Annotated in this window: 47 protein-coding genes and 1 tRNA gene (2 of these 48 running past the window's edge); 24 read left to right on the forward strand and 24 right to left on the reverse strand. The window is 63.8% G+C overall.

The window, feature by feature from the left end; translation table 11 throughout:
* The 3 genes in view from BUC08_RS05765 to BUC08_RS05775 are tightly spaced (at most 26 nt apart) and all read right to left on the reverse strand, a layout consistent with a single transcriptional unit that may run on beyond the window.
* On the reverse strand, nt 1-335 hold the 5' end (the start) of the coding sequence (locus BUC08_RS05765; RefSeq protein ID WP_037924759.1) for a glycosyltransferase family 4 protein. Its footprint begins 910 nt before the window's first position; the window shows 335 of its 1,245 coding nt (coding positions 1-335); it begins with the start codon at nt 333-335; the stop codon falls past the left edge of the window.
* On the reverse strand, nt 332-1,564 hold the full coding sequence (locus BUC08_RS05770; protein ID WP_037925569.1) for a glycosyltransferase family protein: 1,233 nt from the start codon (nt 1,562-1,564) through the stop codon (nt 332-334). The genes BUC08_RS05765 and BUC08_RS05770 overlap by 4 nt, the downstream gene beginning before the upstream one ends.
* A gap of 26 nt (nt 1,565-1,590) precedes the next feature.
* Nucleotides 1,591-2,886: a nucleotide sugar dehydrogenase gene (locus BUC08_RS05775; RefSeq protein ID WP_037924761.1), complete on the reverse strand. Its 1,296-nt coding sequence runs from the start codon at nt 2,884-2,886 to the stop codon at nt 1,591-1,593.
* Nucleotides 2,887-3,054: 168 nt separating this feature from the next.
* Here BUC08_RS05775 and BUC08_RS05780 point away from each other — a divergent pair, with 168 nt between their 5' ends.
* The 3 genes from BUC08_RS05780 to BUC08_RS05790 all read left to right on the forward strand — a co-directional run bounded on the left by BUC08_RS05780 (nt 3,055) and on the right by BUC08_RS05790 (nt 10,058).
* Entirely contained in the window at nt 3,055-5,445 is a 2,391-nt protein-coding gene (locus tag BUC08_RS05780) for a mechanosensitive ion channel family protein (RefSeq protein ID WP_037924764.1), read from the forward strand.
* Nucleotides 5,435-7,750, forward strand: a complete 2,316-nt coding sequence (locus BUC08_RS05785) for a DUF998 domain-containing protein (protein ID WP_143186685.1) — start codon at nt 5,435-5,437, stop codon at nt 7,748-7,750. Before BUC08_RS05780 ends, BUC08_RS05785 begins: the two co-directional genes overlap by 11 nt.
* 67 nt (nt 7,751-7,817) lie before the next feature.
* Nucleotides 7,818-10,058, forward strand: coding sequence for a DEAD/DEAH box helicase (locus BUC08_RS05790; RefSeq protein ID WP_037924769.1), 2,241 nt, complete (start codon nt 7,818-7,820; stop codon nt 10,056-10,058).
* Nucleotides 10,059-10,064: 6 nt separating this feature from the next.
* Here the strand turns inward: BUC08_RS05790 and BUC08_RS05795 are convergent, their stop codons facing one another.
* From BUC08_RS05795 to BUC08_RS05810, 4 genes are read right to left on the reverse strand one after another with little or no spacing between them, the layout of a single operon-like run.
* On the reverse strand, nt 10,065-11,219 hold the full coding sequence (locus BUC08_RS05795) for an ABC transporter permease (protein WP_037924771.1): 1,155 nt from the start codon (nt 11,217-11,219) through the stop codon (nt 10,065-10,067).
* Nucleotides 11,216-12,244: an ABC transporter permease gene (locus BUC08_RS05800; protein ID WP_037924774.1), complete on the reverse strand. Its 1,029-nt coding sequence runs from the start codon at nt 12,242-12,244 to the stop codon at nt 11,216-11,218. Before BUC08_RS05800 ends, BUC08_RS05795 begins: the two co-directional genes overlap by 4 nt.
* Complete coding sequence (locus BUC08_RS05805) at nt 12,241-14,175, reverse strand: ABC transporter substrate-binding protein (protein ID WP_174861719.1); 1,935 nt, start codon at nt 14,173-14,175, stop codon at nt 12,241-12,243. The genes BUC08_RS05800 and BUC08_RS05805 overlap by 4 nt, the downstream gene beginning before the upstream one ends.
* Nucleotides 14,168-15,937 (reverse strand): ABC transporter ATP-binding protein, encoded by a 1,770-nt coding sequence (locus BUC08_RS05810; RefSeq protein ID WP_037924776.1) that lies wholly within the window; start codon nt 15,935-15,937, stop codon nt 14,168-14,170. Before BUC08_RS05810 ends, BUC08_RS05805 begins: the two co-directional genes overlap by 8 nt.
* A gap of 164 nt (nt 15,938-16,101) precedes the next feature.
* On the opposite strand from BUC08_RS05810, the gene BUC08_RS05815 reads away from it, so the two are divergent.
* From BUC08_RS05815 to BUC08_RS05845, 7 genes are all read left to right on the forward strand, one after another.
* Nucleotides 16,102-16,593: a class I SAM-dependent methyltransferase gene (locus BUC08_RS05815; RefSeq protein WP_037924778.1), complete on the forward strand. Its 492-nt coding sequence runs from the start codon at nt 16,102-16,104 to the stop codon at nt 16,591-16,593.
* A gap of 185 nt (nt 16,594-16,778) precedes the next feature.
* On the forward strand, nt 16,779-18,878 hold the full coding sequence (locus BUC08_RS05820; protein WP_037924779.1) for an FAD-dependent oxidoreductase: 2,100 nt from the start codon (nt 16,779-16,781) through the stop codon (nt 18,876-18,878).
* 20 nt (nt 18,879-18,898) lie between these two features.
* On the forward strand, nt 18,899-20,098 hold the full coding sequence (locus BUC08_RS05825) for an acyl-CoA dehydrogenase family protein (RefSeq protein WP_037924782.1): 1,200 nt from the start codon (nt 18,899-18,901) through the stop codon (nt 20,096-20,098).
* On the forward strand, nt 20,095-21,192 hold the full coding sequence (locus tag BUC08_RS05830; RefSeq protein ID WP_037924784.1) for an acyl-CoA dehydrogenase family protein: 1,098 nt from the start codon (nt 20,095-20,097) through the stop codon (nt 21,190-21,192). The genes BUC08_RS05825 and BUC08_RS05830 overlap by 4 nt, the downstream gene beginning before the upstream one ends.
* A gap of 1 nt (nt 21,193) precedes the next feature.
* Nucleotides 21,194-21,610, forward strand: coding sequence for a PaaI family thioesterase (locus BUC08_RS05835; protein WP_037925572.1), 417 nt, complete (start codon nt 21,194-21,196; stop codon nt 21,608-21,610).
* Complete coding sequence (locus tag BUC08_RS05840) at nt 21,607-22,383, forward strand: oxepin-CoA hydrolase, alternative type (protein ID WP_037924786.1); 777 nt, start codon at nt 21,607-21,609, stop codon at nt 22,381-22,383. Before BUC08_RS05835 ends, BUC08_RS05840 begins: the two co-directional genes overlap by 4 nt.
* Nucleotides 22,380-23,873 (forward strand): class I adenylate-forming enzyme family protein, encoded by a 1,494-nt coding sequence (locus BUC08_RS05845; protein WP_037924789.1) that lies wholly within the window; start codon nt 22,380-22,382, stop codon nt 23,871-23,873. Before BUC08_RS05840 ends, BUC08_RS05845 begins: the two co-directional genes overlap by 4 nt.
* Before the next feature lie 15 nt (nt 23,874-23,888).
* Here the strand turns inward: BUC08_RS05845 and rpe are convergent, their stop codons facing one another.
* Nucleotides 23,889-24,578 carry a ribulose-phosphate 3-epimerase gene (gene rpe / locus BUC08_RS05850; protein WP_037924791.1) on the reverse strand — a complete coding sequence of 230 codons (690 nt, stop codon included), beginning with the start codon at nt 24,576-24,578 and terminating at the stop codon, nt 23,889-23,891.
* Between the two features lie 104 nt (nt 24,579-24,682).
* Nucleotides 24,683-25,687 (reverse strand): SDR family NAD(P)-dependent oxidoreductase, encoded by a 1,005-nt coding sequence (locus BUC08_RS05855; protein WP_037924793.1) that lies wholly within the window; start codon nt 25,685-25,687, stop codon nt 24,683-24,685.
* Between the two features lie 99 nt (nt 25,688-25,786).
* Here BUC08_RS05855 and xylB point away from each other — a divergent pair, with 99 nt between their 5' ends.
* Together xylB and BUC08_RS05865 are read left to right on the forward strand one after the other, a co-directional pair.
* Nucleotides 25,787-27,238: a xylulokinase gene (gene xylB, locus BUC08_RS05860; protein WP_037924795.1), complete on the forward strand. Its 1,452-nt coding sequence runs from the start codon at nt 25,787-25,789 to the stop codon at nt 27,236-27,238.
* A 14-nt stretch (nt 27,239-27,252) separates the two neighbouring features.
* Nucleotides 27,253-28,572, forward strand: coding sequence for a cytochrome-c peroxidase (locus BUC08_RS05865; protein ID WP_037924797.1), 1,320 nt, complete (start codon nt 27,253-27,255; stop codon nt 28,570-28,572).
* On the opposite strand, the gene BUC08_RS05870 is transcribed toward BUC08_RS05865, so the two are convergent.
* The gene (locus BUC08_RS05870) at nt 28,566-30,065 is read right to left on the reverse strand and encodes a CRTAC1 family protein (protein WP_037924800.1); all 1,500 of its coding nucleotides are present in this window, start codon (nt 30,063-30,065) and stop codon (nt 28,566-28,568) included. The two genes, BUC08_RS05865 and BUC08_RS05870, sit on opposite strands and share 7 nt — an antisense overlap.
* Entirely contained in the window at nt 30,055-31,254 is a 1,200-nt protein-coding gene (locus tag BUC08_RS05875; protein WP_037924802.1) for an ROK family transcriptional regulator, read from the reverse strand. The genes BUC08_RS05870 and BUC08_RS05875 overlap by 11 nt, the downstream gene beginning before the upstream one ends.
* A gap of 177 nt (nt 31,255-31,431) precedes the next feature.
* Here BUC08_RS05875 and xylF point away from each other — a divergent pair, with 177 nt between their 5' ends.
* From xylF to BUC08_RS05895, 4 genes are all read left to right on the forward strand, one after another.
* Nucleotides 31,432-32,460 (forward strand): D-xylose ABC transporter substrate-binding protein, encoded by a 1,029-nt coding sequence (gene xylF / locus BUC08_RS05880; RefSeq protein WP_037924804.1) that lies wholly within the window; start codon nt 31,432-31,434, stop codon nt 32,458-32,460.
* Nucleotides 32,461-32,581: 121 nt separating this feature from the next.
* Nucleotides 32,582-33,898, forward strand: coding sequence for a sugar ABC transporter permease (locus tag BUC08_RS05885; RefSeq protein WP_037924806.1), 1,317 nt, complete (start codon nt 32,582-32,584; stop codon nt 33,896-33,898).
* Nucleotides 33,895-34,662 (forward strand): ATP-binding cassette domain-containing protein, encoded by a 768-nt coding sequence (locus tag BUC08_RS05890; protein WP_037924808.1) that lies wholly within the window; start codon nt 33,895-33,897, stop codon nt 34,660-34,662. The genes BUC08_RS05885 and BUC08_RS05890 overlap by 4 nt, the downstream gene beginning before the upstream one ends.
* A 3-nt stretch (nt 34,663-34,665) precedes the next feature.
* On the forward strand, nt 34,666-35,547 hold the full coding sequence (locus BUC08_RS05895) for a glucokinase (protein WP_037924810.1): 882 nt from the start codon (nt 34,666-34,668) through the stop codon (nt 35,545-35,547).
* 60 nt (nt 35,548-35,607) lie between these two features.
* Here the strand turns inward: BUC08_RS05895 and hpaH are convergent, their stop codons facing one another.
* The 6 genes from hpaH to BUC08_RS05925 form a co-directional block, all read right to left on the reverse strand.
* Nucleotides 35,608-36,405, reverse strand: coding sequence for a 2-oxo-hept-4-ene-1,7-dioate hydratase (gene hpaH, locus BUC08_RS05900; protein ID WP_037924812.1), 798 nt, complete (start codon nt 36,403-36,405; stop codon nt 35,608-35,610).
* Nucleotides 36,402-37,250 (reverse strand): fumarylacetoacetate hydrolase family protein, encoded by an 849-nt coding sequence (locus tag BUC08_RS05905; protein ID WP_037924814.1) that lies wholly within the window; start codon nt 37,248-37,250, stop codon nt 36,402-36,404. Before BUC08_RS05905 ends, hpaH begins: the two co-directional genes overlap by 4 nt.
* A complete protein-coding gene (locus BUC08_RS05910) occupies nt 37,250-38,644 on the reverse strand; it encodes a pyridoxal phosphate-dependent decarboxylase family protein (RefSeq protein WP_037924817.1) in 1,395 nt (464 codons plus the stop codon). The genes BUC08_RS05905 and BUC08_RS05910 overlap by 1 nt, the downstream gene beginning before the upstream one ends.
* Nucleotides 38,645-38,664: 20 nt before the next feature.
* A complete protein-coding gene (hpaD, locus tag BUC08_RS05915; protein WP_037924819.1) occupies nt 38,665-39,645 on the reverse strand; it encodes a 3,4-dihydroxyphenylacetate 2,3-dioxygenase in 981 nt (326 codons plus the stop codon).
* 98 nt (nt 39,646-39,743) lie between these two features.
* A complete protein-coding gene (gene hpaE / locus BUC08_RS05920; protein WP_037924821.1) occupies nt 39,744-41,255 on the reverse strand; it encodes a 5-carboxymethyl-2-hydroxymuconate semialdehyde dehydrogenase in 1,512 nt (503 codons plus the stop codon).
* A gap of 11 nt (nt 41,256-41,266) precedes the next feature.
* Nucleotides 41,267-41,644 carry a 5-carboxymethyl-2-hydroxymuconate Delta-isomerase gene (locus BUC08_RS05925; RefSeq protein WP_037924824.1) on the reverse strand — a complete coding sequence of 126 codons (378 nt, stop codon included), beginning with the start codon at nt 41,642-41,644 and terminating at the stop codon, nt 41,267-41,269.
* Nucleotides 41,645-41,728: 84 nt separating this feature from the next.
* On the opposite strand from BUC08_RS05925, the gene hpaR reads away from it, so the two are divergent.
* From hpaR to BUC08_RS05950, 5 genes are all read left to right on the forward strand, one after another.
* Complete coding sequence (gene hpaR / locus BUC08_RS05930; protein ID WP_037924826.1) at nt 41,729-42,169, forward strand: homoprotocatechuate degradation operon regulator HpaR; 441 nt, start codon at nt 41,729-41,731, stop codon at nt 42,167-42,169.
* Nucleotides 42,170-42,310: 141 nt separating this feature from the next.
* On the forward strand, nt 42,311-43,024 hold the full coding sequence (locus BUC08_RS05935; protein ID WP_051694178.1) for a type 1 glutamine amidotransferase: 714 nt from the start codon (nt 42,311-42,313) through the stop codon (nt 43,022-43,024).
* Nucleotides 43,025-43,118: 94 nt separating this feature from the next.
* Nucleotides 43,119-44,111: an NADPH:quinone reductase gene (locus tag BUC08_RS05940; protein WP_037924828.1), complete on the forward strand. Its 993-nt coding sequence runs from the start codon at nt 43,119-43,121 to the stop codon at nt 44,109-44,111.
* Nucleotides 44,108-45,424 carry a mechanosensitive ion channel family protein gene (locus BUC08_RS05945; RefSeq protein ID WP_037924830.1) on the forward strand — a complete coding sequence of 439 codons (1,317 nt, stop codon included), beginning with the start codon at nt 44,108-44,110 and terminating at the stop codon, nt 45,422-45,424. The genes BUC08_RS05940 and BUC08_RS05945 overlap by 4 nt, the downstream gene beginning before the upstream one ends.
* A gap of 71 nt (nt 45,425-45,495) precedes the next feature.
* Nucleotides 45,496-45,570, forward strand: a tRNA-Gln gene (locus tag BUC08_RS05950).
* A gap of 60 nt (nt 45,571-45,630) precedes the next feature.
* Here the strand turns inward: BUC08_RS05950 and BUC08_RS05955 are convergent.
* From BUC08_RS05955 to BUC08_RS05965, 3 genes are all read right to left on the reverse strand, one after another.
* Nucleotides 45,631-47,652 (reverse strand): response regulator, encoded by a 2,022-nt coding sequence (locus BUC08_RS05955; RefSeq protein WP_051694180.1) that lies wholly within the window; start codon nt 47,650-47,652, stop codon nt 45,631-45,633.
* Between the two features lie 135 nt (nt 47,653-47,787).
* A complete protein-coding gene (locus BUC08_RS05960) occupies nt 47,788-49,053 on the reverse strand; it encodes a multidrug effflux MFS transporter (RefSeq protein WP_037924832.1) in 1,266 nt (421 codons plus the stop codon).
* On the reverse strand, nt 49,050-49,550 hold the full coding sequence (locus BUC08_RS05965; RefSeq protein WP_037924835.1) for a MarR family winged helix-turn-helix transcriptional regulator: 501 nt from the start codon (nt 49,548-49,550) through the stop codon (nt 49,050-49,052). Before BUC08_RS05965 ends, BUC08_RS05960 begins: the two co-directional genes overlap by 4 nt.
* Before the next feature lie 280 nt (nt 49,551-49,830).
* Here BUC08_RS05965 and BUC08_RS05970 point away from each other — a divergent pair, with 280 nt between their 5' ends.
* Nucleotides 49,831-51,150 (forward strand): aspartate aminotransferase family protein, encoded by a 1,320-nt coding sequence (locus BUC08_RS05970; protein ID WP_037924837.1) that lies wholly within the window; start codon nt 49,831-49,833, stop codon nt 51,148-51,150.
* On the opposite strand, the gene BUC08_RS05975 is transcribed toward BUC08_RS05970, so the two are convergent.
* Nucleotides 51,147-52,295 carry an ROK family transcriptional regulator gene (locus tag BUC08_RS05975; RefSeq protein WP_051694183.1) on the reverse strand — a complete coding sequence of 383 codons (1,149 nt, stop codon included), beginning with the start codon at nt 52,293-52,295 and terminating at the stop codon, nt 51,147-51,149. The two genes, BUC08_RS05970 and BUC08_RS05975, sit on opposite strands and share 4 nt — an antisense overlap.
* Nucleotides 52,296-52,433: 138 nt before the next feature.
* Here BUC08_RS05975 and BUC08_RS05980 point away from each other — a divergent pair, with 138 nt between their 5' ends.
* Entirely contained in the window at nt 52,434-53,396 is a 963-nt protein-coding gene (locus tag BUC08_RS05980; protein WP_051694185.1) for a carbohydrate kinase family protein, read from the forward strand.
* 12 nt (nt 53,397-53,408) lie between these two features.
* Nucleotides 53,409-54,062, forward strand: coding sequence for a transaldolase family protein (locus tag BUC08_RS05985; protein ID WP_037924840.1), 654 nt, complete (start codon nt 53,409-53,411; stop codon nt 54,060-54,062).
* Here BUC08_RS05985 and BUC08_RS05990 read toward each other — a convergent pair.
* The 3 genes from BUC08_RS05990 to BUC08_RS06000 all read right to left on the reverse strand — a co-directional run.
* Nucleotides 54,059-55,339 (reverse strand): flavin-dependent oxidoreductase, encoded by a 1,281-nt coding sequence (locus BUC08_RS05990; RefSeq protein WP_037924841.1) that lies wholly within the window; start codon nt 55,337-55,339, stop codon nt 54,059-54,061. The genes BUC08_RS05985 and BUC08_RS05990 overlap by 4 nt on opposite strands.
* Nucleotides 55,336-56,514 (reverse strand): cytochrome P450, encoded by a 1,179-nt coding sequence (locus BUC08_RS05995; protein WP_037924843.1) that lies wholly within the window; start codon nt 56,512-56,514, stop codon nt 55,336-55,338. Before BUC08_RS05995 ends, BUC08_RS05990 begins: the two co-directional genes overlap by 4 nt.
* Before the next feature lie 64 nt (nt 56,515-56,578).
* Nucleotides 56,579-57,671: the 3' portion of a tannase/feruloyl esterase family alpha/beta hydrolase gene (locus BUC08_RS06000; RefSeq protein WP_037924846.1), read on the reverse strand. The gene runs 554 nt beyond the window's last position; 1,093 of the gene's 1,647 nt are visible here — the last part of the coding sequence; the start codon falls outside the window, past its right edge; the stop codon is at nt 56,579-56,581.

The raw sequence follows: 57,671 nt of genomic DNA on the forward strand, positions 1-57,671 counted from the left end.
CCAAAGCGGCGGATGCGGTTGCGCGTGCGGTCGCGTTTGTAATCGGCGCGGAAGGCAGCCCATGCGGCACCCCATCCCGGCAGGCGGCGGGCGTGCAGGACGGCGCGCGCCACGCGGGCGGGTTCATCGCGCAGGTATTCCGGCAGATAGCGCACCGGCCCGCTGAAACGGTCGTGCAGGGGGTGGGTCTTGGCATCGGTGGGATGGCGCAGCGACCAGATATCAAGGCGCAGGCCAGCGGCCTCAAGCGCCACCAGCTCCTGCGCGATGAACGTCTCGGACAGGCGCGGCCAGCCTTTGACCACCACCGCGAGGCGGGCAGGCGTCTGGGTCATTCGGCGGCGGTCCGGTTGTAGGCACGCGACATCAGGATGTGGGCGCGTGCGTTGACACAGTCCAGCCCGTCCAGCAGCCCGTCGGCCCCCGCATCCGACGGTTTGCCTTGGGTCGGCAGCGCGCGGATGGCGTCGATCATCGCTTGCGTGGTCATGCCGTCGCGGTTCTCGTCCAGCATACGGACCAGGCCCAGCTCCTCGGCGCGGCTGGCGCGTATCCATTGTTCCAGTCGCGGCACCGTGCGCGGCACGATCACCGCGCGTTTGTCAAAGGACAGCACTTCGCAAAACGTGTTGTAGCCGCCCATGCAGACCACGCCCTCGGCCTTGGCAAACAGCGCCTCGATCCGGCTGTCAAAGCCAAGGGCGGTGACGCGCCCGTCCAGCTTGTCCACCCGCGCCTCGAAATCCTCGCGCACTTCGCCCGACAGGAACGGGCCATAAACCAGCATCGCGCGGGGTTCCAGCGTGGGGTCCTGCTCATAGGCGGCCAGCACAAGGTTGACCATCGCGGCCCCGTCGCCACCGCCGCCGGGGGTGATCAGCACATAAGGGTCTTCGGGCACCTCGTCCGACTCGACCCCTTCGCGGCGCAGATAGCCGGTCCAGTACATCCGTGACCGCAGGTCGTCGGAAAGGGCCAGCCCCTCGGTCGGGTCATAGACGGATTTGACGCCATAGACCCACACCTCGTCATAGAACCGCTCGGCCGCGTCCAGCGCGCCCTTGCGGTCCCATTCGGCGGCCAGAACCTCGGGTTCGTCCAGCACATCGCGCAGGCCCAGAACAGTGCGGGTGTGGCCGGTTTCACGGATCAGCTCCAGCGTCGGCAGCAGCTCGCCGCGAAAGCCGGTGGGTTCCTTGTCAACGATCAGCAGGTCGGGGTCATATTGTTCGATGGCCGACCGGATCAGCGCGGCGCGCAGGTTTGTCGTCTCGTCGATGTCCAGCCCCAGCGTCTGGCTGACATAGGAGCCATCGGCCAGCTTGGTCACACCGGGCAGGCGGATGTGGTCGACCCGTTCGGGAAAGGTGAACCGCCCTGCAACCGGCGACCCGGTCAGGATGATCGCAGAGGCATCGGGATTGGCCTGCGTCAGGGCCGCGGCCAGCGCGCGCGAGCGGCGCAGGTGCCCCAGCCCGAATGTGTCGTGGCTGTACAGAACGATACGCCGCGGGCGGTCGGGCGATCTGTTTCTTGCCGGAGCCAGTGTCGTGTCGTGCGCCATCATGAGACACCTTTGATCTTTTGTTGCTACAGGCGCAAGTCGCTTCCGGTCCGGCCAAACACCCCTTTTATGTCATAGACCAATGCGCCCGCTTTGCCAAAGGCGCGGATGCCATCTGCACCCAATTCGACAAACTCGCGGTGTCCGACGGCCACAATGACCGCATCATAGGCACCTTTTCCGGGGGAGGCGACGGTTTCGATCCCGTGGCGGGCGCGCATCACCTCGGCCTCCACCCAGGGCTCGTGCACGTCCACTTGCACCGAGTAGTCCTGCAACTCGGCCACGATGTCGGCCACGCGGGTGTTGCGGGTGTCGGCGCAGTTTTCCTTGAACGTATAGCCCATGATCAGAACCCGCGCGCCCTGAACGCGGTGGCCACGGCCCAGCATCGTCTTGATCAGTGACTGGGCCACATGCGCGCCCATGTGGTCGTTGATACGCCGGCCGGCCAGGATCACCTCGGGGTGATAGCCGACCTGCTGCGCCTTGTAGGTCAGGTAATAGGGATCGACCCCGATACAGTGCCCGCCCACCAGTCCGGGGCGGAAGGGCAGGAAATTCCACTTGGTGCCGGCCGCTTCCAGCACTTCCAGCGTGTCCAGCCCCAGCCGGTTGAAGATCAGCGCGAATTCGTTGACCAGCGCGATGTTCAGGTCGCGCTGGGTGTTCTCGATCACCTTGGCGGCCTCGGCGGTGGCGATGGAGGACGCGCGGTGCAGCCCGGCCTTGACCACGGGGCCATAGATCGCGTCCAGGCGGTCCAGCGTTTCGGCGTCCTGGGCGGCGATGATCTTGACCACGTTTTCCATGGAATGTTCCGCATCGCCGGGGTTCACCCGCTCGGGGGAATAACCCAGCTTGATCTGCGTGCCGACCTCCAGCCCACTGCCCGCCGCCAGTGCAGGGCCACAGACCTCTTCGGTGACGCCGGGGTAGACGGTGCTTTCCAGCACCACCAGCGCGCCATCGGTCAGGTGCGGCGCGATGGTGGCACACGCGCCCAGAACGGGGCCAAGGTCGGGGGTTTTCGCATCGGTGATCGGTGTCGGCACCGCGATGATGAAGTTGCGCGCGCCTTTCAGGTCGGCGGCGTCGGCGCTGAACCGTGCGGTGGTGTGCGCCAGCGACGCATCGGCGACCTCGCCGTTGGGATCGTGGCCCGCGCTGAGGGCGGCGACCATGTTGGGGTCGGTGTCCAGCCCCAGCACGTCAAACCCTGCGCGCGCCAGCGCCAGCGCCAGTGGCAGTCCGACATAGCCAAGCCCGAGAATGGCGATAGGCCCCGTCTGTGCGGGGCCGGATTGGGGGGCGTCTGTCATGGCGGGTCCTTCGGTCTTGGATGCGGTCTGTCCCTGAGGTTCGGCCGCCTTGAATGTTTGTGGCGTAAATATCGCCAAGGACCACAATTGGGGCCTGTCCGCGCGAATTGCAATAAAATGCCGTCTCGGCTAGCGTGATCGTTAACATAATGAAGAAAAGGCGACGTGATGCGGTTTGTTTTCTGCGTTTGGCTGTGCGTTCTGATGATCGTCGGAGCCGCGCCAGCGCCTGCCGTTGCCCAAAGCCTGTTTTCCCCGGCCCCCTCCGAGGCCGAACCGCAGGAACAGGAAGATGCGCTGGCCGAAACCCTGCGCAAGGCCCGCGAAGCCGGACTGAGCGTGATCGTCGTCGACGCCCAGGGCAACCTGATCACCCAGCCCCAGAGCCAGACGGATGCGTCGTCGGCTGAAACGCCGCCGCTCAGCCCCGAAGGGTCGGCGCTGATGCAGGCGCAAAAGCGGGGCGCCAAGTTTCGCGAAACCCTTGGCGAGCGGCTGGACGCGTTGCCGGATTCGCTGAACGAAGTCCGCTTTATCCTGCGCGCCACCAGCCCCGACGGGCGCATCATGACCTATGTCGAGACCCTGTTGATCAGCGCGCTGTTGCTGTTCATCGGCAGCCAGACCATGCGGCGTTTGATTGGGCCTTATGTTTTCAAGGGCTACGTCACCGGACGGATCAAGGAGAACCCGCAGGGCTACCGCGAAAAGATGCCCTTTCTGGTCTTCCGGTTTTTCGTTGGTGTTGGCAGTTCGTTGATTGCGATGTCCATTGCCTACCTTCTGGGCATTTTGTTCTTTGAGCCTGTGACGGATACATCGCTGCAAGTCACAATTCTGGCGATCAACGCCGCCTTTCTGGCGTGCCGGACGGTGGGCGATGTGTGGCGCATGGTGCTGTCACCGTTCCTGACGCAATACCGCATCCCGCGTTTTTCCGACCGTGACGCCAAACGGCTGTACCGCTGGGCGTTCTACGTGGGGTCGCTGGACATCTGCGTGGTGACCTTTGCCACATGGCTGGAAGATTTCGGACTGAACTACAACGTCTATGCCATCGTCTTTGGCCTGCTCAGCCTGACGATGGCGCTGATCAACATCCTGGTGCTGGTGGTGAACCGCCACGCCATCTCGAACGCCATCCGCAACGGGCGCAGCAAGCTGGACGTCGCATGGATCTTGCGCGCGGTGTCGGTGTGGTGGCTGCCGGTGGCGGTCGTCTATGTCATCTTTGGCTGGTTCGAACTGGCCTTTGACCTGGTGCTGGAGATGCCCACCTCGATCCCGCTGATCGCGGGGGCGTATGGCGTGCTGCTGACCATCCTGGTGGTTTACGGTGTCATCAATTACCTGATCGAAAGCTATTTCGAACGGGCCCGCCAGATCGAGCTGATGAACGCCCAGGCCGAAGCCGCCCCCGAAGCGGGCGTGGCAGTGTCCGAACCGGACGGCACCCCCGAGGCAGACGAACCCGCCCCGGCCTTTGCGCCGCGCCACATCATGTACACCTATGAGCAGCTTGCCCGGCGGGTGGCGGGTATTCTGGCCTTTGTCGCGGGCAGCTATGCGCTGTTGCTGATCTGGGGCAGTGCCACGGACATGGTCGAGGGCAACATCTTTGGCCAGTCGCTGCTGGACATCATGGTGATCATCTTTATCGGCTATATCGTCTACCACGCCTTTCGCATCTGGATCGACCGCAAGATCGCCGATGAACAGGGGGACATGGTCGAGGCCGAACTGGGCGACGAGGGCGGCGGCGCCAGCAGTGCCAGCCGTCTGGCCACCTTGTTGCCGCTGTTTCGCAACGTGATGCTGATCGTGGTGGTGGTCACGATCATCCTGATCGTGCTGCTTGAGGTCGGCGTGAATGTCGGGCCGCTGTTTGCCGGTGCGGGTTTCGTCGGCGTCGCCATCGGCTTTGGCAGCCAATCGCTGGTGCGCGACGTGTTTTCGGGCGCGTTCTTTCTGTTCGACGATGCCTTTCGCAAGGGCGAATATATCGACGTGGGCGGCGTCAAGGGCACGGTCGAGAAGATCAGCGTGCGGTCGTTCCAGCTGCGCCATCACCTGGGTGCGCTGCACACCATGCCCTTTGGCGAGATACAGGTGATGACCAACTATTCGCGCGACTGGGTGATCATGAAGCTGCCCCTGCGCGTGACCTATGACACCGACGTGGAAAAGGTGCGCAAGCTGATCAAGAAGCTGGGCGTCGAGCTGTTGGACGATCCGGTCATCGGCGAAAACTTTATCCAGCCGCTGAAGTCACAGGGCGTGATCCAGATGGAAGACAGCGCCATGATCATCCGGGTCAAGTTCATGACCAAACCCGGCGACCAATGGCTGGTGCGCAAGAAGGTTTACGAGGAAATCCGCGCGCTGTTCGAACGCGAGGGCATCCGCTTTGCCCACCGCGAGGTGACCGTGCGGCTGGCCGATGGCAAGGTGTCGGACCTGAACGAGGAACAGCGCGAGGCGGTCACCGCCGCCGCACAGGCCGCGATCGACGAGGACATGCACGACGCGGCGCAGCAGGAGACGGGGGATGACCGCTAGGCCGACATCACCACGGGGTGCAAGGCATCGTCTGGGGCAGGTGCTGGATTACCTGCCCAACCGGGTGATTCCGGTTCTGATGGCGCTGATTGTCTGGCTGGTTGCGGGCAGTGCCAATTTGCAGGTGGTGGCCCTGTTCACCGACGCAACCGGCCCGCTTGCGCTCTATGGGCCGACGGTGCTGTTGGCGGTGGCGGCGGTTTGCCTGTTTGCCATCCGCTCGGGTACGGACAATCGCGCCAGCCTGGCCGCAGACGTGGTGCTGTTCGCGCTGCCCGTGGCCATCATGGCCCTGCGCCCGCCATGGTCCGACGCGGTGGGGCCGGTCTGGGGCGTCGCGTTGATCTGGGCGGTGCAGCTGTTCGCGATGTTCCTGCTGCTGCCGCGCCGGGATTGGGACAACGAATACGCCATGCAGCGGCTGTTTGGCATGACCATCGGCGTGTTCATCGTGCTCTATGTCCTGCTGTCCTGGGACGGCGTCGGCTTTGCCCGTTTCATGGGGTCGCTGTCGCTGTTCGCTGTCTTCCTCGGTCTGCTCATGGTGGCCCTGTCGATCCTGCGGCGCTGGCGGCGGACGGCCTGGGTTGTGGCTGCGGCGGTGGTTGTCAGCATGGTGTTTTTTGAATTCCAGCACGAGGCGGTTTACCGCAACCGCGTGCCGGTCAACGCGGACAACTATGCATCGGCTGATCCCTTTGCGCTGTGGCTGTTTGATCGTGCCGATGCGGACTACTATCGGCGCAACAGAATGCCCTATCCTGTGATCCTGGCCGCGTCCGAAGGCGGCGGCGGCTATGCGATGGCGCATTCCTATGCCTTTCTGTCCAAGATGACGGAGCGCTGCCCGAACTTTGCGCAACACCTGTTCGCGCTGGTGGGGGTGTCGGGGGGACAGGTCGGCAACACGCTGTATCAGGCCAACCTTGCACCCACCAACCCTGCGCAGGTGTCGCAATGCGGGGACGATGCGGTGTCGGATCATGCCGAATATCTGGCAACCGACCACCTGTCACCGCTGCTGGGGCATCTGATGTTCGTGGAAATCCCGCGCAAGCTGCTGTTCCTGGGGGCCGCCGCCAAGGGGCGGACGCGTGCCCTGTTGGAGAGCCTGAACAGGACCACGGCCGACTATGCGGGGGTGCCGGATGTGGCCTATTCCGACCATTTCTGGGAACGCAGCCCCGAAGGCGGGGCCTTTGCCTATCAGTTGAACGGCAAGCCCGCGCTGGTCTCGGTCACGGCGAATGTGCAGACGGGCAATCGCTTTGTCTTTTCGCCCTTCGCGTTCGAGACCCTTGCCGAGACCAGCTGGGAGTTCTTTCAGGGTTCGGGGGACATGCAGACCGGCACGCACACGCTGGTCGAGCCGGACCTTGGCAGTGTCACGCTGGCCTCGGCCAGTTTTCCCTGGGTGACGCCGTCGCTGCGGTTCACCATGCGGCGGGGGTTCAACCAGTTTTTCGACGCGGACCCCGATGATCTGCCCGTGGACGGGACCGACCTGACGGGGGCGGCGGTGGAACATGCCGTCAACCTGGTCGATGGCGGATATTTCGAGAATTCGGGCGCTGAAACCCTCTCTGAGATCATGGCGTCGATCAGCCACGAGACGGGCACCTATCTTCAGCGCGACCGCATCAATCAGGGCGTGGGCCTGCATTGGTACGGGGCCAATGACGATTACGCCCACCGCGCCTTTGCCTCGGTGGACGGCTGCGACAGCCTGGAGGCGCGGGCGGTGCCCTTTATGCAGGACGGTGTCGAATGGGGGCCATGCGAGATGCCGTTTTTCGTGGTCACGGTCCTGATCCGCAACACCCCGCAACGCCCGCAAAGCGGTGCACCGCAGTCGTTCCTGCGCGATCCGGTGACAACGCTGTTGCAGGCACGCAGCGCACGCGGCGAACTGGCCATTGCCACGCTTGAGGAACGCCGCTGTGGTTTCGGGGAAAGCTGTGCGCTGACGCTGGACACCGTCGGCAGCGGCGATCCGAACCCGCAGATCTACGCGGGCATGTTCCAGTCGCTGGTGGACAGCGCCGCGCAAGAGCTGCCATTGGGGTGGAACATGCCACACCCCAAGGTCGCCGCCATCGGCGATTGGGTGGTGCCGCGTGCCGAAGTTTGCGCGCAATTCGAGGGGTTCGAAGGGGCGACAGATTTCGAAACCCCGTATAGCGAAAACGCGCTGCATCCCAAGGCTTTGGATTTGCTGGTGAAACGCAACTGCAGTCATCTGCGCCAGATGGCCAAGTTCTTTGACGCAACGCAGATGGCCAAGGCACTGGAATGGCGGCCCTGAAAGGGGCTATACAAGAGCTGTCAAAAGGCATAGGTCGCGTGCCTTACGCAAACGAAAGCCAAAACCTTTGAAACAGAGCCTTGCCGATGCGCTGACCCAGCGCGGATATGAAACCCTCACGCCCGTACAGGAGGCTGTGACCGACCCGGCCCTTGAAGGGCAGGATTTGCTGGTGTCCGCCCAGACCGGATCGGGCAAGACCGTGGGCTTTGGCCTGGCGCTGGGCTCGACCCTGCTGGGCGACGGCGAAAGCTTTGACCCCGCAAACGCGCCGCTGGCGTTGGTGATCGCACCGACCCGCGAGCTGGCGATGCAGGTAAAGCGCGAACTGGCTTGGCTCTATGAAAAGGCGGGCGTCGTGATGGCGTCCTGTGTGGGCGGCATGGACATGCGCGACGAACGTCGCGCGCTGGACCGCGGGGCGCATATCGTTGTGGCCACGCCGGGGCGTCTGCGCGACCACATCATGCGCGGGTCGATCAACCTTGACTCCATTCGTGGCGTGGTTCTGGACGAAGCCGACGAAATGCTGGATCTGGGGTTCCGCGACGACCTTGAGTACATTCTGGGCGAATGCCCCGAAGACCGCCGCACGCTGATGTTCTCGGCCACGGTGCCGAAGTCCATCGCCGGACTGGCGCAGAAATACCAGCGCAACGCGCAGCGGGTCACGACCCTGTCGGGCACGTCGCAGCATGCCGATATCGAATACCGCGCCATGTCCGTGGCCAACCACGACGGCGAAAGCGCCATCATCAACACCCTGCGGTTCTTCGAGGCACCAAATGCCATCGTGTTCTGCAACACCCGTGCGATGGTTAACCGGATCACCACGCGCCTGTCGAACCGGGGTTTCTCGGTCGTGGCGCTGTCGGGCGAGCTGACACAGGCCGAACGCTCGCACGCGCTGCAAGCGATGCGCGACGGGCGCGCCCGTGTCTGCGTGGCGACCGATGTGGCCGCGCGCGGCATCGACCTGCCCAACCTTGATCTGGTGGTGCACGCCGAACTGCCGTCGAACCACGAAACGCTGTTGCACCGCTCAGGCCGGACGGGTCGGGCAGGGCGCAAGGGCGTCAGCGCGCTGATCGTCACCGCCAAGGTGCGGTCGAAAGCGACACGCATCCTGAAGATGGCCCAGCTTGAGGCGACATGGGGCGAAGCGCCCAGTGCCGACGCTGTGCGCGCCCAGGACGAGGCCCGCCTGCTGGCCGATCCGATGTGGTACGAACCCATCGAGGAAAGCGAAGCCGGTCTGGTCGCCAAGCTGGCCGAGATGTACACGCCCGAACAACTGGCCGCCGCCACCGTGCGCGTGCTGGCGCAACGCTATACCGCGCCCGAAGACCTGTCGGCTGCCTCCAACGAAGCACCCAAACCGCGCCAGGCCTTTGGCCCCAGCGTGTGGTTCTCGGTCTCGGGTGGCCGCAATCAGGGCGTCGAAGTGCGCCGCCTGCTGCCGATCCTGTGCAAGGCCGGCGACGTGACCAAGGATGATCTGGGCGCGATCCGCATTTCGGACGATGCCTCCTATGTGGAAATCCTGCAATCCAGCGCCGACAGTTTTGCGGCCGCGCTGGGCAATGACATGACCGTCGAGGGCGGGCTGAAGCTGGAGCGTCTGGCGACACCACCCGCCGAGGCCAACCGTCCCAAACCCGCGTATAAGCCGCGCGACGACCGTGGTCCGGCCAAGGGTGGCAAGCCACCCTACAAGGCCCGCGAAGGCGGCGAACGCGCACCGCGTCCGCCCCGCGACGACAAGCCGAAAAAGCAGTGGGATGATAAGCCCAAGAAACAGTGGGACGACAAGCCCCGCGCCGAACCGGCCCTAAGCCGCGCACCGGAAACACATGCCGCGCCGAAATCGGACAAGCCTGCGTACAAGACCGCGCCCAAGCCGGACCAGAAGGCAAAACCCGACTGCAAGGCCAAGTCGGATTACAAACCCAAATCGGACTATAACCCCGACGACAAGCCCGCGCGCAAAGGCCCGCCCAAATCCGCAGGCCCGATCGACTGGAACGACACGTCGACCCCGCGCCGCAAGAAGCCGAAGGGCGGCAAACCCGCGACCCCGCACAGCGCGCACAAGAAAAAGCCGCGCTCGACCATGGATAACGCCCGCGCTGATGGCGCCGTGACCACACCGCGTGGTGCGGGGGCCGGTGGCAAACCCAAGGGCAAAGGCGCACCAGCGGGTGGCTTCAAAGGCAAACCAGCGGGCAAACCCGCCGGGAAACCCGCAGGCAAACGCGGCTTTGCCGGACCGGGCGGCAGCCAGCCGCCGCGCAAACCGCGCGGCTAAGGGCACTTACGACTTGTAAGGGTCCAGGCTGTCCCGCAGCCCGTCGCCCAGAAAGTTGAACGCCAGAACCACGATAATGATCGGCAGCATCGGGATCGCCGTCCACGGATAGATCTCGATGCTGGCCAGGTTCTGCGCATCGTTCAGCATAACACCCCAACTGACAGCAGGCGCACGCAGGCCCAGCCCCAGAAACGACAGGGCGGTTTCGCCCAATATCATCGCAGGGATCGACAGCGTGGCACTGGCGATCAGGTGCGACATGAAGTTGGGCAACAGGTGCCTGCGGATCACGCGCCCCGGCTTGGCCCCCATCATTTCAGCGGCACGCACGTATTCTTCCTCGCGCAGGCTCAGGAACTTGGACCGCACCGCCCGCGCCAGCCCCGGCCAGTCGAGGATGCCGAGGATGATCGAGATGATGAAGAACACCGCCACCGGCCCCCAGTTCGACGGCACCGCCGCCGACAGCGCCAGCCACAGGGGCAGTTCGGGCAGGCTGCGCAGGATTTCGATGGCGCGGTTGATGATCCAGTCGGTCTTGCCGCCGAAATAGCCCGCGATCGAGCCGAAGAAGATGCCCAGCACAAAGGAAACCGTGATCCCGATCAGGCCCACGGTCAGCGACAGCTGCGCGCCATAGAGGATACGGCTGAACACGTCGCGGCCCAGCCGGTCGGACCCCCACAGGAACACCGTCGCCCCTTCGGGGGCGCAGAACAGGTGCGTATCTGACGGGATGAATCCCAACAGCTTGTATGCGCCACCCTCGCAGAACATCTGCAATCGCATGGGCCGGGCGGTGTCGGTTTCATATTGCCAACGGAAATTGACCAGGTCCGCCTGACCCGTTGTCGGATAGACAAAGGGTCCGATCAACGTACCCTCGTGGAACAGGTGTATCGCCTGCGGTGGATGATAAAGGTATTCGGCGCTGCGTTCATTCGCCGTGTAGGGCGCGATAAAACCCGCGACGGGCAGCAGCAGGTAGCTGACCAGCAGAAACAGCCCCGCGATCAGCCCCAGCCTGTGCCGCCGGAACCGCCGCCAGACCAGCTGCCAGGCGGGCGCGTCCATGTCCTTGCGGTCCAATGCGCTGAGGTTCTCATCAGGATCGTAGGGCGCGTCGTCGATATAGTGGCCGTCGGGCAAAGTGCTCATCCCTCGCGTGCTCCGTAACGGATGCGCGGGTCAAGCAGCACCAGAAGCAGGTCGGAAATCATCGTCCCGATCAATGTCAGCAGCGCCACGAACATCAGCACGAAACCGGCCAGGAACTGGTCCTGCGATTTCAGCGCCGTCAGCAGGGCGGGGCCAATGGTTTGCAGTCCCAGCACCACCGACACCAGAACCGACCCCGACACCATCGCGGGCAGCAGGTTGCCGATGTCGGCGACAAACGGGTTGAACGCCATGCGCAGCGGGTATTTGGCCAGCAGGCGGGTGGGGGACATGCCCTTGGCCCGGGCGGTCTCGACGTAGGGTTTGCTCAGTTCGTCCAGCATGTTCGCCCGCAGCCGCTGCATCATCGCTGCGGCACCGGATGTGCCGATGACGAATGTGGGGACGATCAGGTGCACAAGGATCGACTGCACTTTGGCCGGGCTCATCGGCTCGCCTTCGAATTCGGGGGCCATCAGCCCGCCGATGGGCAGGCCGAGGTATTTGTGCCCGTAGTAGAACAGGATCAGGGCCAGCAAAAAGTTCGGCGTGGCCAGCCCCAGGTAACCGACAAAGGCCGCCGAATAGTCCACCCATGTTTCGGATTTCGCCGCCGCCAGCACCCCCAGCGGCAGCGCCACCACATAGACAAAGATCACGGCGGCCAGGTTCACCAGCACGGTCAGCCACAGCGCATCGCCCACAATCTCGGCCACGGGCTGATCGAACTCGAACGACCAGCCGAAATCGCCCTGTATCAGCCCGCTGAACCCTTGCGGACCGGGGGCGGCACCGACCCAGATCAGGTATTGCATCCACAGCGGCCGATCCAGCGCGTATTCGGTGCGCAGGAACTCGGCCTTGGCGACGCCTTCGGCCTGTCCGGTGGCGCGCAGTTCCGCGATCTGGTTGGACAGGTAATCACCCGGTGGCAGGTTGATGATGGCAAAGATCAGGATCGACACCACGCCCAGCGTCAGCAGCATCGTCACCAGACGATAAGCCGCGTATTTGAGAAACATCATTCGCTCACCCGTGCTGTCTGCGCAGGCAGATCGAACCAGAATTCATCAATCCGGTGCACGCCGAAATGCGCCCCCGGCTCCCACGCCCATGTGGCCACTTCGGGCACGTTGCGCAGGGCGTTGTTCACCACGATGGGCTGTGGTGCTTCGGACAGGATGCCTATGCCATATTGTTCGCTGGCGTGGATCTCCAGCATTTCGCGCCAGATGGCGCTGCGGGTTTCCGTGTCGGTCGCGGCGCTCCATTCCTCGGAGAGCACCAGCAGCCGTTTGGCCTGTGGCATGTCCACCGGTTCGCCTGCCGCGCCGCGGGTTTGATAATACTGGCCCCACATGGGCCAGGCCATAAAGTCCTGTTCGGTCGGGGCCAGATAACCGGGTGGTGTGTAGGGCTGTGGCAGCCCGTTGTCCCAGCCGTACCAGACACCTGCCATGCTGACACCGGCGTACAGACGGTTGCGCAGGATGTCGCGGTCCAGCGGGCGCATCACCAGCTTGATCCCAAGCTCGCGCCATGTGTCGGTGATGATGGCCAGCGCGTTTTCAACCTCTTGCCGTTCGCCGGCGGTTTCGATCACGAATTCCATGGGCCGGCCGTCCGGCAGCTTGCGCAAACCGGCGGGCGTACGTTCGGTCAGGCCCATGTCATCCAGAAGCGCGTTTGCGGCATCGGGGTCGTAGCTGGCCCATGCGTGCAGGTTCGCCTCTGAGAAAAAGGCGCTTTCGGGCAAGGCGGTCATGCCGCCTTCCATCCCCAGTCCGAAATACAGTGCACGGTTGATCATGTGCCGGTCGATGCCCATCGACAGCGCGCGGCGAAAGCGCACGTCGCGCATGACCTCGCGCCAGACGGGATCGGCAAAGTTCAGGTTGGGATAGATGGCGATCTGGCTGGCGGCCCCGTTGCCCCACAGCAGCGTGTGATAATCCGCGCCGTCGCTTTCGCCCTTTTTCAGCACCGACACGTCATTGAAATCCAGGCCCCGCGCCTGCAGGTCCACCTCGCCCGCGTTGGATTTCGCGGCGACCAGCCCCGCCCCCACCACGGTCATTTCCACCACGTCGATATAGGGCAATTGCACGCCGCGTGCGTCGACACGGTGAAAATAGGGATTGCGCACGTAAAGCTGGCGCGAGGAGCGGTTGGGGGTGGCGTTCATCCACGGTTGCAAGGTCGGCAGGTCGGGGTTGTCGAACTTGTACATATTGTCGATGCGGTTGTGCAGGGCGGCCCAGCCACGCACCCGCTGCCGGTCGATCTCTTTTTCCAGCAGGTCGGGGTCGGCGTAGTTTGCGTGGAAGTTTTTCAGATAGGTCGAAGGCCGGTAAATGAATGGCGGCCGCGCGGCGGCGAGTTCCTGCAGGAACTCGGGGTTGGCGACAGGCCATTCCACCACCACCGTCCAGGGGTCGGGAAAGGTCATCGTGGCCAGTTGCCCGCGCACCCGCATGACGTCGGGGGGGCCGTTGGGGGTCAGTTCGGGATTGTTGGCGACATCGTTCCACCAATAGGCAAAATCCGCCGAGGTGAAATCCGACCCGTCCGACCATTTGTGCCCCTTGCGCAGATGCAACGTAAAGCGGCGGTCGTCCTCGACGGTCACATCGCGCAGGATGTCGGGTTTCAGGTTGTAATTCTGGTCATAGCCAACCAGCCGGGCATAGCCATAGACGACCATTTGGCGGACGTCCTTGGACCGTGAAATCATGGTGCGCAGGGTGCCGCCCTGTTTGCCGAAACTGCGGCCTTTGGCTTCGAGATCGACGACCAGCGGTTCCTGCGGAATGCGCTGGGCGGCAGGGGGCATCACGCCGCGCGCCACCTGGTCGGCCCAAAAGCTGCTTTCCTGAACGGGCAGCGTTTGCGCCGCCAGCGGGGCGGCCAGCGCCACGGCAGCGGCCAGCAGCAGGGGGCGCAGGTGCCTAAACATGGCAGCGCACCTGGTGGCCCGGGTTCACTTCGACCAGCGCGGGGGCGGTTGTGCCCTCAAACCGGAACATCTCGGGCCAGGACGCGGGCGAACCGGCCCCCTTGGCGACCAGCGCCAGATCGATCGGACGCGACAGGTCCGGTTCGGGCTGGGCCGCGATCAGCGCCTTGGTATAGGGGTGCTGCGGGCTGTAGAACAACGTGTCGGGCGGCGCTTGCTCGACGATCACGCCCTGGCGCATCACCGCGACTTCATCGGCGATGCGCGACACCACGGCCAGGTCGTGGCTGATGAACAGATAGCTCAGCCCCATGCGTTCCTGAATGTCCTCCAGCAGCGTCAGGATCTGTTCCTGCACGCTGACGTCCAGCGCCGAGGTCGGCTCGTCACAGACCAGCAGCTGCGGGTCCAGCGTCAGGGCGCGCGCGATCGACAGGCGCTGGCGCTGGCCGCCGGAAAAGGCGTGCGGAAAGCGGCCCAGCATGTCGGGCGACAGACCGACCCAGCGCAGCATTTCGGCGGCTTTGTCGCGGCGGTCGGCGCGGGTGCCAAGACCGTGGATCTCCATCGGCTCGGTCAGCGCCTCCTGGATGCGCATACGGGGGGACAGGGAGGAATAGGGGTCCTGGAACACCATCTGCGCCGCACGCTGGAAACAGGTGCGTTGGGCGCGGTCCATGGCGTGCACCGGCAACGCATCCTCTGCCCCTTTGGCGCGAAACAGCACACGGCTGCCGGCATCGGGCGCTTCTGCGCCCAATGCAATACGCGCACATGTCGTCTTGCCCGAGCCGCTTTCGCCCACCACGGCCAATGTGCGGCCACGGGGCAGGGACAGGTTCACGTCGATACAGGCGCGCACGCGGATCGGAGCCTTCCAGCCGCCTGCGCGCACCTGATAGGTTTTGCTGACGTGCTGCATGTCCAGGATCAGGTCATTGTAGACAACCGGATCGGAGGGCGCTGCGACCTGGGGGATCATCGGGGCTGCGGCGAACAGCTTTTGCGTATAGCCGTGTTGCGGTGCGCCCAGCACGGCCGCGGCGGGGCCGCTTTCCATCACCTTGCCCTTGTTCATCACCACGACCTTTTCGGCCATGTTGGCGACCACGCCCAGATCATGGGTCACAAGGATCACCGCCATGCCTGTGTCGCGCTGCAATTGTTTGATCAGCCCCAGCACCTGTGCCTGTGTGGTCACGTCCAGCGCGGTGGTCGGTTCGTCCGCGATCAGCAGATCGGGGCGCGCCACCATCGCCATGGCGATCATCGCCCGCTGGCGCATGCCCCCCGACAGCTCGAACGGATAGGCGCGCCAGACGCGTGCGGGATCGGTAAAACCGACCTGTTCAAAGGTTTCCAGCACCTGCTTGCGCGGATTGGCCCCGGTTTTCGAGCGGTGCAGTTTCAGCACTTCAGAGACCTGATTGCCGATCCTGTGCAGCGGCGACAGGGATCGCATCGGTTCCTGGAAGATCATCGAGATCTGGTTGCCGCGAATGTCGCGCATCTGGCGGGCGGGCAGGGTCAGCAGGTCCTGAACCGCGCCGGCGCGGCCAAAGCGGATGCTGCCCGACCGCAGCTGCGCGGACCCGGGAAGGATGCGCAACACCGACCGGCAGGTCAGCGTCTTGCCCGACCCGCTTTCACCCACCAGCGCCAGCGTTTCACCAGGCATCACGGAAAAGCTGACGCCCTGCACCACGGGCGGCGCCGTGCCGAACCCGATGCTTAGGTCTGCCACATCAAGAAGTGGTGTCATCTTTTCCCCTGTTGCGCGTCGTTTGCGGCGCAGTGTTTGAACCAGTGAAACCCGATTCCGCCCAATAGGTCCAGTGATGGCGCGTTTGTGTGCCACTTACCCTACACATTGATGGCTTTGTGCCCCATGTAGGAGAGAATTGCTCTGATAAGAAAGCCTTCTGCATGAGCCGACTGGATTTGTTTATCGATCGGATGGTGTCGCAGCGCGCCTGTCTGGAACATGCTGCCGCTTTGGTGGCCGATATGAACGGCCCCGCGTTCGAGCTTGGTCTGGGCAATGGCCGCACCTACCATCACATGCGCAAGGTGCTGGACCCGCGCGATATCTACGTCTTTGAACGCGCGGTTGCGTCACATCCGGACAGCACGCCGCCCGACGACATGCTGATCCTGGGGGACGTGTTCGAAACCCTGCCGCAGGCGCTGGACCGTTTCGGGCCTGTGGCGGCGCTGGTGCATGCCGATCTGGGCGGCCATGACCGGGCCAAGAATGACACCTTTGCGCGCAACATCTCGCCCTATGTTCAGCCGCTGCTGGCGCCGGGCGGTGTCATGGTGTCCAGTGACAGGATGTATTTCGAGGGATTCGAAGAACTGCCCCTGCCTGAACACGCGGTGCCGGGGCGCTGCTTTATCTACCGCGCGCCGGGCTAGGCACATTCCTGCTGTCCTGCGCTGATGTCCATTTGTGACGTGGCGGCTTTTGTTGCAGCGCCTATGTTCTTCTTGCGGGCCTTTGTCCCTTGTGGCTATCTGGCCGCGCTGGCGCGGAATGCAGTTTCGCATCTCGAAACTGTGCGCCTGCACGCAAGACAGCCGAACCGGAGGAGAGCCCAGTCATGAGCGACAAGATTGCATATTCCCGTCATGGTGACATCGCCGTGCTGACGGTACAGAACCCACCTGTCAACGCACTGAGCCAGGCCGTACGCCAGGGCCTGTGGGACGGTATGGACCGCGCCGAGGCCGATGATGGCGTCAAGGCTGTCCTGATCGTCGGCGAAGGGCGCGCGTTTTTCGCAGGCGCGGATATCACCGAGTTTGGCAAGCCGCCGATGGAACCGCACCTGCCCGTCTTGATCAACCGCATCGAGGCGTCGCCCTTGCTGGTGGTCGCGTCGATGCATGGCGTCAGCCTTGGTGGCGGGCTTGAGGTTGCATTGGGCTGTCATTACCGCATCGCGGTGCCATCCGCCCGTGTCGGTCTGCCCGAAGTGCACCTTGGCCTGATCCCCGGTGCCGGCGGCACCCAGCGTATGCCCCGCCTGACCGGCGTCGAGGCGGCATTGGACGTGATGACCACAGGCCGTCAGGTCAAGGCTGATGAGGCCGCCAAACTGGGCCTGATCGACGAGGTCCGCGACGGCGACCCCAAACAAAACGGCATCGACTATACACAGTCGCTGCTGGATGTCGGCGCCCCGCGGCGTCCCGTGTCCGAGATGGAAACACCCGCCGCGATCGACTGGGATGGCGCGTTCGAGGCCATTCTGGCCCGTGGCCGTGGCCAGATTTCCCCCGCATGGTGCGTGCGTGCCGTGCAGGCGGGTGTCGAGAAACCCTTTGCCGAAGGTCTGGCCGCCGAGCGCAAGATCTTCATGGACCTGATGGCCACGGACCAGCGCCAGGGCATGATCCACGCGTTCTTCAGCGAACGTGCCGTGGGCAACCTGCCCGAGCTGAAAGGCGTCGAGCCCCGCGCGCTGCAGCACATCGGTGTGATCGGTGGCGGCACCATGGGGGCGGGCATTGCCACGTCGGCCCTGCTGTCGGGCTTTCAGGTGACTTTGCTGGAAATGACGCCGGAAGCCGGCGAAGCCGCACACAAGCGCATCGCGGGCAACCTGAGTGGTGCCTTGAAGCGGGGCAAGATCAGCCAGGACAAACACGACGCGATCCTGACCAGCATCCTGACGGTCGTGACCAACTATGACGCGCTGTCCGATGTCGATCTGGTGATTGAGGCGGTGTTCGAGGAAATGGCGGTGAAGAAAAAAGTCTTTACCGAGCTGGACCGCGTTTGCAAACCCGGTGCAATCCTTGCGTCGAACACCTCCTATCTGGACGTGAACGAAATTGCCGCCTGCACCAAGCGTCCCGAGGACGTGATCGGGCTGCACTTCTTCTCGCCTGCCCACGTGATGAAGCTGCTGGAGATCGTTGTGGCCGACAAGACCGCGCCCGACGTGGTGGCCACCGGCTTCGAGCTGGGCAAGCGCATGGGCAAGATCAGCGTGCGCGCAGGTGTGTGTGACGGGTTCATCGGCAACCGCATCCTGTCGACCTATCGCACCGCCGCCGACCACATGATCCTGGACGGCGCGTCGCCTTACGAGATCGACAAGGCGCTGGAAGATTTCGGTTTCGCCATGGGCCCCTTTGCCGTGGCCGACCTTGCCGGTCTGGACATCGGTTGGGCCGTGCGCAAACGCAAACGCGCCGAGGGCATCGACCCGCGCGCGCGCGACAGTTCCTATGCCGACAAGCTGTGCGAAGACGGCCACTTTGGCCAGAAGACCGGCAAGGGCTATTACGACTATTCCGCCGGCGCCAAGGCACGCGTGCCGAACCCGGACGTGATGCCGTTGATCGAAGAAGAACGCGCCAAACAGGGGATCACCCCGCGTGATTTCACCTCGGAAGAGATCGTGCGCCGTTACATGGCCGCGATGGTCAACGAAGCGGCCAAAGTCGTGGGCGAGGGCATCGCCCGCCGTCCGCTGGACGTGGATATGACGCTGCTCTTTGGCTACGGCTTCCCGCGCTATCGCGGCGGTCCGCTGAAATGGGCCGACATCGTGGGTCTGCCCGAACTGCTGGCCGACATGAAGGAATACCAGAAAGAAGACCCGTACTTCTGGCAAATCGCGCCGCTGCTGGAACAGCTTGTGGCTGAAGGCAAGACATTCGACGACCTCAACAAGGCCGCTGCGGCCTGATCCCGAGAAGGAGACCGGATATGGACCTGAGCTATACCGACGAAGAACTGGCATTCCGCGACGAAGTCCGCGCTTTCATGCGTGACGAGCTTCCCAAGGAAATGTCCGACAAGATCCGCCTGGGCGAAGAGCTGGGCAAGGAAGGCCAGGAAAAATGGCACGCCATCCTGAACGGCAAGGGCTGGCTCGCGCCCAACTGGCCGAAGAAATTCGGCGGGGCCGAATGGAACGCCGTGCAGCGTCACATTTTCGAGGAAGAGGCCGCCGCACACCACGCGCCGCGCATCGTGCCGTTCGGCCTGTCGATGCTGGCGCCGGTGCTGCAAAAGTTCGGCTCGAAAGAGCAACAGGATTACTGGCTGCCGCGCATTCTGGACGGCTCTGACTGGTGGTGTCAGGGCTATTCCGAGCCGGGCGCCGGGTCCGACCTTGCCTCGCTGAAAACCCGTGCCGTGCGGGATGGCGACCACTATATCGTCAACGGTCAAAAGACATGGACGACGCTGGGCCAGCACGCCAACATGATCTTCTGCCTGGTGCGCACCGACCCCGACGTGAAACAGCAAGAGGGCATTTCCTTCCTGCTGATCGACATGAACACCCCCGGCATCGAAGTGCGCCCGATCATCCTGCTGGATGGCACGCACGAGGTGAACGAGGTGTTCTTTGACGATGTCAAAGTGCCGGTCGAAAACCTTGTTGGCGAAGAAAACAAGGGCTGGACCTATGCCAAGTACCTGCTGACCCACGAACGCACCAACATCGCGGGCGTCGGGTTCTCGCAGGCTGGTCTGAACACCGTCAAACGTATTGCCCGCGCCGAAATGGCCGGGGGCAAGCCGTTGATGGCGAACCCGCATTTTGCGGCGCGCGTCGCACAGGTCGAGATTGACCTCAAGGCGATGGCAACCAGCAACATGCGCATCATCTCGGCGGCGGCCGCGGGTGGCGCGCCGGGCGTCGAGGCGTCGATGCTGAAGGTCAAGGGCACGATCATCCGTCAGGAAATCAACGATCTGGCCCGCCGGGCCGTCGGCCCCTACGCGATGCCCTTTGCCTCGGAGGCGATCGAAGGCAGCAACGAAGCCTTGCCCGATCCGCACGAGGCCGGTCCGGTCGCGGCGCAATATTTCAACAATCGCAAGCTGTCGATCTTTGGCGGCAGCAACGAAATCCAACGCGGCATCATCGCGAAGGTCATGATGGGAGGCGGCAAATGAACTTTGAGCTGACAGAAGAGCGGCAGATGCTGCAAGACAGCCTGCGGCGTTACCTGCGGGACAAGTATACGACAGCCACACGCAACGAGATCCTCGAAAGCGCAAACGGCATGTCCAGTGAGGTCTGGGCGCAACTGGCCGAACTGGGCGTGATCGGTGCGATGTTCACCGAGGATCAGGGCGGCTTTGGTGGCGCGGGTTTCGACATCGCCGTGGTGTTCGAGGAACTGGGCCGCGCGGGCGTGGTCGAGCCGTTCATGGACAGCGCGCTGATCGGGGGCCGCATCCTGGCCGCCTGTGACAAGGCCGACCTGGTCGAAGAGATGATCGGTGGCGGCCTGCAACTGGCCGTGGCCCATGGAGAACCGACCAGCCGCTATGACCTGAACCATGTGCGCACATCGGTCGATGGCGGCAAGCTGAACGGGCGCAAGGCCGTGGTGATGAACGCCGAAAACGCCGACCATCTGATCGTGTCGGCCCGTGCCAGCGGCGACGTGGCGGACGAGGCCGGCATCTCGCTGTACCTTGTCGCCAAGGACGCGGCAGGTCTGACCATTCAGGGCTATCCCCTGCTGGCCGGTGGCCGCGCGGCCGAGGTTACCCTGGACGGTGTCGAGGGTGAACTGCTGACCGAAGACGGCTTTGCCGTTCTGTCGGACGTGATGGCGCTGGCCACTATGGCGCAATGTGCCGAAACGCTGGGTGCGATGGACACGGCAACCCGCCTGACCAACGACTATCTTGGCACGCGCAAACAGTTCGGCCGCCCCATCGGCACCTTCCAGGCGCTGGCGCACCGCATGGCGGACATGCTGATCGAAATGGAACAGGCGCGCAGCGCAGTCATCAACGCGGCGGGCAACCTGAACGAAGACACCCGCATTCGTGACATGAACATTTCGGCGGCGAAAAACCTGTTGGGCCGCGCCGGTCGTCTGATCGCCGAGGAAGCGATCCAGATGCACGGCGGCATCGCCATGACGCAGGAATACGAACTGGCCCACATCGCCAAGCGTATCATCATGGCCGATCACCGCTTTGGCGACACGGACCACCACCTGGAACGTTATATCGCGCTGAGTGCTGCGTGATATGACGGACGGGCCGGGAATTATCCGCAATGAAACGGGCGCTCAGACGCTCTTGGGGTATGTGGTTGATATTTCGGCCAATGATGGAATAGGACGCTGCGTGCTGGATATCGGCGCGCAGCACGGCAACCGCCACGGTGCGTTGCACGGCGGCATCATCGCCTGCATTCTGGACAATGCAATGGGCTATGGCGCTGCGATGCATTCGTCCAAGGACGGCAGCGACAAGTTCCTGACCATTTCGATGAACACGCAATTCATCGCACCCGCGCTGAAGGGCCGCGTGACCGCCACGGGCAAGGTTACCGGCGGCGGACGCAACCTGATGTTTCTCGAAGGCGAATTGCACGATGAGGACGGGCGCCTGCTGGCCACGGCCACCGGCGTTTACAAGAAAGTGCGAGAGGCGCAGTCATGAGCGATCCATATCTTGAAGATGCGGGCGACCGTCTGATCGTCTGGAACGGCAATGCACATATGCGTGGCGCGCTGTCGCCCGAGCTGTATGCGGTGATCACCGAAGCTTTCGCCAAGGCGCAAGAGCCGCGCATTCGGGCGGTTGTGCTGACCTCGACCGGCGGGTTCTTTTGTGCGGGCGGCAACCTCAACGTGCTGATCGCGCGGCGTGACATGGCCGAGGACGCACGGCGCGACAAGATCGACGAACTGCACGACCTGATCCGCCTGATCCGCAGCAGCCCGGTGCCGGTGATCTGCGCCGTCAAAGGCGGTGCGGCAGGTGCGGGCGCGTCCATTGCGCTGGCCTGTGACATGATCGTGGCCGAGGAAGGTGCGAAATTCACCGCCTCCTACGTGAACGCAGGGCTGGTGCCGGATGGTGGCCTGACTGCGCATCTTGCCCGAATGGTCCCGCGCCAGCTGGCGATGGAGATGTGCGTGCTGGCACAGCCGGTGACCGCAGAGCGGATGCAGGCGCTGGGTGTCGTCAGCCAGCTGTGTGCGGCGGATGATGTGGTGCCGCAGGCGCTGGCCATCGTGGACCGCATCGCCAAAGGCCCCCGCGTGGCCCAGGGGCGCATCCGCGAGATGGTCGCGCGTGCCTATGATCAGGACGAGGCCGCGCAACTGGATATGGAACGCGACGGCATGGCCTGGGCCGCAGGCGCGGATGAAGCTGCCGAGGGCATCGCGGCCTTCCTTGAGAAACGCGCGCCGGAGTTTGGCACATGACCGCACGGGTCGAGGACTATCTGGCAACGCAGGTCGCCACCCGCCCGGATGCACTTGCGTTCGACGACAACACCGGTGTCTCGGTGACCTATGCCGAACTGGACGCTGCCGCCGATGACATCGGTGCACGGCTGACCGGTCTGGGCGTGGTCGCAGGCGACCGCGTGCTGATGCTGTCCGAAAACTGCGTGGCCGCCGTGGCGCTGCTGTTCGGCGCATGGAAGATCGGCGCAACTGTGGTGCCGTTCAACGCACGCCAGACGGCCGGCGAAGTGCAAAAGGTCATCGACCACGCCGAACCCAGCGCACTGGTCTGCACCAGCGCTGCCTCACCGGATGCAGCGGCCCATGGCGCACGGTTCGGCGCGGTCGAGGCGACGGGACCTTATGGCGCGCTGTCGTTCGCGGCGCTGGACGGCGGCACACCGGACGCGACCAGCGACGTGGCGGTTCTGCTTTATACCACGGGTACCACCGGCACGCCCAAGGGCGTAATGCTGACCCATGACAACGTCCGCTTTGGCGGGCTGACCTCGTCCAACCTGCGCAACATGACACCCGACGACGTGATCTATGGCGTACTGCCGATGACCCATGTGTTCGGCATGTGCTCGGTCATGGCGGCGGCGGTCTATACCGGCGCGCCCGTGCGGCTGGCGGCGCGGTTCGATGTGGCGGCGACCTACGAGGCGTTGAAATCGGGTGTAACCCTCTATTCCGCCGTGCCGCAGATGCACGCGCTGTTGATGGCCTACACGCGCAAGATGGGCTACACGCGGCTGGACAGCCCGACGCTGCGCTATGTCTCGTCCGGGGCGGCCCCGCTGGACCCGGCATGGAAACGTCAGGCCGAAGCGTTCTATGGCGTTGCCATACAGAACGGCTATGGCATGACCGAAACCAGCGCAGGCACCGCGGCCACGACCAACGCCATCGGCGATCCTGACATTTCGGTCGGCCCCGCCTTGCCGGGGGTCGAGGTGGCGCTGGATATGGACGCGCCCGGATCGGGCGATGGCGTGGGCGAGGTGATCACCCGCGGCCCGCAGGTCATGAAAGGGTATTACAAGAACCCAGAGGACACTGCCAAAGTGCTGTCTGCCGACGGCTGGCTGCATACCGGTGATCTGGGGCGCATCGACGAAAAGGGCCACCTGCACATCGTGGGCCGCTCAAAAGAGCTGATCATTCACGGTGGCTTCAACGTCTATCCGCCCGAGGTCGAGGCGGCGCTGAACGATCACCCGCAGGTGATCCAGACGGCGGTCATCGGGCACAAGGTGGACGGCGACGAAAAGGTGCTGGCCTTCTGCCAGGTGGCCGACGGCGACGATGTCAGCATTGAAGATCTGCGCGCATTCGCCGCCGAGCGGCTGGCGGGCTACAAACGGCCCAGCCAGATCATCCTGGCGTCGTCCTTGCCCGCGGCGCCCACGGGCAAGATCCTGAAACACAAGTTGCTGGAAGCCTTTGCCGATCAGATCGGCTGAGGCCTCGGGTCTGTCTCAGGCCCAGACACCTTCGGCGGCGGCGCGGATGGCGCGGATGTTCTCGCCGTAGGGCGCGGGGTTCTGGACCGAGCCGCCCTTGAACACGGCAGAGCCTGCGACCAGCACATCGGCCCCCGCCTGCGCCACCAGTGGCGCGGTCTTGGGGTCGACGCCGCCGTCGATCTCGATGTGCACGGGCCGGTCACCGATCATGCTGCGCAGGGCCTTGATCTTGGTGGTCATGTCGATGAACTTTTGCCCGCCGAAACCGGGGTTTACCGTCATCACACAGACCAGATCGACCATATCCATCAGGTCTTCGACCGCCGACGCAGGCGTGCCGGGGTTCAGCGCGACACCGGCCTTGCACCCCGCCGCGCGGATCGCTTGCAGGGTGCGGTGGATGTGCGGGCCTGCCTCGATATGGGCGGTCAGCACGTCGGCACCGGCCTGCGCGAAAGTGTCGATATAGGCATCCACCGGCGAAATCATCAGGTGCACGTCCATCACGCCCTTGATGTGGGGCCGGATCGCCGCACAGGTGGCTGGGCCAAAGGTGATGTTGGGCACGAAATGCCCGTCCATCACGTCCACATGAATCCAGTCCGCGCCCTGCGCCTCGGCGGCGGCGCATTCAGCACCGAAGTTGGCGAAATCGGCGGCAAGGATGGAAGGGGCAATTTTGATCGCGCGGTCGAAGGTCATGGGGGCAGCCTTTGGGTGTTGGGGTCGGGCTGTCTATAGCGGGCCGTGCTGCCTGTGAAAAGTGCGGGAGCCTCCGGCGGGAGTTTATTTGGCAAGATGAAGGGTCAGGTTTGGTAATAATCGCGGTACCACGCGACGAAGGCGTCGATGCCGGTCTGGATCGGCGTGGCGGGGCGTTTGCCGGTCAGGGTTTCCAGCAGGGTCGCGTCGGCCCATGTGGCGGGGACATCGCCGGGCTGCATGTCCTTGAAGTTGATCTGCGCCTTGGTGCCACAGGCCGTTTCTATCGCGGCGATGAAATCCATCAGCCTGACCGGCGCGCCGTTGCCGATGTTGACGATGCGGTGCGGGGCGACGGGGCTGAGGCTGTCGCCGGCCACCGGATTGTCCCGTTCGGGCACCGCGTCGATCAGGGCGCTGATCGCGGCGGTCAGGTCGTCGATATAGGTGAAATCGCGCATCATGTCGCCGTGGTTGTAGACGTCGATGGGTTGGTTGTTCAGGATCGCGCGGGTGAACTTGAAATGCGCCATGTCGGGGCGGCCCCATGGTCCGTAGACCGTGAAGAACCGGAACATGGTGATCGGCAGATCATACAGATGCGCATAGCTGTGGGCCATGTTCTCGGTTGCCTTCTTGGTGGCGGCATAGAACGACATCTGGCTGTCGACCTTGTCGGCCTCGGTATAGGGCATCTGGGTGTTGGCGCCGTAAACGGAGGAAGTCGACGCCAGCAGCATGTGCGCGGGCGGAACGGCGCGGGCGGCTTCGAGCAGCTCGAAGGTGCCGACGAGGTTCGCCTCGACGTATGAACGCGGGTTGTCGATGGAATACCGCACGCCCGCTTGCGCGGCCAGGTGGATGACCGCATCGGGGCGGTGTTGGTTGAAAAGGTCCAGCAGCACGCCGCGCGTCTCCAACCGTTCGGTCACCGCCGAGAACCCCGCACTTTGGTTCAGCATCGCGTGGCGGCGTTCTTTCAGCGTGACCTCGTAATAATCGGTCATCGCGTCCAGCCCGATCACGCGCCAGCCCTGATCCAGCAGGCGGCGGGCGGTAAAGTAGCCGATGAAGCCGGCCGAGCCGGTGATAAGTGCAGTGCGTGTCATGGGGCGACCTTGGCTCAGGGCGGGTGCGATTGCCAGCGTCCGCAATTAGTTTGACAATCAAATTTAGTCGAGGTCAGGATGCGGCAAGGGAGATTTGCTATGTATATCGGTCTGGATCTGGGCACATCGGGTGTGCGCGCGCTTTTGGTGGACGAGGGCGGTGCGCCATTGGGCGCGCAAGAGGCGCATTATCAGGCGGCGCACCCCGCTCCGGGCTGGAGCGAACAGGATCCGGCAATGTGGGTGACGGGATGCCGGACGGCGCTGGCCGCGTTGAAGGCGGCGCATCCTGCGGAGTATGCCGCTGTGCGCGGCGTCGCGGTGGCGGGGCACATGCACGGGGCGGTTCTGCTGGACGATGCGGGCGACGTGCTGCGGCCTTGCATCCTGTGGAACGACACGCGCAGCCATGCCGAAGCGGCGGCGCTGGATGGCGCAGACGCGGTGCGCGACATCAGCGGCAATATCGTCTTCCCCGGGTTTACCGCGCCCAAGCTTGCCTGGGTGGCCGCGCACGAGCCGGATGTGTTTGCCCGCGTGGCCAAGGTGGTCTTGCCCAAGGATTACGTCAGCCTTTGGATGACGGGCACCTGCGCCAGCGAAATGTCGGATGCGGCAGGGACCGCGTGGCTGGACGTGGGCGCGCGGGACTGGTCCGACAGGTTGCTGGAGGCGGGTGGGATGCGCCGCGACCAGATGCCCGCGCTGTATGAAGGCTCTGGCGTGATCGGCCCGCTGCGCGATGCGCTGGCGGATGAACTGGGCCTGCCGCGCGGGGTTCAGGTGATTGCGGGGGCGGCTGACAACGCGGCGGCGGCGTGCGGTGTCGGCGCGCTGCACGAAGGCGCGGGTTTCGTGTCGCTGGGCACATCCGGTGTGGTGCTGACGGCGCGGGACGGATTTGCGCCGGATGCGGCCAGCGCGGTGCACACGTTTTGCCACGCGGTGCCGGGACGGTGGTATCAGATGGGGGTGACGCTGGCCTGTACCGACAGCCTGAACTGGCTGGCCCGGATCACGGGGCAGGGGCCAGCGGCGTTGACTGCGGCCTTGGGTGACACGGTGCGTGCGCCGGGCAGCTTGCGGTTCTATCCCTATCTCTCGGGCGAACGCACCCCGCACAACGACGCTCAGGTGCGGGGCGGTTTCAGCGGCTTGGACATCGCCCATGACGTGCCGGACCTGACCCGCGCCCTGCTGGAAGGTGTCAGCTTTGCCCAAGCCGACAGTTTGATGGCGCTGCGCGCAACAGGGGCCGATCCGCAAAGCCTGCTGGCGATTGGGGGCGGTGCCGCATCAAGCCACTGGGTGCAGATGCTCGCCAACACGCTGAACCTGCCGCTTGAGATCCCCGCGCGGGGCGAGTTCGGCGCTGCCCTGGGGGCTGCGCGGTTGGCGATCTGCGGCGTGACCGGCGCCGATCCGGTGGCCGTGATGACCAAGCCCGAGATTGCACGGACGGTCACACCGGACGCATCGCTGGTTGACGCATTTGCCGACGCGCATCAGGCTTATCGCGCAGCCTTTTCCGGTTTGAAAGCATTGCAGTGACGGGGTGAACGAACATGGGAGGCAGGGTTTTCAGGATCACGGGCCGCCTCGCGGCGCTGGCGATATGGGCAGGAGCCGCGCTGGCCGGTGACCTGCCTGCACCCGATGCCGAGTTTCCCGTGGCCGACATGCCGCAGGTCGAACTGGGGCGGTTGTTGTTCTACGATCCCATCCTGTCGGGGGGCCAAACCGTCAGCTGTGCCACCTGCCACCATCCGCGGCTTGCCACGGGCGACGGGCTGTCGCTGGGACTGGGCGACGGGGGCCATGGGCTGGGACCTGCGCGGATGGTTGACCCGCAGAACCTGCCCACCCACCGCATTCCGCGCAATGCGCCCGCGCTGTTCAACGTCGGTGCGCTGGAATACCGCTCGTTCTTTCATGACGGTCGGCTGGAGCTGGACGAGACCCGGGCGGGCGGCATTCGCACGCCCTTGGGAACCGAGATGGAGCAGGGCTTTGCCAGCCTGCTGAGCGCGCAGACCATGTTCCCGGTGTTGTCTGCGGACGAGATGGCGGGCCACTTGGGCGAAAGCGATGTGTCCAGGGCGGTGCGCCAGGGGCTGATGACCGGGCCGGGCGGGGCCTGGGACATCCTGGCACAGCGGGTGGCGGGCTTTCCTGAATACCGCGCGCGATTTGACGAGGTCATTGGCGCAAAGCCGGTGCATTTCACCGATATTTCTGATGCAATCGCAGCCTTTGTCGCCTTCGAATGGCGGTCTACGGACAGCCTTTTTGACAAATCGCTGCGGGGCAAGGCGGAGCTGACGCAAGACCAGAAATTCGGGCGCGACCTGTTTTACGGCAAGGCGGGATGCGCCACCTGCCATTCCGGCCTGTTCCAGACCGATCATGATTTCCATGCCATCGCCATGCCCCAGATCGGACCGGGCAAACGCGCGATCTTTGAAAGCGGCGCGGCAGACGAGGGGCGGATGCTGGTGACCGGTGATCCTGCGGATGCGTTCCGCTTCCGCACGCCGTCGTTGCGCAATGTGGTGCACACTGCGCCTTATGGACATGCGGGGGCCTATGCGCAGCTTGAGGATGCCATTCGCCACCACCTGAACCCTGTCAAACACCTGACCGAATACGATCCGGCGCAGGCGCTGCTGCCGGACCTGGTGGGGGTGGTGGACACCACCGTGATGGATGACCCTGCCGAGGTGGCCCGCATTGCGGCTGCCAACGAGCTGCCCCCAAGCGCGCTGAGCAACGGGCAGGTGCAGGCGATCATTGCCTTTCTGGGTACTTTGACGGATCAGGACAGCCTTGACGGGCGTCTGGGCGTGCCCGCGACGGTGCCCAGCGGCCTGCCGGTGGATCAGTAGGCTTCGGGTGCTGCGCCGGGGCGCAGGCGATAGCGTTGGTTGGTTTGCACCGTGGTCCAGCCCGAGGCGGGCGCGTTGGGCCACAGCACGCGGACCTGTACCGAGGACGCCCCGCCCAGCCCGAAGTGCTGCGGCGCATCCGACCCGCCCCCGTGGCCGCCACCCACAACCAGCTCGCGCGATTGCACCGACGTGCCGTCGTCCACCTCGATCCACGCGCCGATGGCGCGGGTGTTGATGTCTGGCTGGTGCAGGTCCAGCGACAGCCAGTGGCCGGTGTCGGTGCTGGTGTTGTGCCAGACTTCCATCGGCGCGCGGCGGTTGACCACGGCCAGATCCAGCAGACCGTCGTTGTCCAGATCCACCAGCGCCGCCCCGCGACCCCGATGCAGCGACGCGACGCCCGCGCTCAGCCCGGCCTCGGTGAACGTGCCATCGGCCTGCGCGATCAACAGGTTGTTGGGGTCGTCCATCGCCATCCCCGGCATCTGCTGCACATTGCCCTTGGCGATAAAGGCATCGTCGCGCCCGTCGTTCTGCACGTCACCGAATGCGATGTGCCATCCGGTCGAGGGACGCCCGTCACCACCCGTGTAGGGGCGGTGCGCCGTCGATCCGACCTCAAAGGGCACATCCACATAGCCCGGCCCGTCACCCGTGGGCCGTTGCAGCCGCTGATCGCCCATCGAGCTGAGGAACACCTCGTCGCGCCCGTCGCGGTCCAGATCGCGGGTGGCAATGCCCATGCCCCAGATGTGATGTTCGCCCCAGCCGTCGGCTTCGGTGTACAGGCGCGGTTCGGGTGACATCTGCCACAATTGCTCGGCTCCGCCGGTGACATAATAGTGCCGGTCGTTCGACAGCCGCAGGTCGGCCTGCCCGCTGCGCGACCAGTCGGTGAACAGCGCCGACAGCGGGCAAAATCCGGGCTCCAGAACGGTCTGCGTCCAACCGTCTCCATCGGGCCGCCACAGGCTGTTGGTGTCGCAGGCCTGAAATGGCCCGTCGGGATTGCTGCGGTCAACATAGTGTCCCATGGCCAGCGTCGGGCGGGTCTGGCCCTGCTCCCACGTGGCGGAAAAGGCCGTGGTCCATTTGTCGGGAAAGGCGATCATGCCGGCAGGCGCAAAGCCGCAGGCCCCGTCGCCCAGCCAGATCTGGTCAGGGCCGACGCGCAGCAGCATCAGGTCCAGGTGGCCATCGTTGTTGATGTCCAGCGCATAGACGCCGGTGGTGCCGCTGACGGACAGATTTTCCATACGCAACCGTATGTCGCCATCGCTTTCGTTGATAAACACAGCCGCCGGAGTGCTGCCGCCCGCCGCCGCCAGATCGGTGCGGCCGTCACCGTTGCAGTCAAAGGCCGTCAGGCCACCGCCCACGAAATGTTCCCACCCACCGTCGTATTGGTGATGCGGCACCGGGACGGGTGTGAACAGCGGCTCGGCTTGCGCAGCGCCCGCGCACAGGAGCAGAATAACGCTAAGCCGCATCGACACGCCCCTCGCGCGCGGCACGTTCCTGAACAAACTCCAGCGCATAGGCTGCCGCACCCCGCGCCCACATCAGGTTGCCCCATTTGTGGATCACCACCTCGGGCGGGGCGGCGTCGACCTGAACGATGGACTTGCGCATTTCTGCAATGACTTCATCAGCATAGAGATAGTCGAACTGCATCTGCTCACCGGCAAGGATGATCAGCTCGGGGTCGAAGATATTGACGATATTGGCCAGTCCCATCGCAAACATCCGCCCCGCGCGCGACACGATGGACGCCGCCGTGGGATCGCCCGCCTCGGCCGCGCCGAGCAGCCGCGCGATTTGTCCGGACAGGGACGTGTCAGGGCCAAGGGCGGTGTCCGCCTCGCGCAGCAGGGCGTATTCGGCCACGTAAGCTTCCAGACAGCCGCGCTGCCCGCAGCGGCACAGCGCCCCTTCAAGCTGTACCTTGGTGTGCCCGAACTCCGCGCCGCAGCCGCGCGTGCCACGGTAGATCTCGCCGCCCAGAATGATGCCCATGCCGACACCGGCCTCGATGGTGACCACGATGAAATCCGACCGCCCACGCCCCAGGCCAAATGTCTTTTCGGCCATGGCCACAAGGTTCGCGTCGTTGTCCAGGTAGGTCGGCACGCCCATGCGTTCCGTCAGCATTGCCGCGAAATCCACGTTGCGCGCATTCAGCGAGGGTGACCAGTGCACCGCACCCGCACCTGCGTCGATGGTCCCGGCAAGCCCGACACCCACGCCCGAGATCTGCGCGGTTTCTGTACCGATCTTGGCGGCCAGTGCAGCCACCGCGTCACCGATGTAACCGGCAAGCGCCTCCGGACTGTGACGCCCCGCGCCCAGTGGCACCTCGTGTTCGGCCATCTGGCTGCCCTCGAAATCCATCAGCACCAGGGAAATCCGCGACCCCGACACTTTGACCCCGGCCACCAGATGCGCCGCCCCCGCAATTTTCAGATCCACGCGCGGGCGACCACGGGTGCCGGCAGCGCCATCCTCGCGGGGGATTTCCTCGATCAATCCGTCGCGCAACAGGTCGGCGGTGATGGTCGTCACCGTCGCGCGGCTGATTCCCGTGCGTTCTGCCAAGTCGATGCGCGGGATGCGTCCCTCTTGCGAAATTTCACGCAACAGGATCAGGCGGCTGTCTTCGCGTTGGTGTCCAAATGCCATGCTATCTGTCGCTTTTCCAATGGGTTGCGCGGGAAATCCGCTGCGGTCTCAGGGGCAGAATGCCGTTGTTTTCAAGGCTTGTCCAATTTAATTTGCTTTCCGAATTTAAATGCATAATGATGATCGCAACCACCTGCACCCCGTGCCGCAGTTGGGCAAAAGTCTTGGGAGGACACAATGAAATTTATCAAAACGGTTGCCTTGGCGGCGACAATGACCGTGACGGCAGTCGCCGCATGGGCGCAGGATGTGACGGTCGGCGTGAGCTGGTCGAACTTTCAGGAAGAGCGCTGGAAAACCGACGAAGCCGCGATGAAGGAAGCCATCGAAGCCGCGGGCGCCAAGTATATTTCGGCAGACGCCCAGGCCTCGGCGGCCAAGCAGTTGACCGACATCGAGGCGCTGATCGCACAGGGCGCGACCGCGCTGATCATCCTGTCGGTTGACAAGGACGCCATCGGCCCCGCCATCGACCAGGCCGACAACGAAGGCATCCCGGTCGTCGGCTATGACCGGCTGATCGAAGACCCGCGCGCCTTTTACCTGACCTTTGACAACAAGGGCGTGGGCCGCATCATCGCCGAAAGCGTCACCGCCGTGCAGCCCGAGGGCAACTTTGCCATCATCAAGGGCGACAAGGGTGACCCCAACGCGCTGTTCCTGCTCGAAGGGATGATGGAAGTCATCGGCGCGGACGTGGACGCAGGCAAGATCAAGATCGTCGGCGAGGCCTTCACCGATGGCTGGAAGCCTGACAACGCACAGCGCAACATGGAGCAGATCCTGACCGCCAACGACAACAACGTCGACGCGGTTCTGGCCGAGAATGACGGCATGGCCGGTGGCGCGATTGCGGCATTGCAGGCACAGGGCCTGAACGTTCCGGTGGGCGGACAGGACGGCGACCACGCCGCGCTGAACCGCGTGGCACGTGGCACCCAAACCGTGTCGGTCTGGAAGGACTCGCGTCAGCTGGGCAAGAAAGCCGCCGAGATTGCGCTGGCCCTGGCCGACGGTACGGCGATGGCCGATGTTGACGGTGCCGAAATGTGGTCCGGTGGCGAGAAGGGCGTGGAAATGACCGCGATCTTTCTGGCGCCGACACCGATCACCAAGGACAACATCTCGGACGTGATCGACGCAGGTCATATCGAAAAAGACAAAGTCTGCGCGGGTGCGATGGACGGCGTCAAAGGCTGCAACTAAGCCGGAAGGGCACCGGCGTACATGCGCCGTCGGTGCCCTGTCATCTGATTTCATAACATTTTCAGCCTGATCCGCTGCGCAACCTGCGCATACGGGATCGGCTTACCTGACGGGTGCGGACATGACCGACACAAACGAACACAGCGCAACACGCAACCGGCCGGGACTGGTCCAGCGGTTCATGCGCGACACGGAACTGGACACGCGCCTGCTGGGCATGCTGGGTGCGCTGGCGCTGATCTGGGTGGGCTTTCACGTCTATGGCGCACTCAGCAACGGATTTGGCGCGTTCCTGACGCCACGCAACCTGTGGAACCTGTCGGTTCAGACGGCATCCATCGGGATCATGGCCTGCGGCATGGTGTTGGTGATCATCACCCGGCACATCGACCTGAGCGTCGGGTCGGTGCTGGGGTTTTGCGCCGTCATCATGGGCATCACCCAGGTGTGGTTCCTGCCAAAGCTGGTGGGACTGGAACACTGGAGCATCTGGATCATCGCCTGCATCGTCGGGATGATTGCGGGCACGCTGGTGGGGGCGATCCATGGCTGGCTGATCGCCTACCTGTCGATTCCCGCCTTTATCGTCACGCTTGGCGGCCTGCTGGTCTGGCGCGGTGCTGCGTTCCTGATCACGCGGGGCGAAACGATTTCGCCGCTCGACAGCACTTTCAAGCTGCTGGGGGGCGGGCCGAATGGCGCGGTCGGGGCCACTGGCAGCTGGATCGTGGGGATCATCGCCTCGATTGCGGTGGTGGCGTTGATCATCATGGGGCGCGCGCGGCGCAGGCGGTTTGATTTCCGACTGCGCCCGATCTGGGCCGAATGGTTCATCGGCATAATCAGCGTGGGTGCCGTGGTCGGCGCGGTGCTGCTGGTCAATGCCTATCCGTGGCCCACGGGCATCGTGCGGCGCTATGCGGCCGCGAATGACATCGAAATCCCCGAAGGTGGTCTGTTCATCAGCCACGGCTTTGCCATCCCGGTGCTGATCCTGCTGGCGGTGATTGTGGTGATGACCGTGGTGATGAACCGCACCCGCTTTGGCCGCTATGTCTATGCCATCGGCGGCAACCCCGAGGCGGCGGCACTGGCAGGCATCAACACCCGCTGGATGACGGTCAAGATCTTTGCGCTGATGGGGTTTCTCACCGGCCTGTCCGCCGTGGTGGCCTCGGCCCGGCTGGGGTCGGCCACCAACGCACTGGGTACGCTGGACGAACTCTACGTGATCGCCGCCGCTGTGATCGGGGGCACGTCGCTCAGCGGTGGGGTCGGCACCATTTACGGCGCGGTGCTGGGCGCGTTCGTGATGCAGTCGTTGCAAACGGGCATGGTGCTGATCGGCTTTGACGCGGCGGTGCAACAGGTCGTCGTGGGCGGCGTTCTGGTCCTTGCGGTCTATCTGGACAATCTCTACCGGAGGTCTTCGAAATGAGCAGTAAAACCAACACGGGCACGCCGCTGATCGACATGCGCGACATTTGCATCAGCTTTGGCGGGGTGCACGCGGTCGATCATGTGTCGGTCGACCTGTACCCCGGCGAAGTCGTGGGCCTGCTGGGCCACAACGGTGCCGGCAAATCGACGCTGATCAAGATCCTGTCCGGTGCCTACAAGATGGACAGCGGCGAGATCTACGTGAACGGCGAACGGGCCGAGATCCGCAGCCCGCGTGACGCACGGCGCTATAACATCGAGACGATCTATCAGACGCTGGCACTGGCCGACAATCTGGACGCCGCCAGCAACCTGTTCCTGGGGCGCGAGCTGACCTCGCCGCTGGGGCTGGTCGATGACGACGCGATGGAAAGCGAAGCGCGCAAGATCATGGCGCGGCTGAACCCGAACTTTCAAAAGTTCAAGGACCCGGTCAGCGCCCTGTCAGGCGGTCAACGCCAGTCGGTCGCCATTGCGCGCGCGGTCTATTTCAACGCGCAGATCCTGATCATGGACGAACCCACGGCGGCGCTTGGCCCGCACGAGACGCAGATGGTCAGCGAGTTGATCACGCAGCTGAAGGCCGAAGGCATCGGGATCTTCCTGATCAGCCACGACATTCATGACGTGATGGAACTGTGCGACCGCGCGTCGGTGATGAAGAACGGCAAGCTGGTGGGCACGGTCAATGTGGCGGATGTGACGGACGACGACCTGCTGAGCATGATCATCCTGGGCAAGCAGCCCGGCAAGGCGGCATAACACATGCAATCGGTCGTGGCAGATGTGGGCGGCACCAACACGCGTATGGCATATTCGCAGGGTGGTGTGCTGGTGGACGGTTCGGTCAAGTGGTTTCGCAATGACGACTATCCGACCTTTGCCGATGTGCTGGATGATTTCCGGCAGGGCGCTGCGGTGGACCGGCTGTGCGTGGCGATTGCGGGTCCGGTGATGCCGGGCCATGTGCGTCTGACCAACCGCGACTGGTCCTTTGATGCGGCACAGTTGGGGGCCGCGTTGGGCGGTGCCTCGGTGCGGATCATCAACGATCTGGCGGCAGTGGGGCACGCATTGCCCTATCTGTCTTCTGATGCTGTCGTGCCGGTAGTTGCAGGCCGTGCCGCCCCCGGCGGGCAGGCGCTGGTCGTCGGCCTAGGCACGGGGTTCAACGTCAGCGTGGCCCACGGCAGCGGCGTGATGCTGGCCGAAGAAGGGCACACCGGATTGCCCATCGGCGTCTACCGCGTGTTGCAGGCGCATCTGGGCGACAAGGCGGCGGCGTTCGAGACGGTCGAGCAGTTGTTTGCAGGTGCGGGGCTGCGCGCACTGCACCGCGCACTTGGCGGGGCAGAGATGCCCAGCCAGCAGATCGTGACGCAGGCCGCTGAGACGATGGCTGTCTATGTCGCGGCTTTGGCGGCGCTGTGTCGCGACATGACCTTCCAGTTCATGCCGCTGGGTGGGATCTATTTCAACGGCGGGCTGGCGCGGGCGGTTGTGGGATTGCCCGAGACGGGCAAGGTTCTGGCGGCGGCGCGGGTGCAGGATATGTTCGAGGGCACCTTGTCCGATATCCCGATGTGGATCGTGACGGATGACGCGGCCGCCCTTGCTGGGTGCGCGGCCTGTCTGGACCAGGTTTAGAACTTGTACAAAAGACCGGTGAATATGTACCGGATTGCCGTCGCGCCGCGTTGCACCGGCCTAGCCGAACTGTAGATCAACCCGTCCAAAGCCGCCGAAATCCGCCTCGATCCGCGTGCCCGGCGGGCACTCGATGGGGCGGATAAAGCTGCCCGACAGGATCACCTGACCCGCCTCGATGGTCTGCCCGTACTGGGCCATGCGCCGCGCCAGCCAGACCACGCTTCCCACCGGATCGTTCAGCACGCCGGCACCCAGCCCGGTTTCCTCGACGGTGCCATTCACCGTGACAATCGCCCCCACCCAGCGCAGATCACTGTCCGGCGCGTGACGTTCAGCGCCCAGCACGATCCCTGCGTTGGCGGCGTTGTCGGCGATGGTGTCAAACACCTTGCGCGCGGCCCCTGTGGCCGGATCGGCGCGCAGGATGCGGGTGTCGAGTATCTCAAGCGACGGTGCCACATAGTCGGTTGCCGACAGCACATCGGCGCGGGTTACCTCCGCTCCGCCAAGGGGCGATTTCATCACAAAGGCAATCTCGGCCTCGACGCGCGGCTGGATGAACCGCCCCGCAGGCACCGTATCGCCGGTGTCGAACCGCATCGACGAGGTCAGCACGCCGCTGTCGGGAATGTCGATGTTCAGCGCCTGTTGCATGGCGCGGCTGGTCAGGCCGATCTTCCAGCCGATGACGTCCTCGCCCTGCGCCAGCTTGCCCGCGACCACCTGTTTCTGGATCGCATAGGCGTCGTCCATGGTGATGTCGGGATAGGCAATCGAAAGCAGTCCGGTCTGCTGGCCGGTGGCCTCGGCCTGTAGCAAAGCGGAGGCGGCGGATTGGTGCTGTGCTGGGGTCATTCGTCGCCCACCGTGCAGGACAGGGTGCCAATGCCTTCGGCGGCCACGGTGACGGTGTCGCCGGGCACAAGGAACCGCGGCGGATCGAACCGCGCACCGGCCCCGGTGGGTGTGCCGGTCACGATGATGTCGCCGGGCACCAGCGTCGTGAAGGTCGAGATATAGGCGATCTGGCGGCGGATCGGGAACAGCATCCGGCTGGTGCGGTCCTGTTGGCGCAATTCGCCGTTCACATGACTGCGCAGTTCCACGTCATCCAGTTGCGCCGCCGACGTGAAGGGCACCAGATGCGGGCCCATCGCGCCCGAGTTGTCCCAGTTCTTGCCTTGGGTCACGTTGAACTTGGCATGGCGCACCCAGTCGCGCAGCGTACCCTCGTTGCACAGCGTCAGTCCGGCGACGTGGGCATATGCGTCCGCTTCCGCGATGCGACGGCCACCCTTGCCGATGACGATGGCAATCTCGCCCTCGTAATCCAGTTGCGGGCTTTCCGGCGGGCGGATCACTGTGCCGTTGTGGCCGGTGAAACTGCGCGCGAAACGCGGGAACAGCGACATGTTGGGCGGCGCGTCCTGCCCGTCCTTGTATTCGGCGTTGCGGTCGGGAAAGTTCACGCCGACGCAGATGATCTTTTCGGGGTTGGGTACCGGAATGTCATAGCTGAAATCGGTGTGGCTGACGGACAGGTCCTGCGCTTTGAGCGCAAGCTGATGCAGCGCATCTGCCGCGATCACGTCGCGCAGCGTGGGCCAGTCGGGAAAATAGGGGCTAAGCGCGACCATCCCCGTGCCGGTGTCCACGCCGTAAAACTGCTGGCCTTGGGCGGTGTAGGTGGCAAAATTCATCAGCGTCTCGCTATCTGGGTGATGGTGTCAAAGGCGGTGTCAAAGTCGCGTTCCTCGCAGTCGAACTGACCCGCGGTGAAGCGGATGACCTTGACCCCGTCCACAAGGGTTTGCGTCAGGTAAATGCGCCCGTCCGAGTTGATCGCCTCGACCAGCGCCTGTGTCTCGTCATTGCTGGCACCGGCGACTTTGAACGTCCACAGGGACAGGATCGGGTCGGTCACAATCTCGAATTCGGGCAGGGCGCGCAGCCGTTCACACAGGGCCTGTGACCACTTTACATGGTTGCGGATGCGGCCACGCAGCCCTTCCATGCCGTAGCTGCGCATCAGGAACCACAGTTTCAGCGCGCGGAACCGGCGGCCCAGCGGGATCGACCATTCGGAATAGTCGATGATGTCGCCCTGGGCGTGGGTTTTCAGATATTCGGGCCGGATGGCCAGTGTCTGGCGCAGCACATCGGGGTCGCGCAGGAAGTGGGCGGCGCAGTCGAACTGTGCCCCCAGCCATTTGTGCGGATTGAACACGATGCTGTCAAAGTGTTCGGCCCCCTGCCACAGCGTGCGGAACTCGGGGCAGATCATCGCGGTGCCCGCCCATGCGGCGTCCAGATGGGTGAACAGGTTCTCGGACCTGGCGATGTTTGCGACGGCTTCCAAGTCATCGCACGCACCCATGCCGGTGGCACCGGTGGCGGCGATGATGCCTGCGGGGACGAAGCCTGCGGCGCGGTCCCGGGTGATCGCGTCTTGCAAGGCGATGGGGTCCAGCCCGCGCAGGTCGCCGGTGCTGCGGATCTTGACCAGATTGTCCTGACCGATGCCCGCCACCCAGATGGCGCGGTCTATTGACGTGTGCACCTGATCCGAACAGTAAATGCGCAAGACGGGCTGTCCCGACAGACCCTGCACGTTGCCCTGCCAGTTCAGCGCCCGTTCGCGCATGGTCAGCACGGCGGCCAGCGTGGCGCTGCTGGCGCTGTCCTGAATAACACCCTGATAGCCGGCGGGCAGGCCCAGACCCTGCCGCAGCCAGTCCAGCATCTTGGTTTCCATCTCGGTCGCGGCAGGCGAGGTTTGCCACAGCATACATTGCGGCGCGATGATCGAGGCCACGAACTCGGCCAGCACCGACGCGGGGGCGGCGTTCGAGTTGAAATAGGCAAAGAAACGCGGGTGCTGCCAATGGGTGATCCCCGGCATCACAACCTTTTCAAAGTCGGCCATGATGTTGGCCATGTCGGTGCCGTCCTCGGGCGGGCTGTCGGGCAGTTGCGCCGACACTTCGCCGGGGGCGGTCTGCGCGCGCACCGGACGGTCGCGTATGGTCTTGTGATACTCCGCGCCCCAGTCGGCGACATCCTTGGCGTGGCTGGCGAAATCGTCCCAGTTCATGTCTGTTTGTCCTGTCTGCGTTAAGGCGCGATGATCGGCTGCGCTTTCAGCGCAGGCTCGGCGATGGCTGTACCGTCAAAGGTCGATCCCTTTTCAAACCAGCTGCGCGGTGCGGGCGCGCCCCACAGGGTCTGGCGCGAGGGGTCCTTGAGGTCCCAGTGGATCGGCTCGTGATCGGGGTCGATGGTCTGGTAGTCCGAGCAATAGATTTCGATCCGGTGGCCGTCGGGGTCAAGGATATAGAGGAAAAAGGCGTTGGAAATGCCATGCCGGCCGGGGCCGCGTTCGATGTTGTCGCGCCAGCCGGTGGTGGACATCAGGTCCAACAGGTCGATGATGTTCAGCGGGGTCGGCACCCAGAACGCCGTGTGGTGCAGGCGCGGGCCGCTGCCGTTGGTAAAGGCCACATCGTGCACGCCGCCCTTGCGGTGCATCCACGCGGCCCAGACCTTTTGCGTCTCGGCGTCCTCGGTGTATTCGGTGACGCGAAAGCCCATCTGGTTGTAGAAGGCCACCGCCCCGTCCACGTCGGACGAAAACAGGTTGAAATGGTCGATGCGCAGCGGTTTCACCCCGCGATACAGCGCATATTTCTGCGCGATGTTGGGCAGGCGGTCCATCTTGGCATAGAACTCCAGCGGCACGCCCCAGGGGTCCTGGGTTTGCAGCACGCGGCCCATGAAGGGGCGTTCGATCCATGCGGTTGGCAGGTCCTGGTCCTTGAACCACGCCTCGGCCTTGTCCAGATCCTGTTCGTCGAACAACTTGAACCCCAGCCGGTGCACTTGGGCGCTGTTGGCCTCGCGCAGGATGATGCAGTGGTGGCCGCGTTCCTCCATGGCGCGCAGCATCAGCAGGCCGTCTTCCTCGTAGGTGATTTGCAGGCCCAGCGTGTCGACCCAGAACGCGCGGCTGCGGGCCAGATCGGTGACGGTGTATTCCACATGGCTGAGCCGCAGGATGTTGAACGGCGGGTAAAGAACCGGTGCGGGGACGGGCATGGCATGCTCCTGTAATGCGGTGCGCCGGGTGGCGCGTTGTATTGCGTGGTGAGGGATGCGTCCCTCGAACTCCTGCGATTTATCGCACCAGAGAAAGGTCAGGCGCCAAGGCGCGGGATGGCGTGGTGGCCGGTGGCAAAGCCCACGTGTTTGGTTTCCATGTAGAAGTCGAACGACCAGTCGCCGCCGTCGCGCCCGATGCCCGATGCCTTGACCCCGCCGAAGGGGGTGGGCAGGTGGCGGACGTTTTCCGAGTTTACCCAGATCATCCCCGCCTCGATGGCGGCGGTGGTGCGCATGGCGCGGGTGATGTCATTGGTCCAGACATAGGCGGTCAGCCCGTATTGGGTGTCATTGGCAAGCTTTATGGCCTCGGCTTCGTCCTTGAACCGGATCGAGGTCAGCACGGGGCCAAAGATTTCCTCTTGGGCCACGGTCATGTCGTTGGTGGCATGGGTGAACAGCGTCGGGTTGACGTAGTGGCCCGCTCCTTCGGGCGCTGTGCCACCTGCGGCGATGGTGGCACCGTTCTGGCGGGCGATGTCGAAGTAGGACGTGACCTTGTCAAAGTGCACCTTGTGGATCAGCGGGCCGACCTCGGTCCTGGGGTCCAGAGGGTGGCCGACCTTGATGTTGCGCACGCGCGCGGCCAGCTTTTCCTCGAACTGGGCGGCGATGCTGTCCTGCACCAGCAGGCGCGACGAGGATGTGCAGCGTTCGCCGTTCAGCGAATAGATCATGAAGATCGCCGCATCCAGCGCGCGGTCCAGATCGGCGTCGTCAAAGACGATGACGGGGTTCTTGCCGCCCAGCTCGAAGTGCACGCGTTTCAGGGTGTCGGCCCCCTGTTTCATGATCATCGATCCGGTCTTGCTTTCGCCGACAAAGGCGATGGCCTTGATCGCCGGGTGTTCGGTCAGGGCCTTGCCCGCCTCTTCGCCCAAGCCGTTGACCAGGTTCCAGACGCCCGGCGGCAGGCCCGCGTCTTCGGCGATCTCCATCAGGATGCGGGCGGTCACTGGGGAAAATTCGGCGGGCTTGTGGACGATTGTGCAGCCAGCGGCCAAAGCAGGTGCTATTTTCCACGTGGACAGCATGAAGGGCGTGTTCCACGGCGTGATGATCCCCACCGGCCCCAGCGGCGTGCGGGTGGTGACGTTCATCAGCGTGGGTGAGGGCAGCATTTGCCCATCTCGCGCAGCCGGTGCGCGGTCGGCAAAAAAGCGGAAGTTTTCCGCGCCGCGCAGGGCGGCCTTGGACATGAAGCGCAGGGCCTGTCCGGTGTCCCAGCATTCGCACAGCGCGATTTCCTCGGCCCGTGCGACGATGCCGTCGGCGATGGCGTGCAGGATCTTCTTGCGCGCGGTGCCGTCCATATCGCGCCACGCAGGAAAGGCGTCGGCAGCGGCGCGGGCGGCGGCGTCGATGTCGGCGGGGCCACTGCGCGCCACACGTGCGATATGGGTTTCGTCCACGGGGCTGTGGGTGTCGAACCAGTCGCCGGATTGGGCGGGCACAGGCCGGCCGTTGATCTGGTTCAGGATGCCGGTGTCGGCAAAGCGGATCAGGTGGCCGCGTAGGCTGGCCAGATTTGTGTCGAGGTCTGACATGGTGTGATCCTTTACAGGTGATCGCGGATTGTGCCGGATTTTGGGGAAAGCTCCGGGTCGATGTCGCGCATTTCCATCGACAGGGCGATGGAGCGTTGGGCCATGACCGGCGCAAGAAAGTCGGAAGCCGCCTGAAACACTGCCTGCGTCGCGGCCTGTTTGGCGACTGTTGTGCGCCCTTTGCGCAGGCGTACGGAGATGTCGATGTAGCCGTGTTTGGCATCACCGTCTGCGATGCTGACGTGCGTGGCGGCAAAGGCACGCACGCGGATGCCTGCCATCGGAAACACGCCTGTGCCGATGGCCGCGCGGCGGATGTGGTCGCACAGCGCGGACATGTCCACCGCTGCCTCCAGATTGGGCGAATAGTCGATTGTCAGGTGTGGCATTTCACGCTTTCGCAAGATTTACTTAACATCGCAATTATTGTCATGTTAAGTAAATGAGCGTCGCCACGTCAAGGATTCGATTTCATGGCCCCCAAGCTTGTCAGTACCAGCCGTTCATTGCCCATCGCCTTGATGCACGCCCGCGAGGCGGTGATGGGACCGATCCGCGAAATGCTGGGTGCGTCTGGCGTGACGGAACAACAGTGGCGTGTGCTGCGGGTGCTGGAGGAGGCCGGGGCGCTGGATGCCAGCACGCTGGCGCAGCGCGCGGCCCTGTTACAGCCGTCGCTGACACGTATCATCAAGGGGATGGTGGCCAAGGGGTTGGTGACACAGGTGCAGGGGGAGCACGACCGCCGCAGGCAAGAGGTTGCGATCACGCAGGCGGGCGTCGCGCTGATTGCGGCCAACGCGACGCGTGCGGCCGAAATCGCCGAAGGCTGGCGCGCGCACCTTGGAGCGGACCGGTACGAGGTGTTGCTGGATCTGTTGGGCGATCTGGCGGACCGTGACGGGGTGCAGTAGGCCGACAAGCCCGACCGCCGGGTGAAGCGGGGGACTGGCTGCGCCGCGTGGCATGTTCATGGGCCGCAAAAGGGAACACCTCGAATTGCCCGCGCGGGCCTGACGCCTACATCTGGCTGAGAAGATCCGAAAGGGGGCATCATGAAACGGCTGAAACTGGGTATTCTTCAGGTCAATCACGACCGCAGCATCGAAGTGGGCGATGCCTTTCCCGATGACGCGCACCGCTTTCGTGACCTCTTTGACGCCCAGGAACAGCGGTTCGATTACCGCGTCTACATGACGGTCGGCGGCGAGGTGCCGCAGGATGTCGACGAACAGGATGCATATCTGATCACCGGCAGCCCGGAATCTATCCTGCACGAACTGGCCTTTCTCGATCCGCTTTATGATTTCATCCGTCGCGCCGATGCGGCGGCCAAGCCGCTTCTGGGCGTGTGCTTTGGGCATCAGGCAATTGCCGTGGCGCTGGGCGGGACGGTGGAGCAGTCCGATTGGAACATCGGGGTCGAGACCCACACATTTCTGGAACATTTCGACTGGATGCAGCCCGCGCAAGAGGATGTGAACCTGCACAGTTTTCACCACGACACGGTGACGGTGCTGCCCGAGGGCTGTCGGCGCATCGCGGAATCGCCCGGCTGCGTCAATGCGGGCTTTGCCAAGGGGGATCACATCATCACGACCCAAGGGCATCCCGAGTTTACCGATCGTTTCATGGCGGGGATTCTGGAGGCCACCAAGCATGTCCTTTCGGCCACCGAGGTCGAAGTGGCTGAGGCGCGGGCGGGCATGTCATCCGATGGCGATGTCTTTGCCGCATGGGCGACCCGGTTTTTCGGCGGCACGCCCTAGCGCCCTTTGCCTCTAACGGCAGAGGCTGCGCGGTGCTGGCAATTCAGCGCGGCAAAGGTAGTCTGTGGGTCAGAGATTGAAGGGAATCAAATTGATGCGCGCGATTGTATACGACCGCTTTGGCCCGGCGGCCGAGGTCCTGAGCCTGACCGATATGCCCACCCCCGCACCGGCGGCGGGCGAGGTTCTGGTGGATCTGGCCTTTTCCGGTGTGAACCCCTCTGACGTCAAGGCGCGCGGTGGCACCCGTCCGGGGGTGACCAAGCCCCCGTTCCCGCACATCATTCCGCACAGCGACGGGGCGGGCACGATTTCCGCCGTGGGCGCGGGGGTGGACCCTGCGCGCGTCGGGCAACGGGTGTGGATCTGGAACGGTCAGTGGCAACGCGCCTTTGGCACCTGCGCCGAACAGATCGCGGTGCCGTCGGATCAGGCGGTTGAACTGCCCGAAGGCGTGGACATGCAGACCGGCGCCAGCCTGGGCATCCCGGGGCTGACGGCCTGCCATGCGGTCTTTGGCGGCGGCGACTTGCGCGGCAAGACCGTGTTGGTGCAGGGCGGGGCGGGCACGGTTGGGTTGCTGGCGGTGAAGCTGGCGCGTTGGGGCGGTGCGCATGTGATCGCCACCGCACGCGGGCCAGGGGCGGACCATGCCCGGGATGCGGGGGCTGCCGAGGTGATCGACTTTACCGCGCCGGATCTGGCCGACAGGATTCTGGCGGCAAACAATGGCAAGCCGGTGGACCGGATCATCGAGCCGGAATTCGGCGTCAACATCGGCACGGACATTGCGGTGGTCGCCCAGAACGGCACGATCGCGGCCTATGGATCGGCGGCCCGGCCCAAGGCCGATTTCAACTTTCTGGAACTGATGTTCAAGGCGGCCACGGTCGATGCGATCCTGATCTACCTGTTGCCACTGCCTGAGCGCCAAAAGGTCATCAACCGCCTGCATGCGGCTTTGGCAGAGGGTGCGCTGGACATCCCTGTTGCGCAGGTCTTTGCCCTGTCTGACACTGCCGCAGCCCACGAGGCGGTGGAACAAGGCGGGCGTCACGGCGCGGTGCTGGTGGAGATGGGGCAATGAGCCTGTTGCGCCGCCTGCTCACCGCCATGACGCTGGCGATGGCGCTCTGCGCACCGGTTCATGCCGAAACCGCCGGGCAACCACAGGGCGCGATCACCGTCGAGGACAGCGCCCAACAGGATGCCGCCATCGCGGTGCGCATCCGCGATATCATGTCTGAACTGGATGGCTATGGAAACGTCACGGTGACAGTGACGTCGGGGATCGTGACCCTGCGCGGCACGACGCTTGATTCTGCGGCTTCGGACCAACTGAACGAACTGGTCGGTCGGGTTCAGGGGGTCGTGGCAATCAAGAACGAAGTGACGGAAACGACGGATGTGGTCGAACGGCTGAACCCGGCCTACGAGCGGTTCAAGACGCGGCTGCTGCAGGCCGTGGCGATGTTGCCGCTGTTGGGGGTGGCGCTGCTGGCCTTTGTGTTGGTGATGCTGGCGGGGGTGTTGCTGGCGCGGGCGAAATATCCGTGGGACCGGATCGCGCCGAACGCGTTTATCGCTGACATCTACCGCCAGATCGTGCGGTTGTTCTTTGTCGTGGCTGGCATCGTGATCGCGCTGGACATCCTGAACGCCACGGCGCTGCTGGGCACGATCCTGGGCGCTGCGGGGATCGTCGGTCTGGCCATCGGTTTTGCGGTCCGCGACACGGTCGAGAATTTCATCGCCTCGATCATGCTGTCGTTCCGCCAGCCGTTCCGGCCCAACGATACGGTCGAAATCGAAGGTGACGTGGGCAAGGTGGTCAGCCTGACCAGCCGCGCCACGATCCTGCTCAGCTTTGACGGCAACCAGATTCGCATCCCCAACTCGACAGTCTTCAAGAGCCGGATCATCAATTACACCCGCAACACCGAGCGTCGCTTCAGTTTTGACGTGGGCGTGGCCCCTGTGACCGACCTTGCCGCGGCCAAGGCGCTGGCGCTGGAGACTGTGAACAAATTGCCCTTTGTGCTGGCCACACCGGCCCCTGCCATCTGGATCGAAACCATTGGCGACAGCACGATCGGGATTCGCGTGACCGGATGGATCGACCAGCACGAAACCGGCTTTGCGCTGGCGCGGGGTGAAGCGATCCGGCATGTGCTGCTTGCCTTTGAGGCTGCGGGAATCGAAATGCCCGAGCCGACATTCCGCGTGGTGTCGCCCTCGAGCAAGTCCGACAGCCCCGCAAAGCCCCCGGTCGTCATCCGAGAGGTCGAAACAGAGGACGTGCAGTCGACGCAGAACGAAGCTTTGGAAAGGATTGTCGACCAGGAACGCGCAGAACGCGCGGACAAGGACCTGTTGACGCGGGAGGGCGAAGAAGAATAACGCCTCGCGTACGATTTGCCGGATTTTGGGCTTGCGCCTCCGGCAAGTGGGCATTAATTAGCGCGACACGTTGGGATGTAGCCAAGTGGTAAGGCAACTGTTTTTGGTACAGTGTACCGTAGGTTCGAATCCTACCATCCCAGCCACTTCACTCAGATAGCGAACAGCGATCACAGCCCCCCAGCACTGGCTGCGGTGCCGTTTCCCTATCCCTTTGGTGTCTGTGACAGCACGGATGCCGCCACTTCGCGCAGCAGGATCCAGTTGATCGGTTTCTGAAGGAAGGGTTCGTTCCACTCCGCACCGTCGCTCTGGCGTTGCCGGATGGAATCATAGCCCGACATCAGCACCACATGCGTGCCGGGGAAACGGGCGCGAATCTCTTTGGCCAGGGCATGGCCCTGCATGGCGCCGGGCATCACCAAATCCGTGATCACCAGATCGGGGGCGGGGCCTGTGCTCATGATTTCGAGGGCATCGGCGGCGCTCAGGGCGACTTCAACCTCGTTGCCGTCAAGCTGAAGCTGGCGGGCCATGACGCGGGTGACCTTTTCGTCGTCATCAACCAGCAGGATGCGGTGCGCCGATGGCTTGACCTCGGTGGACTGCTGCATGGTCTCGGGGGCGACATCCGGGCTGCTGGGGGAAAGCGGGAAGAACATCTTTGCCGTCAGCCCATGGCCGGGCTCCGAGAGCAGTGTCAGCCCGCCGCCCGACTGGCGGCAGAACCCCGAGGCGACCGACAGGCCCAGCCCGGTGCCTTCGCCCACGGGTTTGGTGGTAAAGAACGGCTCGGTCGCGCGGGACAATTCCTGCGCCGTCATGCCGGGGCCGGAATCGACAACGCTGATGCAGACAAAGGTGCCCGAAAATATCTGTTCGGTCCCGCCAAAGCCTGAGACCTGTTCGCGTCCCATCTCCTCTGCAGCCGTGCTGATGACGATTTTGCCACCCTGCGGCTGGGCATCGCGGGCGTTGATCAGGATGTTCAGCAGCGCCTGCTGGAAGTTGATCGGGTCCAGCTCGACAATCATCTCGTTCGCCGACAGGCGCGTCGAGACGGCGATGTTGGCCGGGCACAGGCGCTGGAACATGTTCAGGGTTTTGCGGACCAGATCGTCCAGGTTGACCGGCACCGGCTCCAGCCGCGACTTGCGACCATAGGCCAGCAGTTGCCGTGTCAGCTCCGCAGCGTTCTGCACAGCCTCGACGGCTTCGGTCAGATAGACAGGGTGCGCAGACTTGTCGGGGTCGGCCTGAAGCAGTTGCAGGTTGCCCAGGACGACGGACAGGGTGTTGTTAAAATCATGTGCGACGCCACCGACCAGCTTGCCCAGGGCTTCGATCTTCTGGCCGCGTTCCAGCGCCACTTCGGCCACTTGGCGCGCGCGGTCGCTTTCGCGTTGCAGCTTTTCGGCCTGCGCTGCGCGCTGTTCGGTCTTGTTGATCACATTCGCGAAATAACATGCCGCAGTGACCAGCATCAGGATCATCGTATAGGCCAGAACCGACGCCCGAAGGTCGGCCGAGACGTAATTCAGGTTCGATGCAATCAGCGCAAGTCCGGTCAGCCCGACCGGCACCAGAACCAGAAACGGAAGCAGTTTGCGCAACATCTGGCTGCCCAGCTCCGGGGCGGCCAGAACCCGCATCCAGCCAACTTCCGCATCGTTGACCAGAAAGGCCACGAACAGAGCGGTGAAACCAATGGCCGTGTGCAGCGCCATCAACGTGTAGACGGGGTTCGCGAACAAGGCTTCGGAGTTGTAGAGGTAGCCAATGAGCGGCACCATCGCGAGGCTCACCCCCAGCGTTTTCGGGAGAAGCCGCGCAAACGTCGACAAGTCCTTGACCGTTCGGGACCACAGGCAGACCGCGATCAGCAGACATGCGATTGCCGTGGCGATCGACATGCCGTCCGGCACCACCTGGAAAACGGCCAGCCGATAGTTCGCAATGACATCCGACGCGATCAAGACGCTGCACAGACGCGCCACCCAGGGGCTGTACCCTTTGTTCAGGGCGATCAGGCCCAGACTTCCGAACAAGAGGGAAATCGCGGTGCTGGGCACCATCGCCGGGTATTCGGGCCAGATACGCAGAAAGAATTCCAGCCCGAGACCCCAGCCCAGGATCAGGTTCAGCAACGCCAGGATGCCGACGGAGACTGCCAGATAAAAGGACGTTTTGCTGTGCCAGGTGTTCGGCAGGGAGACATCTGTTGTCATGGCGTCGTCTCAAAAGGCTGACGACTCCACGCAGGAAACGTTCAGGCCACTACGTGAAGGGTTCGTCAAAACAGCCTACACGATTCGCGGGAAATCCAAAACAGACAGCATGTTGCAGGGAGAGCTGTCATTGGCTCAGCGGTCAGGTGCAGCCATCGCCGAGGCCGAGGGCCTTCCGGCGCCGGCTGCAACTGCGGGCGCGACAGGTTCGGGCGTATAGGGGGGCATCCGTTTGTAGATGCCGTAGCACAGACAGGCCGTGGCCCCCATCATGGGGATCAACAGTCCCATCGCAAACAACGCATCCCCAATCAGCGCGCCGATGCTGCCGACCACAAGGCCCGACCCCATCTGGATGAACCCCAGCAGGGACGCGGCGGCACCTGCCATCTTGCCAAAGGGGGCAAGGGCTGCGGTCGACATGGTCGGCATGACAAATGAGATCCCGAAGGAATAAATCGCCACGGGGATCATGACGTGCAGGAAGCTGGGCGGCCAGATCAGCAGGGTCGCCGTGCCAACGCTGCCCGTGGCAATGAACAGCAGCCCCGGCAGCACGATCCGTTCCGATCCGTAAACGGTCATCAGGCGCCGCACCAGCAGCGAGCCAGTGAAAAACGCGCCAGATTGCGCCAGCATCGACAGGCCGAACTGCGACGGCGACAGGCCGACATCGCGCATCAGGATAAAGGGAAGGAATGTCGCTTGGGCGTAAATCGCGCCCAATGCGCCGCCGATGACGAAAGACGCGCTGAGAAAACGGCGGTTGGTCAGCAGCATCCGGTAGGACCCGGCCAGCGCCCGGAAATTCAACCGGCTGGTGTCGCGCACGACGGTTTCTTTCATGGAAAAGATCGTCACACAGATTACGATCAGCCCCAGAACGGTCATCAGCACAAAGATCGACCGCCAGCCAAATACGGGCAGCATCAGCCCGCCGATGGTTGGGGAAAGTGCCGGTCCCAAGGCAAGGATGATCCCGATCAGGTTCATGATCCGCGACGATTTCTCGCCAGTGAACAAGTCGCGCACCAGTGCGCGGGAAATCGCCACCCCAACCGATGCGCCGACCCCTTGGGCAAAGCGCGCAAAGATCAGCGTTTCCACTGACTGCGACAGCGTCGCCAGGATGCTGGCCGCGCAATACAAAAGCATGAACCCGATGGTGACAGGCCGCCGTCCCAGAGCGTCCGACAGGGGGCCCGCGATCAGTTGCGCACAGGCAAAGCCGCCGAAATACAGCGTCAGCGTGAGTTTTACGACGGATTCCGCGGAGTCGAAGTGATGCACCATCTCGGTCATCGCAGGCGTGTACAGCGCCATCGAGATCGGACCGATGGCAACCAGCAAAGCGCCGATAATGCTGACTTTGCGTTCGGACATGATGGGCTTGGCGGTCATGATGCGCTTTCGGTGCGCGCTGTGGCGCGTTCGGTTTCAAGGTTTTTGCGAATGGTGATGGCAACGGATTTGAACGCGGCAACCTGTTCTGCGGTCAAACCGGCCGTGGCCTGTGCGCGGGCTTGCTGGCCTGCGATGGCGATGCGCTCCAGCAGGTCCTGCGCTGCATCGGTCAGCGTCACGATCTTGGCGCGCCGGTCGGCAGGATCGGCTGCGCGTTCGATAAACCCGGACCGTTCCAGATTGTCGAGATAGCCGGTCACGCTCATCGGGGCGAGGCCAAGGTTTTCAGCCAGAACGTTCTGCCGTGTCGCGCCGCTGCGCGCCATGTGCACCAGCACACGCGCCTCTGACGTGGTGACAGGCACGCGGACCTTTTCGATTTCACGTTCGAATGTGCCCCGCATCAGGCGTGACATATCACCGATCAAAAAGCCGAGACTGTCAGGGTCGATGACCTTCGTTTCGGTCGGGGAGGGTGGGCTGAGCACAGGCATTCGGGGTCCAAAAAAGATATGGTTACCATATTATCTTGCTTACTTACTACCTTGCAGACCAAGGTCAATGGCCGACCTTTGGTTTTTTGCCTCCGGCTCGGCAGGTTTCGCGCGTGCGGCACGCCTTGCACAATCTCTGCGCAAAGGCAGTTGCACGTTCACGGCCTGTTCACGCTGACATTCCTCAAACTCCGCTAGTCATGCCTGAAACCTGTCTATCTCTGATCCAAAGCCTGTGCTTGAGTGACACCTGCGGCTGTCTCGAAAGGAATTGCGCCCCGTGTCCCATGTGTTTCCGCGTCATACCAAAACCCTGCCGCTCACTGTTTCGCACGGGCAGGGGGTTTACCTTTATGATGTAGATGGAAAAGCCTATTTTGACGGATCTGGCGGCGCTGCTGTGTCGTGTTTGGGGCACGGTGATCCAGAGGTCACGGCGGCGATCAAGGCGCAGCTTGACGCGGTCGCCTTTGCCCACACCAGCTTTTTCACCTCCGCCCCCGCCGAGGCTCTGGCAGACAAGCTGATCGCGCACGCGCCGGAAGGGATCGACCGTGTGTATTTCGTCTCTGGTGGTTCCGAAGCGATGGAAGCCGCGCTGAAGCTGGCGCGCCAGTATTATGTCGAGATCGGACAGCCCCAACGCCGCCATGTGATTGCGCGGCGGCAAAGTTATCATGGCAACACGTTGTTCGCATTGGCCACGGGCGGCAACGCATGGCGCCGCGCGCCCTTTGCGCCGTTGATGGTGGACACCGCGCATATTTCGGCGTGCTATGCCTACCGCGGGCAGGAGGCCGGAGAGAGCGCCGAAGCTTACGGGCTGCGTATGGCCAACGAACTTGAAGCCCAGATTCAACGGCTGGGCGCGGACACGGTCTTTGCCTTTGTCGCGGAGCCTGTCGTGGGCGCGACTGCGGGTGCGGTGCCGCCAGTGCCGGGGTACTTCAAGCGCATCCGCGAGATCTGTGATCAATACGGCGTGCTGCTGATCCTGGACGAGGTCATGTGCGGGATGGGCCGCACCGGCACGTTGTTTGCCTGCGAACAGGACGATGTGCGCCCCGACATCATCGCGGTCGCCAAGGGGCTGGGGGCAGGGTATCAGCCGATTGGCGCGATGCTGTGTTCGGCTGACATTTACACGGCCATCGAAGACGGCAGCGGGTATTTTCAGCACGGCCACACCTATGTCGGACACCCGGTTGCCTGCGCCGCTGCCCTGGCTGTGCTGACCCGGTTGACGGACGGCGGGCTGGTGGCCCGTGTGGACGAGATGGGCAAGCGGTTGCAGGCGGCACTGGAACAGGCGTTTGGTCAGCACCCCAACGTGGGGGACATTCGCGGCAGGGGCCTGTTTCGCGGGATCGAGTTCGTGATGGACCGCGAGACCAAAGCGCCGTTCCCGCCCGAACGCGCGCTGCACAAGGCATTGAAAAAAGCGACCTTCGAGGCCGGGCTGATCTGTTATCCGATGGGTGGTACCATTGACGGGCAGCGCGGCGATCACATCCTGCTGGCGCCGCCGTTCATCCTGGACGACAGCCATATCGAAGAGATCGTGACCAAGCTTGGGACCGCCATTGATACGGTGATCTAGCGACCTGAAGCCAAAGGATCGACGGCAAAACGCGCCATGAAGGGCGCGATGCCGCTGCCCGTGGCCCGCGCGGTGATGCCTGCGGTGCCGGGGGTGATTGTCATCTGCGCCAGCCCGCGCGTGTCCAGCCGTGAGGCGGCGGCCTGTACCGCCGTAACCAGTTGGTCGCGCAGATGCGCCGGTAGGCTGCTGTCGATAACGATGGCCTGCGGGTGCAAGAGCGCTTGCGCGTTGACGCAGGCAACGGCGATGGTTTGCGCGGCCTGCTCCGTCCATGACGCAAAAATCGCTTGCGCCGCAGTGTCCAGTGGTGTGGCACCGTAAAGCATTTCTCGCGCCAATCCCGCCGCTGTCAGATGCGCTTCGAGCTGATGCAGCGATGCCGTGCCGATCAGTTGCTGCGCGCCGCCGCCCAGCATCGACCCGATTGCGCCGGCCCGTCCGCCACCGGTGAACAACCGTCCGCCCATGGCGATGCCGCCGCCGATGAAGGTGCCGACATAGATATAGACAATGCTGTCATAACCTTCGGGATTCCCGGTTTCCAGTTCGGCCAGACACGCCGCCGCCACGTCGTTCAGGGATGTCACCGGCAATGCGAAACGCTCTGCGATCTCGGCCCGAAGATCGGCGTCGCGCCAGTCGGCCATCGCGCCTTTGGGGGCGTCAGCGGCGTCCTCCCAGTCTGCCAGCTGATCCGGCAACGCCAGTCCGATCCCGGTCAGATGCGCACGCTGCGGGGCTCTCAGACGGTTCTGCACCGTTGTGATGGCATCCTCGATCATGCCCCTCACCTCGGTCAGATTTGGAAATGCATAGCGGTGGGTGACCCGTTCCAGAATACGGTAGTCGAACCCCATGCCGACCACCTCCAGTGACCGACGCCCGACCTTGATGCCAAGCGCCGTCGCGCTGTCTGGGTTCAACTTGTAAGGCGTGGAGGGTTGTCCCACACGTCCGCGCACCGTTTTGCCGGGTTGCAACAGGCCATGACGCACCAGACGGTTCACGATCACCGTGGCCGATTGTGCCGACAGCCCCGAGGCACGGGTCAGTTCGGCCTTGCTCAACGCGCCAGCGCTGCGCACCAGATGCAGGAACAGCCGATCGTTGCAGGGCAGTGCTGTGCCAGTAACCTCTGTCATTGGGCGCTCCTCTTTCACCGAGTGAAAAAAGCGCAACAGAACTGGGCAAGTCAATATATAAATCAAGTTGAGTTAGTTATTGACACACAGGCTGATTCTGCCCTTTCTCAGGTCAGATAGGCAAGGGAGGACAGGCAGGTGCAAGGCAAACCCGTGATCGCCATCGGCGGTGAAAATCTGATAGATTTCGTCCAGACCGGCGAGGAAGACGGCGCGCCGCTGTTTGATGCGAACCCGGGTGGGTCGCCTTTCAACGTGGCGGTCGGACTGGCGCGGCAAGGGGTTGAAACGCATTATGTCACGCCGATTTCAAATGATGCACTGGGCGATACGCTGGCCGCGCGTCTGACCGCATCGGGTGCGATCATTGCCGCGCCGCGCCGGTCGGAGCCGACCTCGCGGGCGGTGGTGACATTGGAGCATGGCATTCCGACCTATGCGTTTCACCGCGATGGCACAGCCGAACGGCAGGTGACTGCAAAAAGTCTGTGGAAAAGCATCCCGGGGGATGTGGCAGCCTTGCATTGCGGGTCGCTGGCGTTGGCCGATGGTGCCGACGCCGATGCCTGGGTCGAGGTGCTGACCGAGGCCGCAGCGCGCGGGATTTTCGTGTCCTTCGATCCGAACGTGCGCGAGTCGCTGATTTACGACCGCATGACCTATATCGAGCGTGTCAGCCGCGTGATGCAGGTGGCGCATCTGGTCAAGCTGAGCGACGAGGATCTGGGCTGGCTCTTCCCTGAAGAGACCGAAGAGGATGCCATCGCGGCGCTGTTTGACGTCACCACAGCGGGGTTGGTGGTGCTGACGCGCGGGCCGAAGGATGCGACTGCCTTTTCCAACTCGGCCACCTGCACGGTGCCCGCCCCGCACGTCACGCGGCTGGTCGATACGGTGGGGGCAGGCGATACGTTCATGGCGACCTTGCTGGCGACACTGGCCGCACGTGATGCGTTGTCACCAGACGCTTTGGCGGCGATGGACGCGGATGACCTGCGTTATCTGCTGCGGCGCGCGGGGCAGGCGGCGGCGCTGAATTGTGAACACTCGGGGTGCAATCCGCCCGCGCGGTCGGATATCGACGTGGCACTGGCTGGCTGAGGATCTGCCGAAATGGCGCTTTATCTCGACACTGCGGACGTGACGGCGTGGGAAACGCTCATGCCCACGGGGCTGTTTCACGGGATCACGACGAACCCGTTGCTGGCGTCGCGTGCCGGGCTGGACTATCCCGCAATCGACTGGGCACAGATGGCCACCCGCGCCCGCGATCTGGGAGCGCAAGAGCTGCACGCACAGGTTTTCGGGCCGGTCGAGGGCTATGTCGACTGGGCGGGTGCGCTTTACGAGGCGGGCCGGACGGCGGGGATCGAAACGGTGGTGAAAATTCCGCTGGTCGAACCGGCCATCCGCGCCACGGGGGCCATTCGTGCCCTGGGTGGGCGTGTGCTGATGACCGCCTGTTATGACGCGAAACAGATGTTTGTCGCCAACGCACTGGGGGCGGATTTCATCGCGCCCTATTTCGGGCGGATGGACGATCTGGGCATGGACGCCTACGGCGCGCTGGCGCAGATGAAGGCGATACAAGGGGCAAGCGACAAGCGGTGCACGATCCTTGTGGCGTCGCTGCGGTCGCCCGAACAGATGGTGCGGCTGGCCGCCGAAGGGCAGGACACCTTCACAATCAGCCCCGGCGTGGCGCGGGCGCTGCTGGACGACCCCAACACCGCCGCCGCCTATGCCGAGTTCGAGGCGACGGTCTAGAGTTTGACTGTCGCCCCTTCGGGCAGCGTGCGCGGCGCGGCGTTCAGCGTCTCGATGGCAAAGCCGGCGGCGGCCTTGTACTTGGCCATGAACTCTTGCCGCTCAGTGGGGGGGATCACGTCGTCAATGTTGTCATAGTCCCCGCCCGAACGCTCGTTCAGCATGTTCAGCAGGCCGAAAGGCCCCGCGCCGCGATTGCGCAGGATCAGTTCGGAAATCGGGCCGCACAGTTTGGCGTCATAGGCGGCGAGTGCGCCCGCGTTCACTCCGTGCTCCACAAAGGCCACACCCAGCGCGCGCGCGTCGATAACCGCCTGACTGGCTCCGTTCGATCCAGTGGGATACATGGCGTGCGCCGCGTCGCCCATCAGTGCCACCGGGCCGTCGACCCAAGTGGACACCGGATCACGGTCGATCATCGGGTTCTCATAAGCACTGTCCGAGCCGCGGATCAGCGCGGGCACGTCCAGCCAGTCATAGACCCAGTCGTCGAAGTGGTGGATGAAATCGTCAATCGGCACCTCGCGGAACCACCCGATGTCGGCACGCTCGGATGGGTCATCCATCGTGACCTCGGCGATCCAGTTCACCAACGCCAGACCGGTGTCGGGATCGGGGTGCGAGATCGGATAGATAACCATGCGCTGCCGGTGCGTGCCAAGTCCCACAAAGGACGAGCCGGTGCGAATGGGTTTCGCCAGCGCGGTTCCCCGCCACATCACCGCACCGCCCCAGTGGATCGGCGGCTGGTCGGGGTGCATCTGTGCGCGCACGCGGCTGTGGATGCCGTCCGCGCCGATCAGCAGGGTGCCATCCTCGCGCGATGTGCTGCCGTCTGCGTGTTCAATCAGGGCAGTGACAGTGCCGTCAGCGTGCTTTTCATAGCCGGTGACCTTGGCCCCCAGCCGGATCGCGTCGTCGCCGGCGCGGTCCCGCAAAACACGGGCCAGCAACATGTGGAATTCCCCACGGTGCATCGCGTATTGCGGCCAGTTGTATCCTGCCTCGAGCCCGCGGGGTTCGGCATAAATGTCCTGACCGTTCAGTCCGACCATCGCCCATTCGCGCGCAGGCACGCCGACGCTGTCCAGTTCTTCGGCCGTCAGACCCATATCGAACAGCTCGCGCACCGCGTTGGGCTGGATGTTGATGCCCACGCCCAAGGGCCGCAGGCTGCGCACGCTTTCAAAGACCGTGCAGGGCACGCCGATCTGGTGCAAGGTCAGCGCCAGGGACAGCCCGCCGATGCCGCCGCCTGCAATCAGAACGCGGGTCAATTCAACAGCACCGGAATTTGCACCTGCCCGCGAAAGCCGAAGCCGCGCCAGATCACGTCGTCGGTGTTCGGGATGCTCATGTTTGGAAAACGGTCAAACAGCAGCGGCAGCATCACCTGTCCCACGGCGCGGCGCGCCACGTGGGTGCCCTGGCAAAAGTGCGGGCCGTTGCCAAAGGCCTGATGCTGGTTCTTGTCGCGGTACACGATGAAATCCTCGCCGTTCTCGTACAGGTCCTCGTCACGGCACGCACTGGCCTGAATGGTCATCACCGTGTCGCCCTTGGGGATGTGATAGCCGCGAATTTCCGTGTCTTCCAGTACCAGCCGGGCCGAGGCCTGAATGGGGGCGACCCAACGCACCCCTTCCTCGAAGGATTTGTCCCAGTCGGCGTTGCGTTTGACCTCTTCCAATTGGTCGGGATTGGTCAGCAGGCCGTAGATGATCGTGTTCAGCGCATCGCGCGGCTCGTTGATGCCACCGCCGATGGCGATCTTGATGTTGGAATAAATCTGGCTCATTTCGATGGGATCATCGGCGTTCAGCATCACTGACAGGGCCGAATTGTTCGGGTTCGCGCGGTGGCGGTCTTGCAGGCTGTCCATCAGGGCGTTCATCTCGGCATTGGCCTGATCCGAAATGGCAAAAGGTTCGTCCTTCCAGCCAAAGTTGCCTGCACCGTTGATCAGCGCCTGGGACCAGTGTTGCATCTGGTCATCCGTGGCCTCCTCAAGACCCAAAAGCACGGCCAGACCGCGCGCGGCGTAGGGGCCGGAGAGGGCAGGGAACAGGTCCACCACCTCGCCACGCGGCAGGCGGGCGACGTATTCCTCGGCGATCTGCTGATAGCGCGGCATCCAGTCGTTCATGATCACCTTGGGCGCAAAGGCAGGCGCCATCGCCATCCGCTCGCGCTTGTGCGCCTCGCCGTCCTTTCGCATCAGCGTGTGGGCCTGAAAGGCGCGTTTCATCGGGGTGTTGGGATCGTCCGAGCTGAAGATTTCGGGCGTGTCCTTGACGTATTTGGTGTCTTCGGCCTTGGTCAGCAGGGTGCGGCCGGCGGCCTTGACGCGCAAGACAGGCGCTTCGGCGCGCAGGCGGCGGTAGATCGGGTAGGGATCGCGATCCAGTTGCTCGAGGGTGATCGTCTCGTCGAGGGGGGCAAGGGTGGTCATGGTGGACCCTTTCACTGATGGAACCGACGCAGGGACTAGGGGCCCTGCGCTGTCGTCGTTAAATCTATTCGCAGGTGAAGCTGTCTGCCGAGGCGGGATCGCTGCCGGTGTAGCGGGCAACTTGCGGGGCGGGACACAGCGGACGGGAAATGTCGGCCATTGTCTCGGGCAGGTCAGGGTTCGACGCGCGTGCGGTTGCGGTCACGGCCTGTGGCTCCGTGCCGTTTTCCACCCATGCGACCAGCTCTGCGAACATGTCAAAACCCTCGACAGCAGGACCGCCTGAGCAGTGAGTCATGCCGGGGACAGGGTAGAATTTGGCAAACTCGCCCGCGTTGCCGCCGTTGTTGGTATCCAGCTTGCCGTACCAGTCTGCCGTGTCGTTGACGGAAAAGACCGGGTCTGACACGCCGTGAAAGAGGATCATCTTGCCCCCGGCGTCACGGAATTCCGCCAGTTCGGGGTTGTCCGATCCGGGCGGGGTCATCACCTCCATCGCGGATTCGGGGAAGGCATCGCTGGTGTCATAGATTTCGTCGGCGCGGGCGGTGAGGTCAAAATCCTTCAGGAATTGTTCCAGCGCGGCGGGGTCTCCTGCCACTTCCGTCGGGGGCGTGGTGAAGATTTGCGCCAGTGACGCGGCACCCATCACGGCGATGATCGGTTTCTTTTCCCATGGCGGGATCGGGCTTTCCAGTTTCCAGAACCGCCAGCCGCCGCCGGCGATGCCAGGGTCCCATGGAAAATCGCTGTAGAACGGAGCGCCGCCATCGGCGGTGCCTGCGTGAATGGTGTTCAGCGCAGTGACCTGTTCGGGCGACAGGCAGGCGGAATTCTGCCCCTCTGCGCATTGCAGCGCGGCACTGTCAAAGCTGGCCTGACAGTTGGCGGTGTCCATCACCAGACCGTCCTCGATCCCGTCAAGCGCATCGCAGGCTTGCAGGATGCCATCGGCAACCGTTTGCAAATCGGCGGGGCTGAACGCCGTGGCCAGATCGCCGGTGACCGCCGTTAGCGCCTGCACGTCAACCGCATGTTGCAGCGCCGCCTTGGGCAGGTTGAAGCCGGGTGCGCCGATCAGCAGGCCATCAAAGCTCTGCGGCATCCGCGATGCGGCAACCATGGCGTGCCGCCCGCCGTTCGAGCAGCCAATCCCA

This window comes from Pseudosulfitobacter pseudonitzschiae, assembly GCF_900129395.1.
GTDB classification, from domain to species: domain Bacteria; phylum Pseudomonadota; class Alphaproteobacteria; order Rhodobacterales; family Rhodobacteraceae; genus Pseudosulfitobacter; species Pseudosulfitobacter pseudonitzschiae.

Bases quoted from the DNA above. Each gene is read 5' to 3' on its own strand.
- BUC08_RS05965 (WP_037924835.1), bottom strand. From the start codon at position 49,550: ATGCCTGTGCTCAGCCCACCCTCCCCGACCGAAACGAAGGTCATCGAC.
- BUC08_RS05905 (WP_037924814.1), bottom strand. From the start codon at position 37,250: ATGAATTTTGCCACCTACACCGCCCAAGGCCAGCAGTTTTACGGCGTG.
- BUC08_RS05995 (WP_037924843.1), bottom strand. From the start codon at position 56,514: ATGACCACCCTTGCCCCCCTCGACGAGACGATCACCCTCGAGCAACTG.
- BUC08_RS05945 (WP_037924830.1), top strand. From the start codon at position 44,108: ATGAGCCTGTTGCGCCGCCTGCTCACCGCCATGACGCTGGCGATGGCG.
- BUC08_RS05895 (WP_037924810.1), top strand. From the start codon at position 34,666: ATGCAATCGGTCGTGGCAGATGTGGGCGGCACCAACACGCGTATGGCA.
- BUC08_RS05925 (WP_037924824.1), bottom strand. From the start codon at position 41,644: ATGCCACACCTGACAATCGACTATTCGCCCAATCTGGAGGCAGCGGTG.
- BUC08_RS05825 (WP_037924782.1), top strand. From the start codon at position 18,899: ATGGACCTGAGCTATACCGACGAAGAACTGGCATTCCGCGACGAAGTC.
- BUC08_RS05775 (WP_037924761.1), bottom strand. From the start codon at position 2,886: ATGACAGACGCCCCCCAATCCGGCCCCGCACAGACGGGGCCTATCGCC.
- hpaE (WP_037924821.1), bottom strand. From the start codon at position 41,255: ATGTCAGACCTCGACACAAATCTGGCCAGCCTACGCGGCCACCTGATC.
- BUC08_RS05885 (WP_037924806.1), top strand. From the start codon at position 32,582: ATGACCGACACAAACGAACACAGCGCAACACGCAACCGGCCGGGACTG.
- BUC08_RS05845 (WP_037924789.1), top strand. From the start codon at position 22,380: ATGACCGCACGGGTCGAGGACTATCTGGCAACGCAGGTCGCCACCCGC.
- BUC08_RS05985 (WP_037924840.1), top strand. From the start codon at position 53,409: ATGGCGCTTTATCTCGACACTGCGGACGTGACGGCGTGGGAAACGCTC.
- BUC08_RS05835 (WP_037925572.1), top strand. From the start codon at position 21,194: ATGACGGACGGGCCGGGAATTATCCGCAATGAAACGGGCGCTCAGACG.
- BUC08_RS05795 (WP_037924771.1), bottom strand. From the start codon at position 11,219: ATGAGCACTTTGCCCGACGGCCACTATATCGACGACGCGCCCTACGAT.
- BUC08_RS05875 (WP_037924802.1), bottom strand. From the start codon at position 31,254: ATGGCATTTGGACACCAACGCGAAGACAGCCGCCTGATCCTGTTGCGT.
- BUC08_RS05955 (WP_051694180.1), bottom strand. From the start codon at position 47,652: ATGACAACAGATGTCTCCCTGCCGAACACCTGGCACAGCAAAACGTCC.
- BUC08_RS05785 (WP_143186685.1), top strand. From the start codon at position 5,435: ATGACCGCTAGGCCGACATCACCACGGGGTGCAAGGCATCGTCTGGGG.
- BUC08_RS05830 (WP_037924784.1), top strand. From the start codon at position 20,095: ATGAACTTTGAGCTGACAGAAGAGCGGCAGATGCTGCAAGACAGCCTG.
- BUC08_RS05910 (WP_037924817.1), bottom strand. From the start codon at position 38,644: ATGAACTGGGACGATTTCGCCAGCCACGCCAAGGATGTCGCCGACTGG.
- BUC08_RS05815 (WP_037924778.1), top strand. From the start codon at position 16,102: ATGAGCCGACTGGATTTGTTTATCGATCGGATGGTGTCGCAGCGCGCC.
- BUC08_RS05935 (WP_051694178.1), top strand. From the start codon at position 42,311: ATGAAACGGCTGAAACTGGGTATTCTTCAGGTCAATCACGACCGCAGC.
- rpe (WP_037924791.1), bottom strand. From the start codon at position 24,578: ATGACCTTCGACCGCGCGATCAAAATTGCCCCTTCCATCCTTGCCGCC.
- BUC08_RS05975 (WP_051694183.1), bottom strand. From the start codon at position 52,295: ATGACAGAGGTTACTGGCACAGCACTGCCCTGCAACGATCGGCTGTTC.
- hpaH (WP_037924812.1), bottom strand. From the start codon at position 36,405: ATGACCCCAGCACAGCACCAATCCGCCGCCTCCGCTTTGCTACAGGCC.
- BUC08_RS05870 (WP_037924800.1), bottom strand. From the start codon at position 30,065: ATGCGGCTTAGCGTTATTCTGCTCCTGTGCGCGGGCGCTGCGCAAGCC.
- BUC08_RS05780 (WP_037924764.1), top strand. From the start codon at position 3,055: ATGCGGTTTGTTTTCTGCGTTTGGCTGTGCGTTCTGATGATCGTCGGA.
- BUC08_RS05810 (WP_037924776.1), bottom strand. From the start codon at position 15,937: ATGACACCACTTCTTGATGTGGCAGACCTAAGCATCGGGTTCGGCACG.
- BUC08_RS05940 (WP_037924828.1), top strand. From the start codon at position 43,119: ATGCGCGCGATTGTATACGACCGCTTTGGCCCGGCGGCCGAGGTCCTG.
- BUC08_RS05890 (WP_037924808.1), top strand. From the start codon at position 33,895: ATGAGCAGTAAAACCAACACGGGCACGCCGCTGATCGACATGCGCGAC.
- BUC08_RS05805 (WP_174861719.1), bottom strand. From the start codon at position 14,175: ATGTTTAGGCACCTGCGCCCCCTGCTGCTGGCCGCTGCCGTGGCGCTG.
- xylF (WP_037924804.1), top strand. From the start codon at position 31,432: ATGAAATTTATCAAAACGGTTGCCTTGGCGGCGACAATGACCGTGACG.
- BUC08_RS05865 (WP_037924797.1), top strand. From the start codon at position 27,253: ATGGGAGGCAGGGTTTTCAGGATCACGGGCCGCCTCGCGGCGCTGGCG.
- BUC08_RS05840 (WP_037924786.1), top strand. From the start codon at position 21,607: ATGAGCGATCCATATCTTGAAGATGCGGGCGACCGTCTGATCGTCTGG.
- hpaD (WP_037924819.1), bottom strand. From the start codon at position 39,645: ATGCCCGTCCCCGCACCGGTTCTTTACCCGCCGTTCAACATCCTGCGG.
- BUC08_RS05820 (WP_037924779.1), top strand. From the start codon at position 16,779: ATGAGCGACAAGATTGCATATTCCCGTCATGGTGACATCGCCGTGCTG.
- hpaR (WP_037924826.1), top strand. From the start codon at position 41,729: ATGGCCCCCAAGCTTGTCAGTACCAGCCGTTCATTGCCCATCGCCTTG.
- BUC08_RS05800 (WP_037924774.1), bottom strand. From the start codon at position 12,244: ATGATGTTTCTCAAATACGCGGCTTATCGTCTGGTGACGATGCTGCTG.
- BUC08_RS05960 (WP_037924832.1), bottom strand. From the start codon at position 49,053: ATGACCGCCAAGCCCATCATGTCCGAACGCAAAGTCAGCATTATCGGC.
- BUC08_RS05770 (WP_037925569.1), bottom strand. From the start codon at position 1,564: ATGGCGCACGACACGACACTGGCTCCGGCAAGAAACAGATCGCCCGAC.
- xylB (WP_037924795.1), top strand. From the start codon at position 25,787: ATGTATATCGGTCTGGATCTGGGCACATCGGGTGTGCGCGCGCTTTTG.
- BUC08_RS05855 (WP_037924793.1), bottom strand. From the start codon at position 25,687: ATGACACGCACTGCACTTATCACCGGCTCGGCCGGCTTCATCGGCTAC.